The following is a 53,620-nucleotide window of genomic DNA, read 5'->3' as shown; positions in this document are numbered from 1 at the left end:
GCTTCTGCCCATCAACCATCTCGAAGGCCATGCGCTGACCGCCCGCCTGACGGACCAGCTGGAATTTCCCTACCTGCTCCTGCTCGTCTCGGGCGGGCACACGCAGATCGTCCACGTGGCCGGCGTCGGCCGATACGAACGGTGGGCGAGCACGATCGACGACGCGCTGGGCGAGGCTTTCGACAAGACCGCGAAGCTGCTCGGCCTGCCCTATCCCGGCGGCCCCAGCGTCGAGAAAGCGGCAGAAAAAGGCAATCCCACCCGCTTTGCCTTCCCCCGGCCGCTCAAGGGCGAGCGGCGGCCCGATTTCTCGTTTTCCGGCCTCAAGACCGCCGTCCGCCGCGCCGCGGGCGAGCTTGCGCCGCTTTCCGGCGAGGACGTGGCCGACATCTGCGCTTCCTTCCAGAAGGCTGTAACGGAAACGCTGGCCGACCGCATCGCGCGCAGCCTGGAGCGTTTCAGGAGGACATGTCCCGACCTGGCGCAGCCGGCGCTGGTGGTGGCGGGCGGTGTGGCGGCCAACGCGGCTATCCGCGATACGCTAGAGGATCTTTGCCGGGATGAAGGCTTCCGCCTGGTGGCGCCGCCCCTGAAACTCTGCGGGGACAATGCCGCCATGATCGCCTGGGCGGGGCTGGAGCGGCTGGAGGCGGGACTTGCCGCGGCGGGAGCGCTCTCCTTCGCCCCGCGTCCGCGCTGGCCCCTGGACGAAAATGCAGCACCACTTTTCGGCACCGGCAAGAGGGGGGCGAAGGCATGAGCCGGCACTGGTCGATCGCCGTGCTGGGCGCCGGCGCCTGGGGCACCGCGCTCGCACTCACCATGCAGCGCGCGGGCCACAATGTGACGCTCTGGGCGCGCGATGCCCGCCTCGCCCACGAAATCAGCCATGCTCATGTGAACAGCCGTTATCTTCCGGGCATCGAGCTTGATCCGCGGCTTGCAGCGGTAGATGAGATCGCCGCCGCCCTGGCCGGCGCGAACTGCGTGCTCGCCGCCACGCCGGCGCAAAGCCTGCGGGCCGTGCTCGGCACCGCCTGCGCGGCGCTGAAGCCCGACATCCCGGTGGTGCTCTGCGCCAAGGGCATCGAGCGCGAGACAGGGCGGCGGATGTCGGAGATAGCCCGCGAGATCCTCCCGGAGAACCCGCAGGCCGCGCTCTCCGGCCCCAGCTTCGCCGCAGACCTGGCGCGCGGCCTGCCCACGGCCGTCACCGTCGCCGCCAATGACGGAGCGCTGGCGGCGGAGCTTGCGAAAAAGCTCTCCGCGCCCAATCTGCGCTGCTATTCGAGCGACGATTTGATCGGCGTCGAGATCGGCGGCGCCTTGAAGAACGTGCTCGCGATCGCCGCCGGTGCCACCAGCGGCGCCGGCCTCGGCGCGAGCGCCGTGGCCGCGATCACGACGCGTGGCTTCGTGGAATTGCGGCGTATAGGTGTCGCCTTCGGCGCCAAGCCGGAAACGCTGATGGGCCTTTCCGGCCTCGGCGACCTCGTCCTCACCTGCAGTTCCGAGCAGTCGCGCAATTTCGCCTATGGCCTGGCCCTGGGGAAGGGGAACAACCTGGATGATCTGCCGCTCGCCGAAGGTGTCTTCACTGCCGGCATCGCTGCGCGGATCGCCCGCGAACGTGGGCTGGAGGCCCCGATCATCGACGCGGTGACCGGCATGCTCGACGGCGATCTGACCGTGGATGCCGCCATGCAGCAGTTGCTCGCGCGGCCATTGAGGAGCGAATAGGGAGTAGCTGATGGTGAACAAAAGAAACGGCGAGATGATCTTTGTCATCCTGTGCCGCGACAAGCCCGGCCACCTGCAGGTCCGCATGGACACGAGGCCGGAGCACGTCGCCTATCTGGACACCCTCAATGCCGAGGGAAAGCTGAAATTCGCCGGCCCGTTCCTGGACGAGGAGGGGACGCCCTGTGGTAGCATGGTGGCGGTCGAGGCGGCCACAAAAGCCGATGCCGAAGCGCTCGCCCGCTCCGATCCCTACGCGCTTGCCGGCCTCTTCGAATCCGTCGAAATTCGCCCGTGGAACTGGGTCTTCAACAAACCGGAGAACGCATGATGGCCTATTGGCTGTTCAAGTCCGAGCCCACCTCCTGGTCCTGGGAGATGCAGAAGAAGAAGGGCGACAAGGGCCAGGAATGGGACGGCGTGCGCAATTACCAGGCGCGCAACAATATGCGCGAGATGAAGGTCGGCGATCTCGGCTTCTTCTACCATTCGGTGAAGGAGACGAGCGTGGTCGGCATCGTCGAGGTGATCGCGCCGGCCCACCCCGATTCCACCACGGACGATCCGCGCTGGGAGTGCGTGGACATCCGCGCCTTCCAGGACATGCCGAAACCGGTCTCTCTCGATGAGATCAAGGCCAATCCGAAGCTCAAGGACATGGTTCTCGTCAACAACTCCCGCCTTTCCGTACAGCCCGTAAGCGAGATGGAATGGAAGGAAATCTGCCGTATGGGCGGGCTCGACAAGGCGCCTTGACCGCATAAGTGTAGCGGGGCGCCAGAAATCACGAATGGAGGCGGTCATGGCCAAGGAAGCGCTCATCGTCATCGATGTCCAGAACGATTTCTGCCCCGGCGGCGCGCTGGCGGTGGAACGCGGCGACGAGGTCGTGCCGGTGATCAACCGCCTGGCCGGGCGCTTCGACCATGTGATCCTGACCCAGGACTGGCACCCCGCGGGCCATTCGAGCTTTGCCTCCTCGCATCCGGGCAAGGCACCCTTCGAGACATTCGAAATGCCCTATGGCGAGCAGACGCTCTGGCCGGACCATTGCGTGCAGGGGACGCGAGGCGCCGAGTTCCATCCGGGGCTGGAATGGACCAGGGCGGAACTCGTCATCCGCAAGGGGTTCCGCAAGGCGATCGACAGTTACTCCGCCTTCTTCGAGAACGACCACAAAACGCCGACGGGGCTCACTGGCTATCTACGGGAGCGCGAGATCGGGAAGGTGACACTCGCCGGGCTAGCGACGGATTTCTGCGTCGCCTATTCGGCATTGGATGCTCGCAGCCAGGGTTTCGAGGCGACCGTGGTGCTGGAAGCCTGCCGCGCCATCGACCTCGGCGGCTCGCTCGCCGCCATGACGGAGAAGATGAAGGCGGCCGGCGTGGAACTGGTCTGAGGCGCTCGAGGTTGATCGCCGGCGCGTAGGAGCGTTCAGGCATGGATCCTCGGGTCGAGCCCGAGGATGACGAGGAGGAGAAGTCTCTGCGGATCTCCAACGTCGACGATAAGCGGAAGCTTCCATGCATTCGTCATCCTCGGGCTCGACCCGAGGATCCATGTCTGAACCACGGCGAAGCGCAGCGGCGATGACGACGATACCGCCTGACCGTTTGGTTCAGCCCGCGAAATAAGGCCGGTTGCCGAAGATCGCCGAGCCTACACGCACGCTGGTCGCCCCGAACGCGATGGCCGTCTCATAGTCGCCGGACATGCCCATGGAGAGCTTCTCCACGCCTGCCTCGCGCGCGAGCTTTTCGAGCAGCGCGAAATGGGGCCCCGGATTCTCGTCCACGGGCGGGATACACATCAACCCCTCGATGACGAGCCCGTGCACATCGCGGCAGCGCGTCACGAACGCCACGGCCTCGCGCGGGTCGATGCCGGCCTTCTGTTCCTCCAGTCCGGTGTTGACCTGCACGTAAAGCCGCGGGCGGCGGCCCTGCTTCGCCATCTCGGTTGCGAGTGCGGCCGCGATCTTCTCGCGGTCTACGGTTTCGACCACGTCGAACAGCGCGACGGCTTCCTTGGCCTTGTTGGACTGGAGCGGCCCGATGAGATGAAGCTCGATATCGGAATGGGCCTCCTTCAATGCCGGCCATTTGCCTTGCGCTTCCTGCACGCGGTTTTCGCCGAAAACGCGTTGGCCGGTCTCGATCACAGGAAGAATCGCATCCGCGGGGAACGTCTTCGAGACGGCCACGAGCCTGACGTCTTCGGGCGCACGGCCCGCCTCGCGGGTGGCTTGGGCAATCCTTTCCTTGACCATATATAGATTGCGAGCGGCATCGATCATGAGTTGGGCGAAATCCTCTGACACGCTTTAGGCTGGCGCGAATCACCGCGCGGAGTTGACGGTCGTCACAAACCGTGGTGAAGGTCCGCCGGAAATTTCTTTGTTCTTTTTATGTGAAAAACCGGGCATGGCAACCGAACGTTACAATCCGCGCACATCCGAACCCCGCTGGCAGAAGGCGTGGGAGGAAGCGCGCCTTTTCGAAACGAAAAGCGACGACGGGCGGCCAACCTATTACGTGCTCGAGATGTTCCCCTATCCTTCCGGGCGCATCCATATCGGCCACACGCGCAACTACACGATGGGCGACGTGGTGGCTCGCTACAAGCGTGCCAAGGGTTTCAACGTTCTCCATCCCATGGGGTGGGACGCCTTCGGCATGCCGGCCGAAAACGCGGCCATGCAGAACAAGGTTCATCCGAAGGAATGGACCTACCAGAACATCGCCACCATGCGCTCGCAGCTCAAGATGATGGGCCTGTCGCTCGACTGGAGCCGCGAGTTCGCCACCTGCGACGTGGACTACTACCACCGCCAGCAGATGCTCTTCCTCGATTTCCACGAGAGAGGGCTGGTCGCAAGGAAGACCTCCAAGGTCAATTGGGACCCGGTGGACCAGACGGTGCTCGCCAACGAGCAGGTGATCGACGGGCGCGGCTGGCGCTCCGGCGCGCTGGTGGAGAGCCGGGAACTTGCGCAGTGGTTCTTCAAGATCACCGATTACGCGGAAGACCTGCTCGAAGCGATAGACACGCTGGACCACTGGCCGGAAAAGGTGCGCCTGATGCAGCGCAACTGGATCGGCCGCTCGGAGGGCCTGTCGATCCGCTGGGCGCTGGTGGAAGGTACCGCACCAGAGGGCGAAAATTGTCTAGAGGTCTATACAACTCGACCTGACACGATCTTCGGCGCCTCCTTCATGGCGGTCGCGCCGGACCATCCGCTGGCGAAGAAAGCGGCGGAAGGGAACTCGGCCCTTGCCGCCTTCATCGAGGAGTGCCGGCATATGGGGACGTCCGCGGCCGTCCTGGAAACGGCCGAGAAGGTGGGTCTCGATACCGGGATCCGCGTGAGGCACCCATTCGACCCCGAGTGGACGCTGCCGGTCTACGTGGCGAATTTCGTCCTGATGGAATACGGCACGGGCGCCATTTTCGGCTGTCCGTCCGGCGACCAGCGCGACCTCGACTTCGCCAACAAATACGGCCTGCCGGTGATCCCGGTCGTAATGCCGGAGGGGGCGGATGCGGCCACCTTCCAGATCACGGAAGAGTCCTATTCGGACGATGGCCTGATGATCAATTCGCGCTTCCTCGACGGCATGTCGAACAAGCGTGCGTTCGAGGAGGTGGCAAACCGGCTGGAGAAGGAGACGCTCGACGGCCGGCCCGTGGCCGGGCGCAAGGTGAACTTCCGCCTGCGCGACTGGGGTGTCTCGCGCCAGCGCTACTGGGGCTGCCCGATCCCCATGATCCACTGCGATGCGTGCGGCGTGGTGCCCGTACCGAAAGAGGATCTGCCGGTGAAGCTGCCGGACGATATCGACTTCGACAAGCCGGGCAACCCGCTCGACCGTCATCCGACTTGGCGGCATGTGAAGTGCCCGAAATGCGGCGGCGACGCGCGGCGCGAGACGGACACGATGGACACCTTCGTCGATTCGTCCTGGTATTTCGCGCGCTTCACCTCCCCGCAAGCCGACGGCCCGGTGGAGAAGGACCTGGCGAACCGCTGGCTGCCGGTAGACCAGTATATCGGCGGGATCGAGCACGCGATCCTGCACCTGCTCTATTCGCGCTTCTTCGTCAGGGGCATGCGCGATACCGGCCATCTGGATTTGGCGGAGCCCTTCAAGGGACTGTTCACGCAGGGCATGGTGGTGCACGAAACCTACCGTGCAGAGGATGGCCGCTGGCTCTCGCCCGCCGAAGTGCGGATCGAAAGCGAAGGCGGTGAGCGAAGGGCGATCGAGATCGCGACCGGAACGCCCGCCGCGATCGGTTCCCTGGAAAAAATGTCGAAATCGAAGAAGAACACGGTGAGCCCCGAGGACATCACCGAATCCTTCGGCGCAGATACGGCGCGCTGGTTCATGCTCTCCGATTCGCCGCCCGAACGCGACGTGGAATGGACGGACGAGGGTGCGACCGGCGCGCATCGCTTCGTGCAGCGGGTATGGCGTCTCGTGACGGAGGCCGCACCCGCGATCGAAGGTGTCACCCCCATGGTCGTGCGCGAGGGCGGTGCTGTCGTCATCTCCAAACCCACGCACAAGGCGTTGAAGGCGGTGGGCGAGGATATCGAGCGGCTTGCCTTCAACCGCGCCATCGCACGCATCCACGAACTGGTGAACGAACTGCAGGCGCCGTTCTCCGATCTCGGCAGTGCGGACGGGGACACCCGCGCGGCGGCCCGAGAGGCGGTCGAGATCCTGATTCGCTTGATCGCGCCCTTCATGCCGCATCTCGCGGAGGAGTGCTGGGCCCGCGTCGGCGGCAACAGCCTCGTCGCGGCCAGCCGCTGGCCGGACTACGATCCAAAGCTCGTGGTGGACGATACGATCGTGCTGCCCGTGCAGATCAACGGCAGGAAACGCGGTGATTTGACAATCGCGCGCGAGGCGGATCAAGCTGCTGTGGAAAAGGCGGTTCTGGAACTCGATTTCGTGCAGAAGGCGTTGGACGGCGCTGCTCCGCGCAAGGTGATTGTCGTTCCGCAGCGAATCGTCAATGTGGTTGCCTGAGCGGAGGGCCAGCTTGGTGAAATTGATGATTCGCGCCGCTGCGGCGGCAGGGGCCGCGTTAATGCTGGCGATGGCCTCCGGCTGCACCGTACGCCCGCTGCTCGCGACGCAGGAAGGCGTTCCCGGCCGGCAGACCACGGCCTCCCTCGCCTCCGTCGCGGTCAATCCCGTCAGCACCCGTTATGCGCAGGAAGTGCGCAACGAGCTGATTTTCCTGCTTCACGGCGGCGCTGCGCAACCTGTCGCGCCTCGCTACAACCTGGACCTTTCTGTGGTTCTCAGCGTGGGATCGGCGGCCGAGGTGCAAAGGGCGCACGAGAACGAGCCGACCGCCGGCACGGTGACCCTGATCGCCACCTATCGCCTGACGGAGGCCGCTACTGGCGAGCCTGTCGCGCAGGGCAACCGGCAGGTCATGTCGGCCTTCGACCGGCCGTTGCAGGAATTTGCCGTGCTCCGCGCCCAGCGCGACGCGGAAGACCGCGCGGCCCGCGAATTGGCGGAGCTTTTGCGCCTTGCCGTGGCCCAGGACATGGCCCGCCTCAATCTTCAATGACGGGGTTGTGATATGATGCCGTACGACAACAAACGATTGTCCCGAGGAACAAGGTTCGGCTTCGCGTCTTGAGTAGGCTTGTCATTGCGCCGTCATAGATTTCGGTGAAACAGCCCCAACGGAGTGCTTCGCCCATGGCCTTTCATACGACGCTGATGTCGGTTGCCGGAGTGGTCGGAAGTCGCATTCTAAAGCGACCGGCTGTAGCGGCGGAGGCACCTTCCCATGTCGTCGATCAACTGATCGCCGAACGCACCGTTCATCTCTCCCAGCACCCGCTCTGGCCGCTGGCGCGCCCCCTTATCTACCGCCATTTCCATTATAGCCAGGCGGTGGCGATGGCCGACGAGATCGCCGCGCTCTCCGGCTGGGGCGCCATGCTCTATATCAGTGAGTTGCTATCGCTCAACATCACCGCGCAGGGCAAGGAGCGCATCCCGCAGACGGGCGGTTTCATCCTGGCCCCGACGCACCCGACGGGCATCGCCGACGGCATCGCGATCTTCGACCTGATGAAGGAGCTGCGTCCGGATATGGCGGTTTTCGCCAATCGGGATGCCTTGCGTGTCAACCCCCGATTCCGCGAACTCGTGATTCCCGTCGAGTGGCGCCCAGGCGAGAAGTCGCACGCCAAGAGCCGCGACACGCTGGAGATGACCGCCAAGTCCTTTGCCGAAGGGAAGGCGATCATTCTCTTCCCCTCCGGCCGCATCGCCTACTGGCACGAGGACAAGCTGACCGAACGCCCTTGGCAACCTTCGATCGTGGCACTCGCAAGGCGTTACGAGGTGCCCGTGGTCCCGGTCAACATGACGGCCCGGAACTCGGGCCTGTTTTATCTCTTGTCGAAATACTCGACCGAACTGCGCGACATGACGCTGTTCCACGAACTCCTGAACAAGAAGGGCCGCAGCTTTGAGATGACGATCGGAAAGCCGATCGCGCCGGCCCTGTTGAACGGCGGCGAGCCCGCAGAGATGGCCGCCCGGCTCCAGCATCACACGGTGACGGTGCTTGCCGAGAATCCGGACGCGGAATTTACCGGATAGGCGCAAAAGGAAGGCGGCAAAACCGCCCTTCCTGTCCCCCTCCTGCTCAGCCGATCTTCTGGCCGGTCTTGGCCCAGTCCGCGAGGAAAGCATCCAGACCCTTGTCCGTCAGCGGATGCTTCACGAGCGCTTTGAGCACTGCCGGCGGCACCGTCACCACGTCGGCGCCGATGAGCGCCGCCTGCTTCACATGGTTGATGGTGCGGATGGAAGCGGCCAGGATCTGCGTCTCGAAATCGTAATTGTCGTAGATGGTGCGGATTTCCGCGATCAGTTCCATCCCGTCGATGCCCATGTCATCCAGCCGGCCGATGAAGGGCGAGATGAAGGTGGCGCCGGCCTTGGCCGCCAGCAAAGCCTGGTTGGCGGAGAAGCAAAGCGTGACATTGACCATGCGGCCGCTGTCGGTGAGCGCCTTGCAGGCCTTGAGGCCATCCATGGTGAGCGGCACCTTGATGGCGATGTTGTCGGCGATCTTCGAGAGGATCTCGGCTTCGCGCATCATCTCCTTGAACTCGACCGCGGTCACCTCCGCCGAGACCGGCCCGTCGACGATCTCGCAGATCTCCTTGGTGATGTCGAGGATCGGCCGGCCGGCCTTCATGATCAGGGAGGGATTGGTCGTCACCCCGTCCAGAAGCCCGGTCTCGCTCAATTCACGGATTTCATTCACATCGGCGGTGTCGACGAAAAACTTCATGATGCTCTCTCCTTCTCGCGTGGCCGGGCTCCAGCCCACCCCACCCCCAATCTATGCTCGGCCTTGCTCTAATCCAAGAAACGGGCAAGGTCACGCTCAATGAAAGAAGATTCGACGATCAAGCGCGTGATTCCCGTCATGGTGCCCATGCCGGCCGAGCGGCCATATTCCTATGCCGTGCCCGAAGGTCTCAGTGTGCAGCCGGGGGCGATCCTGCGCGTGCCCTTGGGCCCGCGCGAGGTGGCCGGCGTCGCGTGGGACGGCGACGGGGAGCCCGTGGAGGCCAGGAAACTCAGGGAGATCTCCCAGGTCTTCGAATGCCCGCCCCTGCCGGCGGAGATGCGCCGCTTCATCGAGTGGGTGGCTGCCTACACGCTCTCGCCCCCCGGCATCGTCGCGCGCATGGCCTTGCGGGCCCCCGCCGCTTTCGACCCCGAGCCGCCGACGGAGGGGCTGCGGCTCACCGCAAACCGTCCCGGGCGCACGACGTCCGCGCGCGAGCGCGTGCTCCACTACGCCGCGGACGGCCACGCCTGGACGCGCTCGGGCCTTGCCCATGCGGCGGGGGTTTCCACAACGGTGATCGACGGGCTCCTGGCGCAGGGCGTGTTCGAGCGCGTGGAGATCCCACCCCAGCCGATCGTGCCACACCCCGACACGGACTTCGGCCGCCCCGAACTTTCGCCCGACCAGCAATTGGCCGCCGAGCGCCTGAGCGAGAAGATCGGTGCCGGCGGCTTCAGCGTCACGCTTCTCGACGGCGTGACGGGTTCGGGAAAGACGGAGGTCTATTTCGAGGCGGTGGCCGCTGCCCTCGACCGGGGCGAGCAGGTGCTCATCCTGCTGCCGGAGATCGCCCTCACCCAGGCCTTCCTGGAACGCTTCCACGACCGCTTCGGCGCAAAGCCGGCGGAGTGGCACTCGGATCTGGCGCCGAGGAAACGCGAGCGCGTGTGGCGGCAGGTGGCGGAAGGCCAGGTGCGGGTGGTGGCCGGCGCCCGTTCGGCCCTCTTCCTGCCCTTCCGTGAACTCGGACTGGTCGTCGTCGACGAGGAGCACGATCCCGCCTACAAGCAGGAGGACCGCGTTTTCTACAACGCGCGCGACATGAGCGTGGTGCGCGGACGGCTCGGCAATTTTCCCGTCGTGCTCGCTTCGGCGACGCCTTCGCTCGAAAGCCGCGTGAACGCCGAACAGGGCCGCTACGAGCGCATCGTCCTTTCCGCCCGCTTCGCGGATGCCGCGCTTCCCGAACTGCGGGCGATCGACATGCGCAAGGCCCCTCCGGAACGCGGAGGGTTCCTCTCGCCGGTGCTGGTCGAGGCGATCGGGCGCACGGTCGAGCGCGGGGAGCAAGCGCTTCTCTTCCTCAACCGCCGCGGCTATGCCCCCCTGACGCTCTGCCGCGTCTGCGGCCACCGCTTCCAATGCCCGAACTGTTCGAGCTGGCTGGTGGAACACCGCTTCCGCCGCCAGCTCGTCTGCCACCATTGCGGGCACAACGAGCCGCAGCCGGAGGCCTGTCCCGAATGCGGCACGCTGGACCACCTCGTGCCCTGCGGCCCTGGCGTCGAGCGTATCGCGGAAGAAGTCGACCGGCACTTTCCCGAAGCGCGCACGATCATCCTGTCCTCCGACCTCCTCGGTGGCGTGAAGCGGCTGCGGCTGGAGCTCGAAGCCATCGCCGACGGCGAGGCCGACATCGTGGTCGGCACCCAGCTCGTCGCCAAGGGCCACAACTTCCCTTCGATGACGCTGGTGGGCGTGGTGGACGCGGATCTGGGCCTTGCCAATGGCGACCCGCGCGCGGCCGAACGCACGTTCCAGCTCTTGAGCCAGGTAACCGGCCGCGCCGGCCGCTCGGGCAAGAAAAGCACGGGCCTCCTGCAGACCTACCAGCCGGAGCATCCGGTCATGCGCGCGCTCGTCTCCGGCGATGCGGAGACATTCTACGAGCGCGAGATCGCGGAGCGCGAGCGCGCCGGCCTGCCGCCCTTCGGCCGGCTGGCATCGATCATCGTCAGCGCCGCCACACGACCGGAGGCCGAGGGCTACGCCCGCGCATTGCGGCGCGCGGCACCCGCCGCAGACGAGATAGAGGTTCTGGGCCCTGCCGAGGCCCCGCTCGCCGTGTTGGCCGGCCGCCACCGTTTCCGTCTCCTCGTTCACGGCATGCGCCGGGCCGATCTTCAGGCCTATCTGCGCCGGCTGCTCGACACGGCGGAGAAACCGCGGGGCTCCGTGCGCGTCCAGGTGGACATCGACCCGCAGAGCTTCCTTTGACGGTCCCACGCAGCCGCAAGTCAGCCGCTGCCACTTCCCGTCCCGAATCGGGTATAGGGGCGGTCCAGTAAAGTGCCGGACAGGAGGTGCAACATGGATTTCGCGTTTCCCTGGCCCTACAGTCCCGGAGAGTGGCTGGCCTGGATAGGCGCTGCACTCACCGCGCTTTTCGGCCTGGCGAACCTGATCGCCCCCCGGCTCATCCTTCGCGCCGGCGCAGCCGCGGACGCGGGGTCTACCCGCGCGCTCCTGGGCGGCTTTTACGCCGGGACCGGCCTGTCGGCCATCCTGTTCGCGCAGCCGCTCATCTATCTGGCCCTCGGCATCGCCTGGGCGCTCGCCGCCCTCGGCCAGGCGCTCTCATTGCTCTTCGACAAAGGCAGCGCAGTCGGCAAGTCGGCGCGTCTTGCCGCAACGCTCTTGATGGCTGCCCTGCCGCTTGCTTTCGTGCTTGGTTTCATTCCCTGACACGGAAGGAAGGATATGCGCTTCCCGGCTGAGGACACCGTGCCGGCACGCATGCGACAAAAGAGGCGCAAATCCTTGGGGCTCCGCGTGTTGCGAGTCCGGTAAGCCTGTGCTAGACGGCAATCGGCTTTCAGCCGGGGGGACGGCTGCGCTCGTTCTCCCGCGCTGAAATTATCAACAAGGTCAGAGATTTAGACCGAGTCATCGGCTTTCGCAAATCTCGCGACCCTCAAGCTGTGAGAAGAGACCTGATCCCGTGGCACAATCTGGCTCGATGATCTCCGGTGTGGCAGGGCGTTATGCACGCTCATTGTTCGAACTGGCGCAGGAAGCGGGCGCCGTTTCGAATGTCGAGGAAGATCTCGCCCGCTTCGAGACGCTGCTCGAAAGCAGCGAGGATCTCCAGCGTCTCATCAAGAGCCCGGTTTTCTCCGCCGACGATCAGTTCAAGGCCATCAGCGCCGTGCTCGATCGCGCGGGGATCGGCGGGCTCGTCGGCAATTTCCTGCGCGTGGTCGCCAAGAACCGGCGTCTCTTCGCCGTCCCGCAGATGATCCGTGCTTTCCGCGAGTTCGCGGCGGACGCCCGTGGCGAGGCCGCCGCCGAGGTGACCTCGGCGCATGCGCTTACGGCTGAACAGGAGCGCGATCTCAAGGCCACGCTGAAGTCGGTCGCTGGCAAGGATGTCACCATGAAGGTCACGGTGGATTCCTCCCTGCTCGGCGGCATCGTCGTCAAACTCGGCTCGCGCCAGATCGACACGTCGCTCAAGACTAAACTCAATTCGCTCAAGCTTGTACTGAAAGAGGTCGGCTGATGGACATCCGCGCTGCGGAAATTTCCGCAATTCTCAAGGACCAGATCAAGAATTTCGGCAAGGAGGCCGAGGTCTCCGAGGTCGGCCAGGTGCTTTCCGTCGGTGACGGCATCGCCCGCGTCTACGGCTTGGACAATGTCCAGGCCGGCGAGATGGTCGAGTTCCCGGGCGGCATCCGCGGCATGGCGCTGAACCTCGAGGTCGACAATGTCGGCGTCGTGATCTTCGGCGCCGACCGCGACATCAAGGAAGGCGACACGGTCAAGCGCACCGGCGCCATCGTCGAGGTCCCGGTCGGCCCGGGCCTCCTGGGCCGCGTCGTGGACGCACTCGGCAACCCGATCGACGGCAAGGGCCCGATCAACGCGACGGAGCGCCGCCGCGTGGACGTGAAGGCGCCCGGCATCATCCCCCGCAAGTCGGTGCATGAGCCGATGTCGACGGGCCTGAAGGCCATCGACGCGCTGATCCCGATCGGCCGCGGCCAGCGCGAGCTCATCATCGGCGACCGCCAGACCGGCAAGACCGCCATCATCCTCGATACGTTCCTCAACCAGAAGCCGCTCAACGAGGGGGACGACGAGAGCCAGAAGCTCTACTGCATCTATGTCGCCGTCGGCCAGAAGCGCTCCACTGTCGCACAGTTCGTGAAGGTGCTGGAGGAGCGTGGCGCGCTCGAATATTCGATCGTCGTCGCCGCCACGGCTTCCGATCCCGCGCCGATGCAGTTCCTGGCGCCCTTCGCCGGTTGTGCCATGGGCGAATATTTCCGCGACAACGGCAAGCATGCCGTGATCGCCTATGACGATCTGTCCAAGCAGGCCGTCGCCTACCGCCAGATGTCGCTGCTCCTGCGCCGCCCGCCCGGCCGCGAGGCCTATCCGGGCGACGTATTCTATCTTCACTCGCGCCTTCTGGAGCGCGCGGCGAAGATGAACGACGAGAACGGCTCCGGCTCGCTCACCGCCCTGCCCGTGATCGAGACCCAGGCCAACGACGTGTCGGCCTACATCCCGACCAATGTGATCTCGATCACCGACGGTCAGATCTTCCTCGAGACGAACCTGTTCTTCCAGGGCATCCGCCCGGCCGTGAATGTCGGCCTGTCGGTTTCCCGTGTGGGTTCTGCCGCGCAGATCAAGGCGATGAAGCAGGTTGCGGGCTCCATCAAGGGCGAGCTTGCCCAGTATCGCGAGATGGCGGCATTCGCCCAGTTCGGCTCTGACCTCGATGCGGCCACACAGCGCCTCCTGAACCGTGGTGCCCGCCTGACGGAGCTCCTGAAGCAGCCGCAGTTCTCGCCGCTCAAGACCGAGGAGCAGGTGGTGGTGATCTTCGCCGGCGTGCAGGGCTATCTCGACAAGTTGGCGCTCAGGGATGTAAGCCGTTTCGAACAGGGCCTGCTCACGCATATGCGCAGCGACGGCAAGGAAGTCCTCGATGCGATCCGCAAGGAGAAGGCGCTGTCGGACGACCTGCGTGCAAAGCTCAAGGCCGAGATCGACGCCTACGCCAAGAACTTCAGCTGAGGTCGACCGCTCATGCCTTCGCTGAAAGACCTTCGCAACCGGATCGCTTCCGTCAAGGCGACGCAGAAGATCACCAAGGCGATGCAGATGGTCGCCGCGGCGAAACTGCGCCGCGCGCAGGAGGCGGCGGAAGCCGCGCGGCCCTATGCGACGCGCATGGGCGCCGTGCTCGCCAATGTGGCGGGCTCCATCTCGGGCAGCGACGCGCCGCCGCTGATGGCGGGCACCGGCAAGGACGACGTCCATCTCGTCGTGGTCTGCACCGCGGACCGGGGCTTGGCCGGCGGCTTCAACAGCCAGATCGCAAGGCTGGCGCGTGAGCATATCCGCAGGCTCCAGGCCGACGGGAAGCAGGTCAAGATCCTGACCGTCGGCAAGAAGGGCTATGACATGCTGCGCCGGGATTTCGGCCAGTTCGTCATCGACCGGATCGAGCTGCGCGATGTGAAGCAGATCGGCTTCTCGAATGCGGACGCCATCGCCAAGAAGGTGATCGGCCTGTTCGAGGACGGCCAGTTCGACGTCTGCACGCTGATTTATTCCGAATTCAAGTCGGTCATCAGCCAGGTGCCGACGGCGCAACAGGTCATCCCGGCGGCGGTACCGCAAGCGCAGGAAAGCGAAGGGGCCGGCGCGGCCTATGAATATGAGCCGGATGCGGGCTCGATCCTGGCCGACCTCATCCCACGCAACATCGCGGTGCAGATCTTCCGCGCGCTGCTCGAGAATGCGGCGGGCGAGATGGGCGCCAAGATGACGGCGATGGACAATGCGACGCGCAATGCGGGCGAGATGATTAACAAGCTGTCGATCACCTACAACCGCCAGCGCCAGGCGCAGATCACCAAGGAACTGATCGAGATCATTTCGGGCGCCGAGGCGCTCTAACGGACCGAAGAGGTATAACAATGGCTAAAGCAGCGACCCCCAAGAGGGCCCCGGCACGAGCAGCCGCCACCACGGCGGCGGCGGAGCCGGCCGTAAAGCCTGCGCGGCGGGCTTCCACCCGCTCGACCGCGGCGAAGACACCGGTCGCCAAGGCTCCGTCCGCGGGGACGGCCGGCACCGTACGCCAGGTCATCGGCGCCGTTGTCGACGTGCAGTTCGCCGAGCACCTGCCGGCGATTCTGAACGCGCTGGAGACCGATAACCACGGGAACCGCCTTGTCCTCGAAGTGGCGCAGCACCTGGGCGAGAACACCGTGCGCTGCATCGCCATGGACGCGACCGATGGCCTGGTGCGTGGCCAGGAGGTGCGTGACACCGGAGCGCCGATCTCCGTTCCGGTCGGTCCGCAGATGCTTGGCCGCATCATCAATGTCATCGGCGAGCCGGTCGACGAGGCGGGCCCGATCAAGGCCACCGAGCTTCGCGCCATCCACCAGCCGGCGCCCGAATATGTCGAGCAGTCGACCGAGGCCGAGATCCTGGTCACGGGCATCAAGGTGCTCGATCTCCTGGCGCCCTATGCCAAGGGCGGCAAGATCGGCCTCTTCGGCGGCGCCGGCGTGGGCAAGACCGTGCTCATCCAGGAGCTGATCAACAACATCGCCAAGGCCCACGGCGGCTACTCCGTGTTCGCCGGCGTCGGCGAGCGCACGCGCGAAGGCAACGACCTCTATCACGAGTTCATCGAGTCCGGCGTGAACAAGAAGGGCGGCGGCGAAGGCTCCAAGGCAGCCCTCATCTATGGGCAGATGAACGAGCCGCCCGGCGCCCGCGCCCGTGTGGGACTCACCGGCCTCACCGTCGCCGAGTATTTCCGCGACCAGGGCCAGGACGTGCTGTTCTTCGTCGACAACATCTTCCGCTTCACCCAGGCGGGCTCGGAAGTGTCGGCGCTTCTCGGCCGCATTCCCTCGGCCGTGGGCTACCAGCCGACGCTTGCCACCGACATGGGAGCGCTGCAGGAGCGGATCACGACGACGACCAAGGGCTCGATCACCTCGGTGCAGGCCATCTACGTGCCCGCCGACGACCTGACCGACCCGGCACCGGCCACTTCCTTCGCGCACCTTGACGCGACGACCACGCTTAACCGCTCGATCGCCGAGAAGGGCATCTACCCGGCGGTGGATCCGCTCGATTCCACCTCGCGCATGCTCGATCCGATGATCGTGGGCGAGGAGCACTACCAGGTGGCCCGTGACGTGCAGCAGACGTTGCAGCGCTACAAGTCGCTGCAGGACATCATCGCCATCCTGGGCATGGACGAGCTTTCCGAAGAGGACAAGCTGACGGTGGCGCGCGCCCGCAAGATCGAGCGCTTCCTGTCGCAGCCCTTCTTCGTGGCCGAGGTCTTCACCGGCTCGCCGGGCAAGCTGGTCGACCTTGCCGACACGATCAAGGGCTTCAAGGGCCTCGTCGCCGGCGAATACGATCATCTGCCGGAGGCGGCGTTCTACATGGTGGGCACCATCGAAGATGCGGTCGAGAAGGCCGAGAAGCTGGCCGCGGAAGCTGCCTGATCCGGTAAGAAGCGAATAGCGAATAGGGAGTAGCGAATAGGGGTACGCGGCCGTCGAAATGCGAAGTCCATTCGCTGTCCGCTACTCGCTGTTCGCTGATAATCCATGGCAAAGACTTTCACCTTCGAACTGGTTTCGCCCGAGCGTCTCCTTCTGTCCGAGGAGGTCGAGCAGGTGGTCGTTCCGGGCACGGAAGGCGAAATGACGGTGATGGCCGAGCATGCGCCGGTCATGACCAGCATCAAGCCGGGTGTCATCACCGTCGTCCGGGCTGGCGGCAACGCCGAGCAGTTCGTCGTCTTCGGCGGCTTTGCCGACATCACCCCGGACGGCTGCCGCCTGCTGGCCGAATCCGCCAGCCGTGTCGCCGAACTCGACCGCGCGGACCTCACCCGCCGCATCGAGGAGGTGCGGGCGGAGATGGAGGGCGCCAGGGATCACGAGACCCGCACCAAGGCCGAGGAGTTCCTGGGCCAGCTCACGACACTGGAAGGCGCGCTGCTGCCCGCCTGATCCCCGGAGTGGATTCGACATTCAAAGCCGGCCATGCGCCGGCTTTTTTTGTTGTGCTCTCTCCATGAAACATTTCTGCCTTCCCGTCTGTTGGTGCCAGACAGCCTGGCAACGGGCGTTTTCAAGAATGTCCGTCGTAGCGCGGCGACCCAAGCCCCAGAGCGCGCGGAGATGGAAGCGCCCCCAAGGCCGTAACTGACGGAACAACAGCACAGGAGATAGGCATGCGTGCGATAGCCACGGCCCTCATAGCAGCGGCTCTGCCGCTGGCGGCTGCCAATGCGCAGGAGAAACAGGCTTCCGCGAACATGATCAACGCGGAGGGAAACGAAGTGGGTACTGTGACGTTCAACACCTCACCATCCGGTTTTCTGCACATCCTGGTCGAGATGACGGACTTGCCGCCCGGTCCGCACGGCTTCCATATCCACGAGACGGGTGCCTGTGATCCGGCCACCGGCTTCGAATCCGCCGGCGGCCACTATGCGGGTGACAAGGAGCACGGCATCGAGAGCCAGAACGGACCGCATCCCGGTGATCTGCCGAATGTTCACGTCGGTCAGGATGGCGTGCTGAAAGTGGAGTTCTTCACGGACCGCGTCTCGCTCGCCGAAGGTGGGGAAAACCCGCTCGCCGATGATGACGGGTCAGCCGTCGTGCTGCATGCGAACGCCGACGATTACAGCAGCCAGCCAAGCGGCAACGCCGGCGACAGGCTCGCCTGTGGGGTCATCGAATCGGGTTAGGAGGCGCCCATATGAACCCGGACCGGCCGCCTTCCCGGATCGGCTTGAGGAGGCGGCCGGAAGCCTCGAGCCAGGAGGAGTGCCGTAGCGATCTTCTGCCGGTCACGGCCGGCGAATGAATTCGTGAAACTCTTCGCGCCGGCCGGGGACATCCTCCGCCACGACGAGCGCCAATTCCCGTTCGTCGAAGAGGCGGAACCAATCGTCCCATTCGATGATCTCGATCTCGCCGAACTCGTCCCAGCCCCGGTCCGTATCCTCATAGGCGTGCTGGCCGAAGGCAAAGCCGAGCACCGGGTCAGCTTGAGACATGCCGAGCGCGGGAGTCCTCAGGGCTGGCTGGCCGGCGCGCGCGGCGGCCCAGTCGCGGATTTCTTCGTGTTCGGTCAGCACCTTGGTTTCGGCCATGGAACGCCCTCCTTTCAGGTGCCATCCCAACGCACGAGCCACGGCGCGGTTCCGGCGCTTGGGTCTCCGCTACTGTTTCGCGATCTTCTCCGCCTCGGTCACCAGCCGGTAGCGCTTCATCTCCTCGGTCGTAAGGTAATAGAGCGCACGCGGGGGCGTATCGAGCGCGTGCAGCCAGATGGCGGGGTCCACGCCCATCTCCTGCAGGTGGCGGGAAATGCGGGCTGTGGTCATCTGTGCATCCGCCATGGCCTGAGCCGGAGCGACTGCCGCATCCGTCACGGTATAGAACTGATGCAGGCCCACCGCCGCCTGCCCGCCGACCTCACGCGTCTTGCCTCCGGCCAGCAGAAGCGGGCAGGAGGAGGCGCAGATCGCCCCATCCTCGACGACGGTCGACACACCGCGCTCCCGGAGCATGCCCGCCATGAGAATGGCGTCGTCCAGCGCGCCGCCCGGCGAATTGAGGCTGACCCGCTTCACATATTCCCCGCGCGCATCGAGTTCCGCCCGTAACCGGCTTGCAGAACCCGGGTCGATGCTGCCTGTGGCCTGGAGCAGGCCGTCCGCTCCCAGCGTGAAGGAAATCGGCTGCCGCAGGATGTCCTCCTCGGCGGTGACGAAGCGGCGCGGATCGTTCGATTGTTGGCGATCGGGATCAGCCTTCACGGCCGGGGGCAGGACCGGGAATCTGTGCTGAAGGGATTCCGGCTTCGCGGCGGGCAGGAGCCCGCCATTGGCATCGGCAAGCTCCCTCAGATCGAGACCCACCAGAGTGGCGGCCCCCAGGAGAACGCCGATAAAAGCACCCCGCATAAGCGCCCCGTCGTCGAGGCGGGCAAGATAACGGACAAGCGCCGGGCGCCCAGGCCGCTGCCGAGTGGTGTTTTCGGGCCCGCTCATGGTTCGTGCCGCTTGCGTTCCGAAATGGGTGTGACGTTCTCCGGCCGCTCCACCGGGAACTCCGGTTCCACCGCTGCCGCGGCCACCACCGGTGCCGGCGCTTCGCGCGGCGCGCGCCGCGCCAGTTCCTCCCGCAAGTCGAGGGCACGCAGCAGTTCGGAAGCCGTCATGCGGTCGGCATCCGTCATCGCCGCCTCACCGCGCCGGATGGAGGCGTAGACCACGGCGAGAATGCCGACGAGAACGGCAGGCAGAAGGTCGATGGAAATCGCGCCCGCCCAACTCGGCAGGAAATCGGTGGCATAAAGTAGAACCGCCTCAGCGGAGGACAGCGGAACGAAGCGCCGCTCGGGCACCTTCGGCTGCGCCAGGATTTCGGCGGCGGCATCCGAGAGCGCTTTGGACTGGGCCGAGACCGATTCGCGCACCGTCGCCATCACCTGGTCCTGCCGCCCGGCCAGATCCACCGAACTGCCGTCGGCCACGGGGGCGATGAAGCCGGCGGAAAGATCCGCTGCCGCCCGCGCGACGGAGGGCGCGATGGACGTCTGCTCGAGCGCGGAGATTACGCCGGCCATCGCCACCGCCTCCTCGGCGAAACGGTCCGCACGCGGCTGCACCGACCCGGGCGCGGATACGAGCGCGCGCATGGCCGCAAGCCGCTCCTGGCCTTGTTTGAACAGGCCGGCCACGGTTTCACGAGAAGCCTGGATCGTCTGCTCCAGCTCCCGCATCTGCGCCGACATCTGTGTGAGAAGCTGCACGACGCTGCCCGATCCGGAAGTCCCGGTGAGCGCGCCGGAGCTGCGCTCGTCCTCCGCCAGCCTCGCGAACCGTTCCGATGCGCGCTGGATGTCGGGCAGGAGGGAGAGCGCTCCCAACGCATTGGAATGCGCCTGGTCGAGATCGCCCGTATAGTCTTCGAGCGTGCTCGCCAGATGCTGCTCGACCGCTGCCGAACCTGCCAGCGCCGCCGCATTGAGCCATGAGGACATGGCGATGATCATCATCGAGCCGATAGCCATCACGCCGAAGAGCGCAGCGCGCGAGGCCGCCTCGCGCATCTCCGGCAGGAATCGCATCAGATATGTCCAGAAGCCGTAGATTCCGACGGACACGGCGGCCGAATAGATGATGGCCGCGAAGAACACGATGGTCGTGGACCCGTCTAGCAGGTCGCGCACGCCGAGATAGGTGTAGACGCCGCTCGCCAGCGCCAGCGTGGCAAGGACGAAGCGCGTCATCGTCTGCAGCGAGTCGATATGATCGCGCAATTGCCTGGCGGCCCGGGCCTCGCTCATCGGACACTCCCCTCGCGCTTGCGTTTCCACCCCGACCGTCCTGAGCGCGTCACCGGCAGGCCACGGTCGGCACCGGCACGACACCGTCCGGCAGCCCATACATGTAGCTGCGCCCTTGCAGCAATGCGCCGTAGCGGCAATTTGCCCGCTCGCGCAGGTAAAGCCGGCCGCGATCCTCCTCCAGATAGACCACTTTCGGTTCCCGGATTTTCCGGCGAGCATGCCCTTCGACGGGCTGTCCCCTGCCGACGAGGATGCGCTTGAACCCTGAAGGATCGTGGATCACGAGATTCCCGAAACTGTCCACATAGCTACGCTCGCCGGCAAGGTCGCCCGCAAAAGCGGGCAACGAGAACGTGATCAGGAGGGCGGCCACTGCCCAAAACCTTTCTCTTTGGTAAAGATGTCGGCAAGAAGGCATCGGCAGCGCTCCTGTTGCGGCATGGCCCTGCGCATCAGATTAGCGCTTTCTTAACCTTTGTCACGCCGCCTCGAGCCTTCCTGGCCGCAATTGACAGAGGCGGCTGATTTCGCCGATTGCTTCCGGCGCCAGAAGGAGGGCCGCCCATGAGTGAGAATCACGTGATCGATATCGCCCCACTGCGGCTGAAGGACGCTCACGCGCTCGCGCCGCTTCTGGCCAACTACACGCAGTCGCTGAAGCGCGGCGCCCCCCGCCGGCCCGACGAGTTCTATGCCGAAACGCTGCTGCAGGACCGGGTGGTGGAGATCGTCGGCGCACGAATCGATGGCGAGATCGTCGGCTTCGCCATATACTACGACCTGCCGGACCCGCTCTCCGGCCTGCGCTATGGCCTCGTGGAGCACGTCTATGTCCATCACGATCACCGCGGCAAGGGCATTGCGCGGGCGCTGATCGACGTGATTGGAGACCAGGCGGAAGAGCGTAGCTGGACGCGGCTCGTGCTCCAGGCACCGCGCCAGCCGGTCGAGGGCCGGAAGCTCTACGAGCAGATCGCCGTACCGGCCGACTGGACCACGCATGTGATTCGTTTCGACACGCGCTGAAGGCGTACGCCTGGACTTTTTCCCGGGATGTCGGAATCAACGCTTTTCGCGCGTCCTAGGCTGGTCGAAACCACGTCCGGAGGGGACTCGCATGGGAAAGACTGCTGCAATTCTTCTGGCAAGGCTCATTTTCGCAGGAATCTTCGCGATGGCGGCGGCCTTCAAGTTCTCGGGCATGGAGAGCACGGCCGCCTATATCGCAGCGGCCGGCTTTCCATTTCCGCTGCTGCTTGCCTGGGTGGCCGCTTTCTTCGAGATTGCGCTCGTGATCGCTTTCCTGACGGGCGCGTTCTTCTCGGAGGCGGCGCTCGTTGCCGCCGCCTACGTGATCTTCCTGGCCTTCGCCTTCCATGGACCTTCACGCTGGAGTGGCAGCGAAGCGGAGTTCGGCTTTTTTGTCGATCACTTCAGCTTCTTTGCCGGCCTTCTGTTCGCCTCGGTCTGCGGGCCGGGTAACAAGCTGGCGATCCACCGGGGTTTCATCTGGCGCGAATAAGGACCCGCGCCCGGAACCGGCACAAAGCTCGAAGCTTCAACCGATTCAGTGGCCTGAGACTCGTCATGCGGCTTTGACGCACCGCAAAAACCGCATTAGAAAGCCACTGCCGGTGGCTTGGGGCAAGGGCGGGTGAGTCACCCCCGCCTTTCCGTGCCTCGTCTGCCGGCGATGAAATGGGGAAGCCATGAGCAAATCCACAGCCACCCAGGCGAGGCCCGTCTCGCCCCACCTGCAGATTTATCGCTTCACGCCCACCATGGCGATGTCGATCCTGCACCGCATCACCGGCGCAGCACTCTATTTCGGCATCCTGCTCTTCGCGCTGTGGCTGCTTGCGGCGGCAAGCTCGAGGGAGTGGTTCGATTTCATCAACGGGCTTTTCGGCTCGATTATCGGCCGGATCGTGATCTTCGGCTATTCGTGGGTGCTCATCCACCACATGCTGGGCGGCATCCGCCACCTCATCTGGGATACGATCCACGGGCTGGAGAAGCAGACTTCGCGCAACATCGCCATCGCCAATCTCGTGGGTTCCATCCTCCTGACGCTCGTTCTCTGGATCTGCGCCTGGGCGATCCGCGGAGGGCTCTGAGATGGCCGACATGCGCACTCCCCTGAACAAGGTCCGCGGCCTGGGTTCCGCGCGGGGCGGCACCGAGCACTTCTGGCGCCAGCGTCTGACGGCGGTTTCCAATATTCCGCTCATCATCTTCTTCATCGGCTTCGTCGCCGTTTATGGCGGCGCCTCCTATGAGGAGGTACGCGCCGTCCTCGCGCAACCAGTGGTCGCGCTCCTGGTTGGCTTTGCCTTCCTTTCCGTTGTCTATCACATGCGCCTCGGCATGCAGGTGATCATCGAGGATTACGTGCACGGCGAGGGAAGCAAGATCGTGCTCATCATCCTCAACACGTTCTTTCCCATTGTCGTGGGAGCCATCGCGCTCTACGCCCTCCTCAGAATCGCCTTCGGAGGCTGAATTTTAAATGGCTGATGCAGTTCAGAACCAGGCCGGCGGGGCCTACACCTATGTCGACCACGCTTTTGACGTGGTGGTGGTCGGAGCTGGCGGCGCGGGCTTGCGCGCCACGCTCGGCATGGCCGAACAGGGGTTGAAGACAGCCTGCATCACCAAGGTCTTCCCGACACGTTCGCACACGGTGGCAGCCCAGGGCGGCATCGCCGCCTCGCTGCAGAATATGGGGCCGGATCACTGGCAGTGGCACCTCTACGATACTGTGAAGGGGTCCGACTGGCTGGGCGACGTAGACGCCATGGAATATCTCGCCCGCGAGGCGCCGGCTGCCGTCTACGAGCTCGAGCACTACGGTGTGCCCTTCTCCCGCACGGAGGACGGCAGGATCTACCAGCGGCCCTTCGGTGGCCATATGCAGAATTTCGGCGATGGCCCGCCGGTGCAGCGCACTTGTGCCGCAGCCGACCGGACCGGCCACGCGATCCTCCACACGCTCTACGGCCAGTCGGTGAAGAACCACGCGCAGTTCTTCGTGGAATATTTCGCGCTCGACCTGATCATGTCCGATGACGGCGTGTGCACGGGCGTTGTGGCCTGGAACCTGGAGGACGGCACGATCCATCGCTTCGCTGCCAAGATGGTCGTGCTCGCCACCGGCGGCTACGGGCGTTCCTATTTCTCCTGCACCTCGGCACATACCTGCACGGGCGACGGCAACGGCATGATCGTACGCGCCGGCCTGCCGCTGCAGGATATGGAGTTCGTCCAGTTCCATCCCACCGGCATCTACGGCGCGGGCTGTCTCATCACCGAGGGTGTGCGCGGCGAGGGCGGGTATCTCGTCAACTCCGAAGGGGAGCGCTTCATGGAGCGCTACGCCCCGTCGGCCAAGGACCTGGCTTCGCGCGACGTGGTCTCCCGCTGCATGATGCTGGAGATCCGCGAAGGGCGCGGCGTGGGCAGGGACAAGGACCACATCTTCCTGCATCTCGACCATCTCGATCCGGCAGTGATCCACGAGCGGCTGCCCGGCATCGCCGAATCGGCCCGCATCTTCGCCGGCGTGGACGTGACCCGCGAGCCGATCCCGGTGCTGCCGACCGTGCACTACAATATGGGCGGCATCCCGACGAACTACTGGGGTGAGGTGCTGAACCCGACCCCGGACAACCCGGACGCCGTCGCCCCCGGGCTCATGGCCGTGGGAGAGGCGGCCTGCGCCTCGGTGCACGGGGCAAATCGCCTGGGCTCCAACTCGCTGATCGATCTCGTGGTGTTCGGCCGCGCGGCTGCGATCCGCGCGGGCCAGGTTGTCGACCGCACATCCAAGGTACCCCCGGTGGACACGGCCGCCTGCGAGAAGATCATGGACCGCTTCGATCGGCTCCGCCACGCCGATGGCGACACGCCGACGGCGGCGCTGCGCGAGAAGATGCAGCGCGCCATGCAGGAGGATGCGGCGGTGTTCCGCACGCAGGAATCCCTGGAACAGGGCTGCGAGCGCATCTCCGCCATCTGGAACGAGCTTCCGGAGGTCAAGGTGTTCGATCGCTCGATGATCTGGAACTCCGATCTGGTCGAGACGCTCGAACTCGAAAACCTGATGGCGAATGCCATCGCCACGGTCTACTCGGCCGAGGCGCGCAAGGAGAGCCGCGGCGCGCATGCGCGCGAGGATTTCACCGAGCGCGACGACGTGAACTGGCGCAAGCACACGCTCTCCTGGGTGGAGCCGGACGGCACCGTCCGCCTTGCCTATCGCGCGGTGCATACCGAGCCGATGCTGAAGCCCGAGGAGGGCGGTATCGACCCGGCAAAGATTGCACCGAAAAAGCGGGTCTACTGACCGGAGGACATCATGGTCGAAATCACTCTTCCCAAGAACTCCAAGGTCAAGCAGGGCAAGGTCTGGCCGAAGCCAGAGGGTGCGAAGAACCTGCGCGAGTACCGCATCTACCGCTGGTCGCCGGATGATACGGAAAACCCCCGTCTCGACACCTATTATGTCGACATGGACGACTGCGGGCCGATGGTGCTCGACGGGCTGATCTGGATCAAGAACAAGATCGACGCGACACTCACCTTCCGCCGCTCCTGCCGCGAGGGCATCTGCGGCTCCTGCGCAATGAACATCGACGGCGCGAATACGCTCGCCTGCACCAAGGGCATGGACGACATCGGAGGCGCGGTGCGGATATATCCGCTGCCGCACATGCCGGTGGTGAAGGATCTCGTGCCGGATCTGTCGATCCCCTACGCCCAGCTCTCCTCGATCGAGCCCTGGCTGCAGACGGTGACACCGGAGCCCGCGACCGAGTGGAAGCAGAGCCACGAGGACCGGACGAAGCTCGACGGCCTCTACGAGTGCATCCTCTGCTTCTGCTGCCAGACCTCGTGTCCCAGCTACTGGTGGAACGGCGAGCGCTATCTGGGGCCGGCCGTGCTTCTGCAGGCCTATCGCTGGCTGATCGATTCACGCGACGAGGCCACGGGCGAGCGGCTCGACAATCTGGAGGATCCCTTCCGGCTCTATCGCTGCCACACGATCATGAACTGCACCCAAACCTGCCCGAAGGGGCTGAACCCGGCGAAGGCGATAGCCGAGATCAAGAAGATGATGGTCGAACGGCAGGTCTGACCGCAGATCCCCAGCAGCGCCGATCACGCAGGCGTGTAGGCGCGTGAGCGCTGAACCGTGCTACCCATGCCGGAAATGTCTCGAGCACGGGAGGATCGGCATATGCTCCATCGCTTTGCAGGAATGGCGGGATGTCTTCTTGCTCTCGCGTTCGCAGGCACACAGCCCTCGGCGGCCGAAACAGAAACGGCGATTTTCGCAGGCGGCTGCTTCTGGTGCGTGGAAGCCGATTTCGACCATGTGCCGGGCGTACTTTCCACGACGTCCGGCTACACCGGCGGGGAGACGCAGAACCCGACCTATGACGACTATTCCTCCGGTGGCCACCGCGAGGCGGTCAGGATCGAATATGACGACACCCGTGTCGGCTACGATCAACTCCTCGACGTCTTCTTCCATTCGGTCGACCCGACCGACGAAGGCGGCCAGTTCTGCGACCGGGGCCATGCCTACACCACCGCGATCTATGTCCTGAACGATGCGCAGCGGCAGGCGGCGGAGAAAGCCAAGGCCGCCGCGGAGGAGGAGCTCGGCATCCCCGTCGCCACGCCCATCGAGCCGGCCTCGACCTTCTGGCCGGCCGAAGACTACCATCAGGACTACTATCAGAGCGACGAACGCATCCTCTCCCGCTTCGGCTATGTCACCAAGGCCAATGCCTACAAAGGCTATCGCGAGGGCTGCGGCCGGGATGCCAGGCTGAGGCAGGTCTGGGGTGAGACCGCGCTGCGCGGGATCGTGAAGTAGCCGTTATCGGCGAATGCGTTCCATCGCGATTTCAGCCGCGATGTCGTTGGTCGGCCGCTTCTGCGCCTCGGCGCGGGCGAAGATCTCACCCAGCACCGTGGGGATCTTTCCGAGCCGCGCCATGACGGCTTCCGGGTCATAGCCCAAGGGCGAAAGCTCCGCCGCAACATTGATGAGCCCGCCCGCATTGATGACGTAGTCCGGCGCATAGAGAACACCGCGCTCCATCAGAAGACGCGCGTCCTCATGCCTTGCGAGCTGGTTGTTGGCAGAGCCCGCCACGATTCCGGACTTCAACGAGCGGAGGGTCTCCTGCGAGATCACGCCGCCCAGGGCGCAGGGCGCGAAGACCTCGGCTTCAGCGGCGACGACCTCGTCGGCGGCGATCGCGGTGGCTCCAAAGGCTCTCCGCGCCTTTTCCACGCGCATTGCATCGAGGTCCGTCACAATCAGGTCCGCGTCTTCGCGGGAGAGCTTCTCGCAGAGCGACCAGCCTACCGAGCCCAGGCCCTGAACGGCCACGCGGATGCCGGAAAGGCGCGCCGACCCGTTGCGATGTTTCAGCGCCTTCTTGATGCCGAGGAAGACACCTTCAGCCGTGAAGGGCGAAGGATTGCCGCTGCCGCCCTTGCTCGTGCCCACCACGTTTGGTGCGCGTTCCCGCAGGAAGTCGGCGTCCGCAAGCGTCATGCCCACGTCCTCTGCCGTGATGAACTGGCCTTCCAGTGCTGTCAGCATCTCGGCATAGGCGGTCAGCAGTGCCGGGGTCTTTTGTGTCTTCGCATCAGCGACGATGACCGCCTTTCCGCCGCCAAGAGGCAGGCCCGCCACGGCGGATTTGTAGGTCATTCCCCGTGAGAGCCTGAGCGCATCCGTAACGGCGGCCTCGAAGCTTTCATGCGGCCAGATCCGCGTGCCGCCCAGTGCCGGGCCGAGCGTCGTGTCATGGATCGCGACGATGGCGGTGAGCCCGCGCCTTTCGTCACGGCCGCACCAGACGCGCTCGTGGCCGTCGAAGGACGGCAGTTCGGCAGCATCGGCGGTGATGTCGGAAATGGAGAGGGAGTGGCCGCCGGCAGGCGTCTTCAGGGTTCTCGGCTCCCGGATGTGCAGCATGGCATTCCTCCCCGAATGTTTATCCGCCTATGAATCTAGGGCCATCGGCGGACTTTTGGTTGCCAAAACAACGGGTGCCGCGAACGCACCTTGCGTTCCCGGCATCTTTTTCGCTCGAAACTGTCGCCTGTGGAGATCAGGCGAACTTGGCGTCCAGCGTGATGTCGATCGCGCCGAGTGCCCGCGACACCGGGCAGTTCTCTTTCGCGCCGGCCGCGATCTCCTTGAACTTCGCCTCGTCGAGGCCGGGCACCTTGCCCAGAACCGTCAGCGCGCTGCCGCGGATCTCAAAGCCGCCGCCCTGCTTGGGCTGAAGATCGACTTCCGCTTTTGCCTGAAGCGACTCGGCCGGTGTGCCGTTCTGGGCGAGCGCGTGCGCCAGCGCCATGGAGAAGCAGGAAGCGTGCGCGGCGGCGATCAATTCTTCCGGATTGGTGCCGGCACGGCCGGTCTCGTCCTCGAAGCGCGCCTTGAAGGACAGCGGCAGGTCCCCGAGCGCGCCGCTCTGGGTGCTGTCGATACGACCCGAACCATTGGTGAGGGAACCGTTCCAGTTCACATTTGCGTAGCGCTTCATCCCTGTCTCCTGTTTTGCGGATTGGATTCTCTCAGATGGCCTCGCCCTGCAGCAGGCGCGGCGTGCCGCCGGTCAGGCCGGAAGCCTGCCGGACAAAGAAGCTCTTCATGCCGGGCATGCGGTCGACAAGGCCCAGTCCAAAATCACGGACCGCCCGGAGCGGGCCGAGATCGTTGGAGAAGAGTCGGTTGAGGACGTCCGTCGTCACCCCCATCTGCACTGTTTCGAAACGCCGCCAGCGTTCATAGCGCTGCAGCACGTCGAGGGCGCCGATATCCTCGCCCAGCCGGTCGGCCTCCACCACCACCTGCGCAAGCGCGGCGGCATCCCTGAAGCCGAGATTGAGGCCCTGGCCCGCGATCGGGTGAATGCCGTGGGCCGCGTCCCCCGCAAGCGCAAAGCGCGGCTTCACGAATTCGCGCGCCAGCGTCAGGCCCAGCGGCCAGGCGCGGCGCGGCCCTTCGACATGGATTTCGCCGAGCTTGAGGCCGAAACGCCGCTCAAGCTCCTGTTCGAACACGAATTCGTCCTCTGCTACCAGCCGCTCGGCATCCTCCGTGCGCTCGGTCCACACGATGGAGGACCGGTTCCCCTTGAGCGGCAGTGTCGCGAACGGGCCGGCGGGCAGGAAGTGCTCCTCCGCGCGGCCGTTATGCGGGCGCTCGTGCGCGACAGTGCAGACGATGCCGGATTGTCCGTATTCCCAATGGACGATGCGTATGCCGGCCATGTCGCGCAGGCGCGACCTGATGCCGTCCGCCGCCACGAGCAGGCGTGTGCGGGACGATACGCCATTCGCAAGGCGAACGCTCACCCCCGCATGGTCCGTCTCGAAGCCCTCGACCGCAACGCCCTGCACGATGTCGATGCCGAGCTCGCTTGCTCGCCACCGCAAGGCGCCGTTCATGTCCCGGTTCATCACCATGTGGGCGAAGGGCTCGCCGGGTGCTGCTTCACCGCCGAAGGTAAGAAAGACGGGACGCACCGGATCAGACGTGCGCGAATCGGTGACGACCATCTCCGTGATGGGCTGGGCCTCCGGCGCGATCTCGTCCCAGCACCCGACATGACGCAGCATGCGGGTCGCAGCGGCGGCAATAGCCGAAGCGCGGCCGTCACGCTCCCAGGCACCTTCGGGGGCGGCATCGACCACGAGAACCTTCATTCCAGGGCGGGCGTGGCGAAGGGAAACGGCGATGGCGAGCCCGACATATCCCGCTCCGGCGATCATGACGTCGAACGGTCCGCTCAGCCGCTTGTCTTCGCTCGCCACGCTCATGATCCGCTTCTCCGCTTGTCCACGTCTTGACTTCGCACCTGCCCTCCGGTTTCTCAACCGTACCGCAACGCCGTCGGAGGGACCCGGATGTCGTCTGCAATGCAGGAGCTTCTCGACATACTTAATCTCGAAAAGCTCGAACACAACCTGTTTCGCGGCCGCAGCCCGCAGGTGGGGTGGCAGCGCGTCTTCGGCGGGCAGGTGATCGGCCAGGCGCTGGTCGCGGCGCAGCGCACCGTGGCCCCGGAAAGGCACGTCCATTCGCTGCACTGCTACTTCATGCGGCCCGGCGACCCCGCCGTGCCCATCATCTACGAGGTGGACCGCATTCGCGACGGGAGCAGCTTCACCACCCGCCGCGTGGTCGCCATCCAGCACGGACAGGCCATCTTCGCCCTCTCCGCGTCCTTCCAGGTGGACGAGCAAGGGCTGGAGCACCAGTTGTCCATGCCGGAAGGAGTCCCCGCGCCGGATTCCCTGCGCAGCCAGGCGCAGTTCATGGCGATGCTCAGCGCCGAAGTGCCCGAGGCCATCCGCCGCTACTGGCAGCGCGAGCGGCCCGTCGAGATCCGGCCGGTCAATGTCGAGCACTACACGACAAACGACAAGCTGCCGCCCTTCCAGCACGTCTGGATGCGGGCGACAGGCCCGGTGCCGGGCGACCGCGCCCTGCAGGCGGCCGTGCTGGCCTACTTCTCCGACATGACGCTGATCGACACGGCGACCTTTCCCCATGGGCGCTCGGTGTTCGATCCGGAACTCCAGATGGCCAGCCTTGACCACGCCATGTGGTTTCACAGGCCGGACTCTCTGAACGACTGGCTGCTCTACACCCAGGACAGCCCCTCCTCGCGAGGAGCGAGGGGGCTCTCTCGCGGCAGCATCTATTCCCGGAATGGCGTGCTCATAGCCTCGGTCGCGCAGGAGGGTCTGCTGCGAATGCGAACAAAGTAGGCAAAATGCAGTTTTTGCACATCTATTGTGCATATCTCGCCTGCCTCGTTTAGCCGGCTTTATGAGCCGACCGACTTTTCCTCAATGATTAAAGAAACTTGAAGCCGCTGCCCAGCAATTGGCACGGCTCTTGATTCCCCTTTGCCATCGCTGGTGCCCTCGGGCGGGGGTTGCCCGGCGGCACATGCAACGCGGCTTGTCCGCTAGAGCAAAGGTGAAACCTGATGAAATTCGTGATGGCAATCATAAAGCCGTTCAAGCTCGAGGCAGTGCGCGAAGCACTGACCGAGCTCGGCATTCAGGGGCTGACCGTCACCGAAGTGAAGGGTTACGGAAGGCAGAAGGGGCACACGGAAATCTATCGCGGCGCCGAATATGCGGTGAACTTCCTGCCCAAGGTCAAGATCGAGGTCGCGGTCGATGCGGACATCGCCGACAAGGCCGTGGAAGCGATCGCGAACGCTGCCAAGACCGGCCAGATCGGTGACGGCAAGATCTTCGTCTACAGCATCGAAAAGGCAGTGCGCATCCGCACCGGCGAAACCGACGCCGATGCGTTGTGATCGCCATCCGGATTTGTCCAGGGAGAATAGAATGAGATTTCCGAGTATCGACTTCGCCAAGCGTGCGGCCGGGGCGGGCACGCTTGCACTGGCGGCCTTCGCCGCCCTTCCCGCAGTCGCACAGGAGGCCGCGGAAGAGGCCGCCGAGGCGGCGGCACCCGTCATGGACAAGGGCGACGTCGCCTGGATGATGGTGGCGACGCTTCTCGTCCTGTTCATGACCCTGCCGGGCCTTGCGCTCTTTTACGGCGGCCTCGTGCGCGCCAAAAACGCGCTCTCGGTGCTGATGCAGTGCACCATGATTGCCGCCGTCGTCATGGTGGTCTGGGTGCTCTGGGGTTACTCCTTCGCCTTCGGCGGCGGCACGAACCCGTTCTGGGGCGGCTTCGGCAAGCTGTTCCTGTCCGGCGTCACCGTCGATTCGACCGCCGCGACCTTCACCGACGGCGTGGTCATCCCGGAATATGTCTTCATCTGCTTCCAGATGACCTTCGCGGTGATCACTCCGGCGCTGATCGTCGGCGCCTTTGCCGAGCGCATCAAGTTTTCGGCGGTGGTGCTCTTCACCGTCCTGTGGGTGACCTTCGTCTACTTCCCGGTCGCGCACATGGTCTGGGATTCGAGCGGCTATCTCTTCAATCTCGGCGCGCTCGACTTCGCCGGCGGCACGGTGGTCCACATCAATGCGGGCATCGCCGCCCTCGTGGGCTGCATTCTCGTCGGCAGGCGCACCGGCCTGGGCAAGGAGATCCTGGCGCCGCATTCGATGACGCTCACCATGGTCGGCGCTTCGATCCTGTGGGTGGGCTGGTTCGGCTTCAATGCCGGATCCAACCTGGAAGCCACCGGCGGCGCGGCTCTCGCCATGATCAACACCTTCACGGCGACCGCCGGCGGGATCATCGGCTGGAGCGTGGTCGAGGCCCTGCATCGCGGCAAGGCTTCAATGCTGGGTGCGGTCTCCGGCATGATCGCGGGCCTCGTGGCCGTCACCCCGGCCTGCGGCACGGTGGGCCCGGTGGGTGCCATCGTCCTCGGCGTGATCGCCAGCGCGGTCTGCTACTTCTTCGTGGCGGTGGTGAAGAACAGGTTCGGCTATGACGACACGCTTGACGTGTTCGGCATCCATGGCGTGGGCGGCATCGTCGGCGCGCTCGGCACCGGCATCTTCACCGCGCCGTGGCTCGGCGGAACGGGCGGCGAGGACTTCTCCATCGCTTCGCAGCTTTGGGTCCAGTTCGTCGCGGTGCTGGTCACCATCATCTGGTGCGGCATCGGATCGGCGATCCTCTACAAGATCGTCGACGCGATCGTCGGCCTGCGGCCCGCGCCGGAAGCGGAGACACAGGGTCTCGACCTCACATCCCACGGCGAGGCGGCGTACCACTACTCCTGATTCGCGGCATCTCACTCCTTCCCGAGAGATGCTTCACTGGGCCCGGCGCAAGCCGGGCCGCTTTTTTTGAAGAGCGAATAGGGGAATGGGGGCCGATATCCTCCGCTGCTCATTTCCTACGCTATTCGCTACTCCCTGTTCGCTACTCTCAACTCCCTTCCATGGTTAATGCCGCCTTTACCATCACCGCCTAGGCTGTCCCATATCCGGGGCGCGTAAGTGTCAGTACCAGTGGACGGGGAAATGCGTATGAGTTCGGGTTCTTCCGCAACATTCGCGATCTATGGCGGCGGCTTCGGCCTGCAAGGCTTCCTCCGGCGACAAGCCGCGCGTGGCCTGGGCTTGCTGGTGCTCGCCCTGGTCGCGTTCTGCCTCGCGAGCCTTGCGACCTGGAACGTGGCCGATCCGAGCTTCAGCTACGCCACCGACAACCCGGTCACGAACGCCATCGGTTATCCGGGCGCCGTCTTCTCCGATATCGCCATGCAGTTTCTCGGCCTCGCCTCGGTCGCCGGCCTGGTACCCGCGGTCGTCTGGGGCATCCTTCTCATCGCGGGCCGCGGCGTCGGCCGGCCGGGGCGCCGGCTTCTGGCCTGGTTCGGCGGCGCCGTCCTTTCGGCGGGCGTCGCGGGTTGCCTCACCCCACCCACCACCTGGCCGCTGCCCACCGGCCTTGGCGGCGTCTTCGGAGACATGGTGCTTTCCGTGCCAGCCTATTTCGTCGGCGGCTATCCGACAGGCTTTCTCGGCGTGGTGATGGCTGCCATCCTGATCGGTCCCGCCGCTTGGCTAACCCTCTTTGCCGCAGGCCTTTTCGGCCGCAGTGCGGTGCCTGCCGGTGCGCCGGAAGAGGAGGTTGCCGAAGAGGACATTCCCGATGAGGAGGACGAGGAAGGCGGCTTCGTGGTCCTTGGCGTCATCGCCCATTGGTGGCTCTGCCTGACTTCGTTCCTGCGCCGGCACTTCGCGGTGCGCGGCCCGGATGTGCCGGAGGAATACGACGTCCCGGCACCCCCGCCGGTCCTGATCGCGGCGCGTGCGGCGGATGAGCGCATGCGGATCGAGCCGGATTTCGATGAGGGCAGTCTCGATATCTCGCCCTTCGACGACGCGGCTACAGGCCGCCCGCAAGCGGCCGCACGCGTCGGCAACCCCGCGCCGCGCCCTGCACCCGGCGCCCGCATCCGGCGCGAGGCCCAGACCTCACTGCTCGATTCGGGCGAGTTCAAGCTGCCCGCGCTGCACCTGCTCGCCGAGCCGAAGGCGACCAGCAAGGATCCCAGCCTCTCCAGGGACGCGCTCGAGCAGAATGCCCGGCTTCTGGAGGGCGTGCTGGAGGACTTCGGCGTGAAGGGCGAGATCATCCATGTGCGGCCGGGGCCGGTGGTCACGCTCTATGAGCTCGAACCCGCTCCCGGCATCAAGTCCTCGCGCGTGATCGGGCTTGCCGACGACATCGCCCGGTCCATGAGCGCGATCGCCGCGCGCGTCGCCGTGGTGCCGGGCCGCAACGCCATCGGCATCGAGTTGCCCAACGCCACGCGCGAGACGGTTTATCTGCGCGAGCTTCTGGCGAGCCGCGAGTTCGAAGGCACCAAGGCTCGGCTGGCCCTCGGGCTGGGCAAGACCATCAACGGCGAGGCCGTGATCGCGGATCTCGCCAAGATGCCCCACCTGCTGGTGGCGGGCACCACCGGCTCGGGCAAGTCGGTGGCCATCAACACCATGATCCTGTCGCTGCTCTACCGCATGACGCCGGAGGAGTGCCGCCTGATCATGATCGACCCGAAAATGCTGGAGCTTTCCGTCTATGACGGCATCCCGCACCTGCTGACGCCGGTCGTCACGGACCCCAAGAAAGCCGTGGTCGCGCTCAAATGGACCGTACGCGAGATGGAGGACCGCTACCGCAAGATGTCCAAGGTGGGCGTGCGCAACATCGAGGGCTTCAACCAGCGCGTGACCGCCGCCAAAAAGAAAGGCGAGACGATCACGCGCACGGTGCAGACCGGCTTCGACCGCGAGACGGGCGAGGCGATCTACGAGACCGAGGACCTCGATCTGGAGCCGATGCCCTTCATCGTCGTCATCATCGACGAGATGGCCGATCTGATGATGGTCGCGGGCAAGGATATAGAGGGCGCGGTTCAGCGGCTTGCGCAGATGGCGCGCGCGGCGGGCATCCACGTCATCATGGCCACGCAGCGGCCTTCCGTCGACGTGATCACCGGCACGATCAAGGCCAATTTCCCGACGCGCATCTCCTTCCAGGTGACGTCGAAGATCGACAGCCGCACGATTCTCGGCGAACAGGGCGCCGAGCAGTTGCTAGGCATGGGCGACATGCTCTACATGGCCGGCGGAGGCCGCATCCAGCGCGTGCACGGTCCCTTCGTGTCCGACCAGGAGGTCGAGCAGATCGTCGTCCACCTGAAAGCCCAGGGCGCGCCGGACTATCTGGAGGCCGTGACCGAAGACGACGGCGATGAAGGCGACGGAGCCTCCGGCGGCGGTTCGTCCGGCAACTTCGCGGATTCGGACGATCCGTACGACCAGGCCGTGGCCGTCGTCCTGCGGGACGGCAAGGCTTCCACCAGCTACATCCAGCGCCGCCTCGGCATCGGCTACAACCGCGCTGCTTCCATCATTGAGCGCATGGAGCAGGAGGGGATCGTCGGTCCCGCCAATCATGCCGGCAAGCGCGAGATTCTGGTTCCCACGGAACAAGAGGACGTGTGAGACGCGGTTTGCGTATCGAATCGGCGGCGGCCTAACTTCGGCCGGTTTGCGGCCCTATCTATAGGCGACAGGAAAAGTTCGGAGAGTAAGGACCCATGACCAATTTCGCCGAGCGCAACCGTGTGGTTCTCCGCCTCGCACGCCGCTCGATGATCGCATTTGCCGTGCTCGCGCTGGGCTTGGCCGCCGGCGGCGCCCACGCCGCCCCCGACCTCGCGCAGCGCATCGCCCAGCATTTCTCCAGTGTCCGCACGATGACGGGCGAGTTCGTGCAGTTCGGCCCGCGGGGCGAGCAGACCGGCGGCAAGTTCTATATCGAACGCCCGGGAAAGATCCGCTTCGACTACGAGCCTCCAGCCCAATTCCGCGTCACGTCGGATGGAACGTCGGTGGTGCTCGAAAACAAGAAGATGAACACGGTGGACATCTACCGGCTTGCCGACACCCCGTTGAAGCTGCTCCTGGGCGAGCGCATCGACCTTTCTTCCGAGAATGTGCGCGAAGTGAAGCAGGAGCCCGACCTCACGACCGTGCGCCTCGTCGATCGGCAGTTGGGAAACAACTCCACCATCACGATGATGTTCGATTCGAACACCTATGATCTGCGCCAATGGACCATCACCGACGCCCAAGGGCGGGACACCACGGTGATGATCTTCAACGTGCAGCAGGGGGTCACCTTCGATCCCAGCGTGTTCCACATCGACTACCGCCGCGTGAACGCGCTTGCCCGCGGCGGCAGGTAAGGAATAATCGCAAATCTTCTCGCGAGCGCTTGTCACGGGCGCTGGCGAGGGGTTATGCCGGCTTGGACAAGCCGGAACGCTTCATGCTCTTCAAGATCGCCACCTGGAACATCAACTCCGTCCGCCTTCGCCTGCCGCTCGTTGCGCGCTTCCTGGAAGAATACCAGCCGGATGTGCTGTGCCTGCAGGAAACGAAATGCCCGGACGACCTGTTTCCGACCGCTGCCTTCCGCAAGCTCGGTTACGGTCATGTCGCGATTCACGGCCAGAAGGGATATCACGGCGTGGCTACCATCTCGCGCCGGCCGCTGGACGTGGTGGAGCGCCGCAGCTTCTGCGGGCTCGTGGACTGCCGCCATCTATCAACATTGATCAATGTCGACGGCCGACAGATCCTGCTGCACAATTTCTATGTGCCTGCGGGCGGTGACGAGCCCGATCCCGAAGTCAACCCGAAATTCCGGCACAAGCTCGATTTCCTGCAGGAGATGCGGGAGGTGCGCCCCGTCGGCGACGTGAACACCGGCACCATTCTCGTGGGCGACCTGAATGTGGCGCCGCTCGAGACAGATGTATGGTCGCACAAGCAGATGCTGAACGTGGTAAGCCACACGCCGGTCGAGACCGAGGGACTCGAGGTCGTGCGCAAGGACGGCGGTTGGGTGGACCTGATGCGCCGACACATTCCACCGGAGGAAAAACTCTTCACCTGGTGGAGCTATCGCGCCAAGGATTGGAGCGTTTCGAACCGTGGCCGCAGGCTGGACCATATCTGGTCTTCGGATGATCTGGCGCCTGTGCTCGGCCGGGTCGAGGTTTTGCGCGACGCCCGCGGTTGGGACCGCCCGTCAGACCACGTGCCGGTGATCGCCGAATTCGGCTGAGCGGTCCTCGATGCCGCCCACCCCCTGCTTCCGCGAAAGCAAGAACGGCGTCGAACTCTTCGTCCGGCTCACGCCGAAATCTTCCGCCGACGCGGTCGAGGGAATCGCGGAGGGCCCTGACGGGCGCTCCTATCTGAAAGCCCGCGTGCGCGCCGTCCCGGAAGACGGCAAAGCCAATGAAGCGCTGGAAAGGCTGCTTGCGAAATGGCTCGGCGTGGCGCCGCGAGACGTTTCCGTCACCGCCGGCGCCACATCCAGATTGAAGACCGTTTCGGTCTCCGGCGATGCGCCGCTTCTCGCCGCGCGCCTCAGCTCTCAGATGTCTGCTTCGCCCGGTCGATCGCTTCCACGATGAGCCGGCGGGCGGAGTCGGCATTCATCCAGTCGCCGATCTTCACCCATTTGCCGGGTTCCAGATCCTTGTAGTGCTCGAAGAAGTGCTGGATCTGCTGCAGGGTGATCTCGGGAAGATCTTCGTAGTTTCGCACCTTTTCGTAGCGGCGCGTGAGATGCGGCGAAGGCACCGCGATGATCTTCTCGTCCTGACCGCTGTTGTCCTCCATGATGAGGACGCCGATCGGCCGCACATTGATGACGCAGCCGGGAATGAGCTGGCGCGTGTTGCAGACGAGAACGTCGATCGGGTCGCCATCGTCCGACAGGGTATGCGGCACGAAGCCGTAATTGCCGGGGTAGGTCATGGGCGTGTAGAGGAAGCGATCGACGAACAGCGTGCCGGCCTTCTTGTCCATCTCGTATTTTATCGGCTGCCCGCCCACGGGGACTTCGATGATGACGTTGACGTCCTCGGGCGGATTGTCGCCGATGGGGATGGCCTCAATGCGCATGGTTGCTCCGATTGGGATTGATCCTGGCCGGCTGCCTAGCGACTTTTCGGCGCAGGAGCAATGCGGCGGATAGGCCCACGATCCGCTTTCCCAGCCCCAGGTGTGGCTGGTTCAGTCCCAGACGAAAGCGATCTTGCGCAGCGCCTTGCTGTCGAACACTTCGACACCTTCCGCCGTGTCGCGGCCGCCAGCACCCTGGTAGAAGTTGATCGCGGCGATATTCTCTTCCAACGCCCACACGACGAGCCCCCTGAGCCCGTGTGCGGCAAGCATCTCGCGCGCGGCCTGGAAAAGACGCCGGCCAAGCCCGATCCCCTGATATTCCGGAGCCAGATAGAGCTCGTAGATTTCGCCGGCATGCTTGAGCTCGCGGGCGCGGTTGCGGCCGAGCGTGGCGTAGCCAGCGATTTCGCCGCCGATTTCCAGGACCAGGACGGTTGCCGAGCGGCGGATGGCGTTCGCCCACCAGCGCGGTCCGCGCCGGCCGATCATCGCGTTGAGTGCACGGTGCGGGATGATGCCGGCATAGGCACCGCGCCAGGCACGATCATGCACGGCAGCGATCGCTTCCGCATCCTGCGGATCAGCCCGTCTGATATCGACCGATAGCGTCTTCATGGTTTGTTAACCATAGCCGCGTCGCCCCGCCCCTGGCAAGCGGGCACGCAGGCCCGGTCCAGCCCTTGATCCAGCCTCAGATTTCCGCCAGATGGTTGTCGATCTCATCCGGATTTGATGCATCCGGCGGAAAATGGGCCGCAAGCTCGGCCCCGACCAGCGCGATCGCTTCGATGAAACCCTGGGCGAGATCTCCCGCCGCCGCGTTGCGCGTGAGCTTTTCTACCGCCTGGTTCCAGCGTTCCTGCGGCACGCACGCATTGATCCCGGCATCCGCCACGACCTCGGCATAACGCTCCGACAGCGAGACGAAGATCAGTGCGCCCGTGCGATCCTGCGTTAAATGGATGTTGTGCGCGAGGAACTGCCGCAGCGCGTGATCGTGCGCGCGGCGATAGCGCAGCCCGCGCGGCACCAGATGGATGCGCAGCCCCGGAAGGAGCTTCAGCACCAGAAGCGCGGCGCCGAACGCACCGAGCTGCGCGGCCACGAACCAGGCCGGCGTGACCGCGATCCACCAGTAATGCAGCAGGAAGGCCGCCGGCAGGCTGACCACAAGAATGGACAATGCCACGAAGAACGCAGCCGGGAAGAAATAGTCGTCGCTGGCGCGGGCGAGCACACAATAGACTTCGCCCGCCGTCGTCTTTTCGGCTTGCCGGATCGCTTCGGCGATGCGGGCGCGTGCTTTGTCGTCAAGTATGTTGCCTCTCGCCATCACCACCCTCCCGATGCGCCGCCGCCGCCCGACGAGCCGCCTCCGCCGGAGAAGCCGCCCCCGCCAGAGGACCAGCCTCCCGACGACCATCCACCCGAGGACCTGCCGCGACGCCCGCTTCCCTTCTTGCTGTAGTCTATGTCCATTCCGAGCCAGCGATAGCGGTTCGGGCCGATCTTGCGGCCGAAGATCGGCGGCAGGATCGCGAAGGCGAAGCCGCCGAAGAAGAGGCTGGCCCAGACCGTCATGAACAGGACGAACGGCCAATTGATGGCGCTGTCTTGCTGTTCGAACCGCCGGGCGCGCGCCTCGAGCTCTGCACCATTGCCCTCCAGCACGGCAATGATGTCGTCCACGGCCCGGCTGATGCCACCGGAGAAGTCACCGGCGCGGAAGGCCGGCACCATCGTGTTCTCGATGATCAGCTTGGAATGGAGGTCGGTCAACGTGCCTTCCAGCCCGTAGCCCACCTCGATGCGCATCTTCCGGTCCTCGAGCGCGACGAGCAGGAGCACGCCGTTGTCCTCGCCGGCCTGCCCCAGCTTCCAGGCGCGGAAGAGCCGGTTCGCGTAAGGCTCGATCGCCTCGCCATCGAGGCTCCTGATGGTGGCGACCACGATCTGGTCCGAGGACTTCTCTTCGAAGGCTGCGAGCTTCTCCGTCAATTGCGCTGCGGTGGAAGCGTCGATCAGACCCGCATCGTCGACCACGCGCCCCGTGAGCGCCGGAAGTTCCGCCGCCAATGCCGCCGTGGCGAGGAAGAACAGGACGCACAGCCATGCGAGGAGGCCGTGCCGCATGGAAGGCACCATGCGGGCCGCTCAGCCGCCGTTGCCGAAATTCACCTGCGGAGCCTGCATATTCTCGTCCGCGATGGTGAAGGTCTGCATGGGTCTGGCGTCGGTGTACCAGAAATTGGCCCAGAGGATCGTCGGGAAGGTTCGAAGCGACGTGTTGTACTGGCGCACGGCCTCGATATAGTCGCGCCTGGCGACCGCGATGCGGTTTTCCGTGCCTTCGAGCTGCGCCTGCAGGGCAAGGAAATTCTGGTTCGCCTTCAGGTCCGGATAGTTTTCGACCACGGCAAGCAAGCGCGAAAGAGCGCCGGTGAGCTGTGCCTGGTTCTCCTGGAAGACGCGAAACGCTTCCGGGTCCGTCAGCATATCCGGCGAAACCTGCACCTGGGTCGCCTTGGCGCGCGCCTCGACCACCCCTTCCAGGACCTCGCGTTCATGGGAGGCATAGCCCTTCACCGTCTGCACGAGATTGGGGATGAGATCGGCGCGACGCTGGTACTGGTTCAGGACCTCGCTCCAGGCGGCCTTCGCCTGCTCTTCCTGTGTGGGGATGGTGTTGAAGCCACAGGCGGACAGGAGCGGCAAAGCAAGGAAAATGGCGAGAAGCGCCCGCAGGGAGCTGCGGGAGAAGGGCAAGGCAAGGCGCATGTAGATTTCCCGAGATGTTCGACCCGCCGGGAGAATAGTGCTATTCGCCTGACAAGGAAATGACTGGTCTGGCGGCATGGCGGAGATGGGCGAAAGGCAAAGCGACGAAGAGCGGCAGGCGGAATCGCGCCGCATCCTGGAGCGCGTGGAGCGCGACAGCGAATCGCTGCTCTTCCGCTCGGCTGCCCGCGCGAAGGACCATTTCACCGCGACGGAAGCCGAAGGCGAGGATTGGACGGAGCTCTGGGGCAGGCGCATCGCGCGCGTGCTCGCCCTCGTGGCCGCCATCCTCCTCATCGGCTGGCTCATTCTCTATCTCTCAAGCAGCGGATCGTGATGGACGAGACTGAAGGAACCGCAGGCGGCCCTCGCGCCGTGATCGTCGTATCGAGTCACGTGGCGCGGGGATCGGTCGGCAACCGCGCGTCCGTCTTCGCGCTAGAGACATTGGGGCGCCCGGTCTGGGCGGTGCCGACCGTCATCCTCCCGTGGCACCCGGGCCACGGGCGCGCCACGCGCATCGTGCCGCCCGCGGCGGAGTTCGCCGCCCTGATGCGCGATCTCGAAGGCGCAGCCTGGCTCGGCGAGATCGCCACCGTGCTCTCGGGCTATCTGGGGGAGGCTTCGCAGGCCGACGCGGTTGCGTCCCTGGTCCGCGCGGTAAGGCGGAGGAACCCCGAGGCGCTCTATGTCTGCGATCCCATCATGGGGGACATCGGCGGGCTCTACGTGCCGGAATCCACCGCCTTGGCCATGCGCGACGTGCTTTTGCCCCTTGCGGATATCGCAACGCCCAACCTTTACGAACTCGCATGGCTTGCCGGCCGCGAATTGTGCACGTTGGAGGACACCATGGCGGCCGCGGCAGAAATGGCGCCTCCGACCATGCTCGTCACCTCCGCGCCCGCCACCGTGCCGGGGGCGATCGCCAACCTGCTGCAGACCTCGCATGCGGCCTTTCTCGCAGAGCATCGTGCCGTCGAAAACCCGACCAAGGGACCGGGGGACCTGACGGCGGCGCTGCTCACCGCATGGCTGCTCGAGGGGATGAGCCCCGCGGACGCGCTGAGGCGCACCACGGCTTCCGTATTCGGGGCGCTGGCGCATGCGGCCAAGCGTGGTGCGGACGAGCTGATGCTGGCGTCGGAAGCGGCGAATCTCACCGATCCGGACATGGCCGTCGTGGAACTGCGCGAGTTGCCCCGCCATGGCCGAGGCTCTTTGCCTTGAAGGGAGCGCCAAGCACGCTTGCGGCTCCGGTCAATCCCGGCTATTCGCAGAGCATGGCATACTTACCCGAGCGGCTTCTGGCCGGATACCGCAACTTCATGGCGGGGCGCTATTCCGCCGAGAGCAGCCGTTATCGCGAGCTTGCCCAGCGGGGGCAATCGCCGGAGACGATGGTGATTGCCTGCTGCGATTCGCGTGCGGCGCCCGAGACCATCTTCGACACCGGCCCAGGCGAACTCTTCGTGGTCCGCAACGTCGCCAATCTCGTTCCTCCCTATGCTCCGGACGAGCACCATCACGGCACCTCGGCCGCGCTCGAATTTGCGGTTCAGAGCCTGAAGGTGAAGAGCATCGTCGTCATGGGTCATGGGCGCTGCGGCGGCATCGGCGCAGCACTCAATCCTTCTGCCGAGCCGCTTTCGCCCGGCGATTTCATCGGACGGTGGATGAGCCTCGTGGGTCCCGCCGCCGAAGCCATCTCCGGCAACGAACTGCTCACCCCCTCCGAGCGTCAGACTGCGCTGGAGCGCATCTCCATCCGCTTCCAGATCGAGAACCTGCGCACATTCCCGTGCGTGCGCATCCTGGAGCAGAAGGGCAAGCTCACCTTGCACGGCGCGTGGTTCGATATCTCCAGCGGAGAGCTTTGGGTGATGGATCCGAAGACGGGCGATTTCATACGGCCGGAACTAGGTTGAGATTTCCCCGGACACGCTGACGAGCGGAAGCGCCGGCTCCGGCAGCCGGCGCCAGAAGAGCCATGCGATAACTGCGATAGCGCCCAGCGCCGGGATCACCAGGCTCATCGCATGGACGGGGTCGCTGATGAGGGCGGCAACCGAGCCGCCCAGAAGCCCCGCGCCCATCTGCATGAAACCCGCAAGGGAGGATGCCGCCCCCGCGATGCGCGGAAAAGGTGCGAGCGACGCGGTCATTATGGCCGGCATCACGAAGGCGATGCCGTAGGCATAGAATGCGACCGGCCCCATAACGGTCAGGAACGTGGGCGGCGCCGTGTTGAGCAGGAAGGCAAGCAGCACGCTGCCTGTGACGATGAAGCACAGACCCGCCGGCACCAGTTGGAATGCGCTGAAGCGGCGCAAGAGGAAGCGCACCGACAGCGATCCCATGAAGAACATGCCCGACTGCATCAGCATGCCCACCCCGAACTCGCTGGGCGTGAGTCCGACCCGGTCCATGAGGATGAAGGGCAGCAGCGTCGCCTGTGTGTAGAGCGCGCCGGTGCTGCCGGCGATGATCAGGCTCGACGAAAGAAAATAGCGGCTTTTCAGCAGCGTCCCATAGGCTTGGGCAAGCCCGCGCGGGCTGATGCGCGAGAGATCGCGGCTCACCGTCTCGCGCATGAAGACCTGCACCACGAGAACGATGCAAAGGCCGAAGGCGAGCATGGCCAGGAAGATCGCATGCCAGCCGAAGAACTCCATGATAAGCCCGCCGATCGTGGGCGCCATGGCAGGTGCTGCGGCCAGGATGATGCCCATCAGGTTCATGATCCGGGCGGACTGCTCATGCGTGAAGAGGTCGCGCACCAGCGCCCTTGAGATCGCCACGCCCACGGCCGCACCCACGCCCTGCAGGAAGCGCGCGCCGATCAGAACCTCCACGGTGGGCGCCGCCAGCGCGATGAGGCTCGCCACCGCATAGACGGCCATGAAGCTGAATGTGACCGGCTTGCGCCCCAGCCCGTCCGAAAGCGGGCCGCAGAAGAGCTGCGCGAGGGCAAATCCGGCGAAATAGACCGACAGCGTCATCTTCACGGCGGCTTCCGTGGTGCCGAAGGCATCCACGATTTCAGGCATGGCCGGGGTGTAGAGCGCCATGGAGGTGGGCCCGATGGCGACAAGCGCAGCGCCGATCAAGCTTACGCGCCGTTCACTCATAAGGGGAGCGGAAGCAGTCTCGCTGCGATCCATGATGGCTGCTTTCAACGCTGATGAGGCGGCACGCTAGAATCCGCCGCCCTGGAAGTTGCTGCGCACCTTTTTGAGCAGCCGGTTCAGCATCGACCACTCTTCGTCGCTAAGGCCCTCACGTGCGCGAAGGCGCGCCTGGCTGGTGATCCGTGTGATCGCAGCCAGTGCTTCCTCCGCGGCCGGCGTTAGGCGGACCAGCTTGGCACGCCGGTCCGAGGCATCCGGCACCCGCTGCACGAACCCTCTCTCCTCCAGCCGGTCGACATAGGTGCTGAGCGTCATTGGCTCGAGCCCCATGCGCTCGGCCAGCACGTTCTGGCGCACTTCGCCCGCGCGTGCGGCATGAAGCAGCGTGCGCGCCTCGCCGGGAGTCACGGCTGTTCCTTCGCCAAGAAGGCGCCGGTCGAAATCCGTCCGGATGAGCCGGGCGAGATCCGTCAACAGGAAGCCAAACGTGTCCGGGTCGATCCTCACTTCACCGCCGCGATGAGATGGTAAGGTGCACTTACTACTTCAGAACTCTATGGTGCGCTGCGGCAAAGTCAAGGACGAGCTTACGGACGTCTCCGGATCAGTGACCGGAAGCCACCTTCACCGCCGGCCCGGTCTGATGCTTCTCGCGCCACTCGTCATAGGGCATACCATAGACGATCTCCCTCGACCTCTCCTTGGAGAGGGGAATTCCGGCTTCCTCCGCTGCCTCCCGGTACCAGTTGGAAAGGCAGTTGCGGCAGAAGCCCGCGAGATTCATGAGATCGATGTTCTGCACGTCGGTGCGCTCGCGCAGATGCTCCAGAAGCCGCCGGAAAGCCGCCGCTTCCAGGTCGCGCTTCTGCTCCTCGGAAAGTTCGGTCATGTCAGCTCCCGCTTTGAATCGGCCCCGTCCTGGAGCCGAAGAACCTGATCTCATGCATATCGGGCCGTCTGTTCAGCGCGTCAAGGATCGGCGCCAGCCGCTCCGCCCATTCCGCCGCGCCGGACTCCGCAACGATGAGATCCTGGCGGATTTCAATCAGGGCGTGGGCGAAGCCGTTCATGGTGCAGTGACGGAACATGGTGTCGCCGCGTAGCGCTCCGTCATAGGGCTCGTTGTCCCCGACCACGAGCCCGGGGAGCGCGGAAAGCGCCTCCAACAGCGGGTCCACGGCCCGCCGGTCGCGATCCCACAGGATGCCCGCATGCCACGCCCTCTCGCGCCCCTGCATGAAAGGCGTGAAGGAATGGATCGAGACCACCAGCGGTGCCTGGCCGGACTCAGCGGCAACGGATGCGATCATGGCGGCGACCGCGTCGTGATAGGCTCGTAGAATCTCTCGAGCCTTTTCTGCCGCTCTTCGGGCTGGATCGGATAATTTCCGGGCACGACCGTGCCGTCATAGAGCTGCCTGATCAGCGTGGGGTCGTCCGGGCCGCGATTGGGATCGATGAGAAGGCGCGAGAAGCGCGCCATGACGCCGGGCGCGCCGGTAAGCCGCGCCAGCTTCCGCATCACGGCCTCGACACCGATGTCGTAGGCGATGTGACGCTGGAACTCGGCTCCCGGCAACCCGAGATCGCCATATTCTTCCGGCAGGTCGTTGAACGCATGGTCGGCGACGAGCACCAAACCCCTGGTACGGTCGCCGTCGATGATCTCGAATGGAGCAAAAAGGGAGCTGCGTGTCATTTCGGGCCGGGAACGAATGCGGGCGAAGCACCTCTTCCCATGAAGCGGCGATGCGTGCAATGCCACGATTCGACCGCCTTTCTCTCCGGGGGGCGCGTTGACAGGGCCATGCAGTTTGCGGAAAAGGGTTGCAACAATTCTTCGCCGAGCGTGATCATGCGATTCGTGGGGCATTTGACGTTGCAAAAAAGCCTTCTTGCGCTTGCCGCCACGGCGGGTTTTTTCCTGGTGGGCAGTGTGCCGGCTTCGGCCGATTTCCGTGTCTGCAACGCCACGCAGAACCTTGTCGGCGTGGCAATCGGGTACCGTGTGCGGGCGGGCTGGGTGAGCGAAGGCTGGTGGCACATAAAGCCGTCGAGCTGCGAGACGCTCATCGATGCGCCGCTTGAATCCCGCTATTACTACCTCTATGCGGAAGACGCGGCGCGCGGCGGGCGCTGGGAGGGGCCGGTGGAGATGTGCGTCTCCGACACCGAGTTCAAGATCGCCGGCGTCAGCGACTGTTTCGCGCGCGGCTTCCAGCGCGCCGGCTTCCAGGAATACGACACAGGCGATCAGGAGAATTGGATGGTGCAGCTCACCGATGGTCCCGCGCCCGGAAATCCGGCGATGACGGGGGCTGCCAATCCATGAGGCGCACCCGCAAGGTCAAGATTCTCGCCACGCTCGGGCCGGCCTCGTCCGACGAGGATGCCATTGCCCGGCTCCATGAAGCGGGAGCTGACGCCTTCCGCATCAATATGAGCCACACGGACCACCCCACCATGCGTGAGCTGGCGGCCCGCATCCGCAATGTCGAGAAACAGGTGGGCCGTCCGATCGGCATCCTAGCCGACCTTCAGGGGCCGAAGCTGCGTGTCGGCACCTTCGCCGACAAGAGCGCCACGCTTACCGTCGGACAGGAATTCACGCTCGACGACGATCCCAAGCCGGGCGATGCCACGCGGGTTCATCTGCCCCACCCGGAAATCCTGAAGGCGGTGGAACCCGGCCATCGCCTCCTGATCGATGACGGCCGCCTGCAGCTCGCCGCGCTGAAGACCGACGGCCGGTCGATCATCTGCCGCGTCATCGCGGGCAACAAGATTTCCGACCGCAAGGGCGTAAGCCTTCCCGACACCGAGCTGCCGCTCGGTGCATTGACGGAGAAGGACCGGCGGGACCTCGACGCCGTGCTCGCCACCGGCGTGGACTGGATCGCGCTCTCCTTCATCCAGCGGCCGCAGGACTTGGCGGAAGTGCGCAAGGTGGCGCGTGGCCGGGCCGCCCTGATGGCCAAGATCGAGAAGCCCCAGGCCGTGAAGCGCCTGGCGGAGATCCTGGAGCTTTCGGACGCGCTGATGGTGGCGCGTGGTGATCTCGGCGTGGAAGTGCCTCTGGAAGCCGTCCCCGGCATCCAGAAGCAGATCACGCGCGCCTGCCGCCGCGCCGGAAAACCGGTGGTGGTGGCCACCCAGATGCTGGAATCGATGATCTCGGCCCCCGTGCCCACGCGCGCGGAAGTGTCCGATGTCGCAACGGCGGTGTTCGAAGGCGCCGATGCGGTGATGCTTTCGGCCGAGTCGGCCGCCGGCCAGTATCCGGCGGAAGCGGTCGCGATGATGAACGCCATCGCCACGCAGGTGGAGCAGGACCCGACCTATAACGACATCATCAACGCGCAGCGGACCGCCCCCGAAGCGACGGGCGCCGATGCCATCTCGCTGGCTTCGCGCCAGATCGCCGAGACGCTCAACCTGGCCGCGATCATCACCTACACGGCCTCCGGCACGACCGGGCTGCGCGCCGCGCGCGAGCGGCCGCGCGTGCCGATCATAGCGCTTTCCCCGGTGGTCGAGACGACCCGGCGGCTGAGCCTCGTCTGGGGAACCCATTGCGTGGTGTCGGAGGACGCCTCCGATCTCGACGACATGGTCGACCGCGCCTGCCGCATCGCTTTCGAGGAGAAGTTCGCCAAGCCGGGCGACCGCGTGATCATCACCGCGGGCGTGCCGCTGCGGACGCCCGGCGCCACCAACATGCTGCGCATCGCCTATATCGGCTCGGACGGGATGGGCGGACTGTAGGATCGGACGGATCGACGTCCGGGCCGAAACAAGGGCTTAAAGCCGCTCGTCCGCCTTCTCGTCGGCAAGATCGAGCACGGCCCGCTGCGCGTTGCGCTGCATGGGATAGACGTCCAGCATGCGGCGATAGACCTCGAGCGCCTCGTCCGTGCGCCCCGTCACGCGCAGGATACCTGCCAGGCCGCTCATTGCCCCGAAATGGCGTGGCTCGATGGACAGCACCTGCGCCAGATCGGACATGGCGCGATCGACGTCGTTCATCATCAAAAAGACGAGCGCCCGGCTGTTCCAGCTTTCCACATACTGCGGATAGAGGGTGACGGCCTGGTCGAGCAGATCGAGCGCGACGTTGAACTTCTTCTCCGCCGCGGCCTTGTGGGCCCACGCGATCAGCAAATCCGCCGTGGCCCCGCCGGCCCGCTCCCATTCGTCGCGGATGCGGCTGGCGATACGGCGTGCGGCAGCCTCGTTGCTCTCCTGCTTCAGCTGGGCGAAAAGCTCATCCAGGCGATGCTGCTCGGTCGGAGATGAGGATGCGGCCGCAGTCTCCGCCGCCGACACGGAAGGCATCAGCAGCGCGAGAACCAGACATCCGGAAACGAGAAAACGGCGCATGAGGCTAAGGTAGTTGCCTTTGCGCCGGGATCAAAGTCAAAATCGCGTGTCGTCGGCCGAATGGCCGTTACCGGAGCTCAGCCCTGGCGCGCCTTGTAACGCGGATTCGTCTTGTTGATGATGTAGATGCGGCCCTTGCGGCGAACCATGCGGTTCTCGCGGTGACGGCTCTTCAGCGCCTTGAGCGAATTTCTGATCTTCATTGTCTTGCCCGTTGCGGCCCCATGGCCGAAAAGAGTGATGGCTCAGTGGCCGAAACGAAAGACGCGCCCTTCGGCGCGCCAAAATCCGATGGGGCGCACATAGACGAGGAAATCCTTTGATGTCAAGCTTTGGCCTTCGATTTCGGCGCGGAATGCCGATCCTTCCCGCCCTCCTTCTTCTTCTCCTCCTGACGGTCGCGCCCGCACAGGCGCAGGCGCTCGACTGCTCCGGCGCGCAGACCCAGGTGGAGATCAACGAATGCTCGGAAAAGGAATATGCGCGGGCGGATGCCGATCTGAACAAGGCCTATCGCGATCTGATGGCGCGCGTTGATGACGGCGAGGAGAGAGCGCTCCTGCGCAAGGCGCAGCGTGCCTGGATAACGTTTCGCGACGCCCATTGCGACTTCATGACCTCGGACAGCAGAGACGGCTCCATCTATCCCGCTCTCTTCGCCGGCTGCCTGGCCGATCTGACCATCAAGCGCACGGCGGAGCTTCGCGCCGACTGCCAGGAGGGCGACATCGCCTGCCCGTGACCGGTTCAGCCCGCGAGCTCGCCGAGCGGAAAGAGACGTGTGAAATGCCCCATCTTGCGGCCGGGGCGGGCTTCCGCCTTCCCGTAGAGATGAAGCATGAGATCGCGCTCGGCGAGCAGGGCCGGCGCTCTGTCCTGGTCCGTGCCGATCAGGTTTTCCATCACGCAATCGAAGTGGCGCGAGGTATCCCCCAGCGGTAGGCCGGCAACGGCGCGGATGTGCTGCTCGAATTGCGAGACCACGCAGGCCGCTTCCGTCCAGTGCCCTGAATTGTGCACGCGCGGCGCAATCTCGTTGACCAGCAGCGAGCCGTCCCCCAGCACGAAGAACTCGACCCCGATGACGCCCACATAATCGAGCGCGGATAGGATGGCAAAGGCCTCCTCGCGGGCGGCCTCCGCAGTGGCGTCCGATATCCGTGCCGGCACTCTGGACTGGAAAAGGATTCCCGCGCGGTGGACGTTCTCGGCGGGATCATAGGCCGCAAGCGCTCCGTCCGCTCCGCGCGCAGCAATAATCGAGATCTCCCGCGCGAAGGGAACAAGTCCTTCCAGGATGAGGGGCACGCCGCCCATGGCGGCCACCACGCCCCGCGTGTCCTCCGGCCCTGCCCCGCGGAACACGCGCTGCCCCTTGCCGTCATAGCCGAGCCGCCTGGTCTTGAGCACGCCATTGCCGCCGAATTCGACAAGACCCCGCGCCAGTTCCTCGTCCCCGTCCACGGAAAGGAAGGGGGCGGTGGGAATTCCCGCAGCGTTCAGGAAGATCTTCTCCGAGAGCCGATCCTGCGCGGCATCGAGCGCGTCGGCCGGCGGATAGAGCGGAACGAGGTCCGACAGGGAGCGCGCCACCGTCACGGGCACGTTCTCGAATTCATAGGTGACCACGTCGCTGATCCGGGCAAGCTTCTCCACGGCCTTGGCGCTGTCATAGGCCGCATCGATGTGGACCTTTGCGACCTGCGCCGCAGGACAGTCGGGATCCGGCTCCAGGATCGCGGCATGGTAGCCGAGGCGCGCCGCCGCCATGGCCAGCATGCGGCCAAGCTGGCCGCCGCCGACGATGCCGATCGTCGCGCCGGGCGCGAGCGGCTGGCTCATCCTTCCGTCACCGGACGCTCGGCGACCGCAGCCGTCTGCCCGGCCCGCCATGCATCGAGCCGTGCGGCAAGGGCTTCGTCGGAAAGCGCGAGCACAGCGGCGGCAAGCAACGCTGCGTTCACCGCTCCCGACCGGCCGATGGCGAGCGTTCCGACTGGGATGCCGGCCGGCATCTGCACGATCGACAGAAGAGAATCCTGTCCCGAAAGCGCCTTCGACTGCACCGGTACGCCGAAAACCGGAAGAGGCGTCAGTGCCGCCGCCATGCCCGGCAGATGCGCGGCTCCCCCGGCGCCGGCGATGATGACGCGGAAACCGTCGGCCTTGGCGCCTCTGGCGAAGGCGTAGAGCCGCTCGGGCGTGCGGTGGGCCGAAACGATCCGGACGTCATGGGAGACTTCGAGGGCTTTCAGGGTTTCGGCCGCGTGCCGCATGGTCTCCCAGTCGGACTGGCTGCCCATGATGATGGCGACATCGGCACGTTTCTGGTCCATGCGAGATTCCCTGCGACTTCTGGAATTCGCCCTAACCCAGCGCGTGCGAATCGGCAAGCCTCGCAAGCTCTCAGGCGATGATGTCGGGGATGATCCTGTCTTCCAGTTCCTGGATACGGTCCTTGAGGGCCAGCTTCTTCTTCTTCATGCGCTGGATTTGCAGGGGGTCGCATCCGGAAGCGATCATCGCGTTTATGGCGGCGTCGAAATCCGCGTGATCCTGTTTCAAACGGGCGAACTCGAGGCGGATTTCGGCCTGTTCCTGTTCCGACATTTCCACGGTCTGTTTCGACTCCGGCAGGGATTCGACGCATGGCGCCGCTCGCCGTCCCAGATTGGGAACAAAGCATCGTTTCCTATCACATTTCAGGGCGTTGATAAATGCTACCCTTTAATATTCGACATCGGCTCGCGATGGTGGCAGACTGTCACTGTACCGTCATGGAACAAGGGCGGGAGCATTCCGGACGGGTCACGAGGAACCTACTAAGGAGGCACCCATGTCGCTTGACTCCCATCTTGCAGAACTTCAGCGCAAGCATGTCGACCTCCAGCGTGAGATCGACGATGCGATGACGCATCCCTCGGTCGATGAACTCGAGATCGTCAAGCTGAAGCGACGCAAGCTGGCCATTAAAGACGAGATGGAACGGCTAAAGGACGTACAGACCCGGCACTGACCTGAAGAAGGCGGACGTACGGGAATTTGACCTCATTCATCACCCCTGCGCGCTTGAGGCGAGCGCGCACGGGCCCCTGTCTCACACCCACCCCAAATCTCCCGCCGCAAAATCCCGCAGGCGGAGCAGCTCGGCCGACGTCGAGCGATTGCCCGCTATTCGGCGGCCTGCGCCTTCTCCTCTTCCGTTTTCTGCTCGTCATCTCCGAGTTCGGCGCGCGGATCCAGCATGATGCTCTGCGGCGTCGCGGCCGGCTGATGGGTGGGCAGCGTGGTGAAGGCGTCCTTCTCCTCGACGGGAACGGGCGCGCGTTGCGAAATCCGCAAGAGGGCATAGGCCGTGATGCCGAGATGGGCCGCGGCGGTGGCCAGGAAAAGGCTCTCGGGCCGAAGCCATTGCATGAATATGCCGGCCAGGATCGGCCCTGTCATGGTCCCCACGCCGTAAAGAAGGAGGAGCCCGCTGGACACCTTCACGAAATCGGTGTTCGAGGCGTGATCATTGGCGTGGGCGACCGCTATGGGATAGAGCGCATAGGCCAGAAGACCGTAGAGGCCGGTCATCGTTATGATCACCCCGCCCGTGCGCGGCGCGGCAACCAGTATGGCCAGCCCCGTTAGGGCCGCGCCCAGGGAGCAGCCGGCGAGCACGAAACGGCGGTCGGTATGGTCCGAAAGACGGCCGATCGGCACCTGCGCCACCGCGCCGGCGATGACGGCGATGCTCATCATCAAGGCGATGTGGAAGGTCGGGATGCCGACTTCCGCGCCATAGACCGCTCCCAGTGTGCCCCATGCACCGTTGGCGATGCCGATCAGCATGCAGCCGACCACCGCAACGGGGGAATGAGCGTACAGATTGCGGAAGTCGAGCCGCACATCGGCGAGCGGCGCCGGCGTGACGGCGGTGGAGACCGCCGTGGGCAGCAGCGCCAGGCAGAACAGAATGCCCGTGACCATGAACAGGATGGGCGCGGTGACGTCGCCCAGCGTGACCACCATCTGCCCGGCCATGATGGAGGCATAGGTCACCATCATGTAGAGGCCGAAAACGGTGCCCCGCGTTTCGTTGGTGGAGCGCTCGTTGAGCCAGCTTTCGATGACCATGAATGCGCCGGCCATGGTGAAGCCGGTGAAGGCACGCAGAACGAACCAGACCACCTCGTGGGTCCAGATGCCGTTGGCCAGCGCCACGATCGCCCCCGTCGCGGCAAACGCGCTGAAGGCGCGGACGTGCCCGACACGGCGCACCAGCCGAGGCCCGAAATAGCAGCCGGCGATGAAGCCCCCCGCCCAGCAGGTCCCCAGGAAACCGAGCGAGGCTGTGGAAAACCCTTCATACTGGCCGCGCAGCGGGATGAGCAGGCCGAAAAGCCCGGAACCGCCCAGAAGGAAGGCGGTGCCGAGAAGCAGGGCGACAATCGATCCGACGGAGGAAAGCATGAAGCGGATGCGCCTTTCGTGCCGGCCGCGCCGCAACGGCGGCCAATGGGGTGATCAGTCCGGCTGCCGTTCAGCCGCGCCGGAAAAGCGCTTCGGCCGCAGCTTTGGTGGAATCCTTGGAGGAGAGCTCCTGTTCCACCCGCGCGATCTCCTCACGCAGAAGGGCGATTGTCCGCTTCAGTTCCTCCACTGAAAAGGTCGAAAGATCCTGGCCGATAATGTATTGGGGTGGGCCTGCTGCCGCATCTTCGTCCATAATCCCCATCCGCAGTTCTTTGCCGCGAAGCGCCGGGAGAATACATACCCGGTACGGAGGAAGGCAATGCATTCCTGCCGACAGGGTTCAGGAAGAATTGCAGAAAGAAGGCTTTGCTATGACATCGAACGAAATTCCACAGGCGATGACGGTGATCGCCATCAGCGAGCCCGGTGGTCCGATGGTGCTGAAGCCGGAGGAACGGCCCGTGCCCCGTCCCGGCGATGGCGAAATCCTCATCAGGGTCAGGGCCGCGGGCGTGAACCGACCCGACGTGGCGCAGCGCAAGGGCGTCTATCCACCGCCTCCCGGAGCCTCCGACCTGCCGGGCCTGGAAGTCTCGGGCGAAGTGGCGGGCGTCGGCGAAGGCGTGAAGCGCTGGAGCGTGGGCGACGAGGTGACTGCGCTGACGCCCGGCGGAGGATATGCGCAATACTGCCTGGTTCACGAGAGCAACGCCCTCCCCGTCCCGCACGGCTTCACGTTCACGGAGGCCGCGGCGCTGCCCGAGACGTTCTTTACGGTCTGGCACAATGTCTTTCAGCGTGGCGGACTGAAGGCGGGGGAGACGCTTCTGGTCCATGGCGGCTCCTCCGGCATCGGCACCACGGCGATTCAGCTTGCCAGCGCGTTGGGGGCCACCGTGATCACGACCGCCGGCTCCGCCGAGAAATGCGACGCCTGCATCAAGCTCGGCGCCGCCCGCGCGATCAACTACCGCGGCGAGGATTTCGTGCTGGCGGTGAAGGAGGCGACGGACGGGCGCGGTGCGGACGTCATTCTCGATATGGTGGGGGGCGACTATATCGACCGCAACTATGCAGCCGCAGCCGTCGAGGGGCGCATCGTGCAGATCGCCTTCATGGGCGGATCGACCGCGCAGGCCGACTTCTCCAAGCTGATGATGAAGCGCCTTACGCATACGGGCTCCACCCTTCGCCCGCGCACGGTCGACTTCAAGGCGCAGATCGCCGCGGAGCTCGAAACCCATGCCTGGCCGCTTCTCGCCGCGCGCAGGATCGCACCGGTGATGGACACGATCTTCCCGCTGCGCGAAGCGTGGCGGGCACACGAGCGCATGGAGGAAGGCAACCATGTCGGC

The 53,620-nt window shown here is 64.9% G+C and carries 62 protein-coding genes and 1 pseudogene (2 of these 63 only partly in view); 38 read left to right on the top strand and 25 right to left on the bottom strand.

What is annotated here, in order from left to right; all coding sequences use genetic code 11:
- The 5 genes in view from tsaD to pncA are tightly spaced (at most 46 nt apart) and all read left to right on the top strand, a layout consistent with a single transcriptional unit that may run on beyond the window.
- On the top strand, positions 1-760 hold the 3' portion of the coding sequence (gene tsaD / locus PVE73_RS03080) for a tRNA (adenosine(37)-N6)-threonylcarbamoyltransferase complex transferase subunit TsaD (protein WP_277365537.1). The gene continues 329 nt to the left of window position 1, outside the view; the window shows 760 of its 1,089 coding nt (coding positions 330-1,089); its start codon lies beyond the left edge, outside the window; the stop codon is at positions 758-760.
- Complete coding sequence (locus tag PVE73_RS03075) at positions 757-1,740, top strand: NAD(P)H-dependent glycerol-3-phosphate dehydrogenase (protein ID WP_277365536.1); 984 nt, start codon at positions 757-759, stop codon at positions 1,738-1,740. Before tsaD ends, PVE73_RS03075 begins: the two co-directional genes overlap by 4 nt.
- 34 nt (positions 1,741-1,774) lie before the next feature.
- Entirely contained in the window at positions 1,775-2,071 is a 297-nt protein-coding gene (locus PVE73_RS03070) for a YciI-like protein (RefSeq protein ID WP_277367326.1), read from the top strand.
- Entirely contained in the window at positions 2,071-2,496 is a 426-nt protein-coding gene (locus PVE73_RS03065; protein ID WP_277367325.1) for an EVE domain-containing protein, read from the top strand. The genes PVE73_RS03070 and PVE73_RS03065 overlap by 1 nt, the downstream gene beginning before the upstream one ends.
- A gap of 46 nt (positions 2,497-2,542) precedes the next feature.
- Entirely contained in the window at positions 2,543-3,142 is a 600-nt protein-coding gene (pncA, locus tag PVE73_RS03060) for a bifunctional nicotinamidase/pyrazinamidase (protein ID WP_277365535.1), read from the top strand.
- Between the two features lie 219 nt (positions 3,143-3,361).
- Here the strand turns inward: pncA and PVE73_RS03055 are convergent, their stop codons facing one another.
- The gene (locus PVE73_RS03055) at positions 3,362-4,039 is read right to left on the bottom strand and encodes a YggS family pyridoxal phosphate-dependent enzyme (RefSeq protein WP_277365534.1); all 678 of its coding nucleotides are present in this window, start codon (positions 4,037-4,039) and stop codon (positions 3,362-3,364) included.
- Between the two features lie 127 nt (positions 4,040-4,166).
- Between PVE73_RS03055 and leuS the strand changes: the two genes are divergently transcribed.
- The 3 genes from leuS to PVE73_RS03040 all read left to right on the top strand — a co-directional run bounded on the left by leuS (position 4,167) and on the right by PVE73_RS03040 (position 8,387).
- Complete coding sequence (gene leuS, locus PVE73_RS03050) at positions 4,167-6,782, top strand: leucine--tRNA ligase (protein ID WP_277365533.1); 2,616 nt, start codon at positions 4,167-4,169, stop codon at positions 6,780-6,782.
- A gap of 25 nt (positions 6,783-6,807) precedes the next feature.
- The gene (gene lptE / locus PVE73_RS03045; RefSeq protein WP_277367324.1) at positions 6,808-7,338 is read left to right on the top strand and encodes an LPS assembly lipoprotein LptE; all 531 of its coding nucleotides are present in this window, start codon (positions 6,808-6,810) and stop codon (positions 7,336-7,338) included.
- Between the two features lie 134 nt (positions 7,339-7,472).
- Positions 7,473-8,387 (top strand): 1-acyl-sn-glycerol-3-phosphate acyltransferase, encoded by a 915-nt coding sequence (locus PVE73_RS03040; protein WP_277365532.1) that lies wholly within the window; start codon positions 7,473-7,475, stop codon positions 8,385-8,387.
- A gap of 46 nt (positions 8,388-8,433) precedes the next feature.
- Here the strand turns inward: PVE73_RS03040 and fsa are convergent, their stop codons facing one another.
- Positions 8,434-9,087, bottom strand: a complete 654-nt coding sequence (gene fsa, locus PVE73_RS03035) for a fructose-6-phosphate aldolase (RefSeq protein ID WP_277365531.1) — start codon at positions 9,085-9,087, stop codon at positions 8,434-8,436.
- 99 nt (positions 9,088-9,186) lie between these two features.
- On the opposite strand from fsa, the gene PVE73_RS03030 reads away from it, so the two are divergent.
- From PVE73_RS03030 to PVE73_RS02995, 8 genes are all read left to right on the top strand, one after another.
- The gene (locus tag PVE73_RS03030; protein ID WP_277365530.1) at positions 9,187-11,370 is read left to right on the top strand and encodes a primosomal protein N'; all 2,184 of its coding nucleotides are present in this window, start codon (positions 9,187-9,189) and stop codon (positions 11,368-11,370) included.
- A gap of 93 nt (positions 11,371-11,463) precedes the next feature.
- Entirely contained in the window at positions 11,464-11,838 is a 375-nt protein-coding gene (locus tag PVE73_RS03025; protein ID WP_277365529.1) for a DUF4345 domain-containing protein, read from the top strand.
- A gap of 256 nt (positions 11,839-12,094) precedes the next feature.
- Positions 12,095-12,655, top strand: a complete 561-nt coding sequence (locus tag PVE73_RS03020; RefSeq protein ID WP_277365528.1) for a F0F1 ATP synthase subunit delta — start codon at positions 12,095-12,097, stop codon at positions 12,653-12,655.
- On the top strand, positions 12,655-14,184 hold the full coding sequence (gene atpA, locus PVE73_RS03015; RefSeq protein ID WP_277365527.1) for a F0F1 ATP synthase subunit alpha: 1,530 nt from the start codon (positions 12,655-12,657) through the stop codon (positions 14,182-14,184). Before PVE73_RS03020 ends, atpA begins: the two co-directional genes overlap by 1 nt.
- Positions 14,185-14,196: 12 nt before the next feature.
- Positions 14,197-15,072, top strand: coding sequence for a F0F1 ATP synthase subunit gamma (locus PVE73_RS03010; protein WP_277365526.1), 876 nt, complete (start codon positions 14,197-14,199; stop codon positions 15,070-15,072).
- A gap of 20 nt (positions 15,073-15,092) precedes the next feature.
- Positions 15,093-16,652, top strand: coding sequence for a F0F1 ATP synthase subunit beta (gene atpD, locus PVE73_RS03005; protein WP_277365525.1), 1,560 nt, complete (start codon positions 15,093-15,095; stop codon positions 16,650-16,652).
- A gap of 105 nt (positions 16,653-16,757) precedes the next feature.
- Positions 16,758-17,165: a F0F1 ATP synthase subunit epsilon gene (locus tag PVE73_RS03000; protein ID WP_277365524.1), complete on the top strand. Its 408-nt coding sequence runs from the start codon at positions 16,758-16,760 to the stop codon at positions 17,163-17,165.
- 224 nt (positions 17,166-17,389) lie between these two features.
- A complete protein-coding gene (locus PVE73_RS02995) occupies positions 17,390-17,911 on the top strand; it encodes a superoxide dismutase family protein (protein WP_277365523.1) in 522 nt (173 codons plus the stop codon).
- Between the two features lie 102 nt (positions 17,912-18,013).
- On the opposite strand, the gene PVE73_RS02990 is transcribed toward PVE73_RS02995, so the two are convergent.
- From PVE73_RS02990 to PVE73_RS02975, 4 genes are all read right to left on the bottom strand, one after another.
- The gene (locus PVE73_RS02990) at positions 18,014-18,319 is read right to left on the bottom strand and encodes a hypothetical protein (RefSeq protein ID WP_277365522.1); all 306 of its coding nucleotides are present in this window, start codon (positions 18,317-18,319) and stop codon (positions 18,014-18,016) included.
- 69 nt (positions 18,320-18,388) lie between these two features.
- Positions 18,389-19,222 carry a hypothetical protein gene (locus PVE73_RS02985; RefSeq protein ID WP_277365521.1) on the bottom strand — a complete coding sequence of 278 codons (834 nt, stop codon included), beginning with the start codon at positions 19,220-19,222 and terminating at the stop codon, positions 18,389-18,391.
- Positions 19,219-20,523, bottom strand: coding sequence for a hypothetical protein (locus PVE73_RS02980; protein WP_277365520.1), 1,305 nt, complete (start codon positions 20,521-20,523; stop codon positions 19,219-19,221). Before PVE73_RS02980 ends, PVE73_RS02985 begins: the two co-directional genes overlap by 4 nt.
- Positions 20,524-20,572: 49 nt before the next feature.
- On the bottom strand, positions 20,573-20,899 hold the full coding sequence (locus PVE73_RS02975) for a hypothetical protein (protein WP_277365519.1): 327 nt from the start codon (positions 20,897-20,899) through the stop codon (positions 20,573-20,575).
- A 191-nt stretch (positions 20,900-21,090) separates the two neighbouring features.
- On the opposite strand from PVE73_RS02975, the gene PVE73_RS02970 reads away from it, so the two are divergent.
- The 7 genes from PVE73_RS02970 (at position 21,091) to msrA (ending at position 26,410) form a co-directional block, all read left to right on the top strand.
- A complete protein-coding gene (locus tag PVE73_RS02970) occupies positions 21,091-21,552 on the top strand; it encodes a GNAT family N-acetyltransferase (RefSeq protein ID WP_277365518.1) in 462 nt (153 codons plus the stop codon).
- Positions 21,553-21,643: 91 nt separating this feature from the next.
- The gene (locus tag PVE73_RS02965; RefSeq protein WP_277365517.1) at positions 21,644-22,048 is read left to right on the top strand and encodes a DoxX family protein; all 405 of its coding nucleotides are present in this window, start codon (positions 21,644-21,646) and stop codon (positions 22,046-22,048) included.
- 187 nt (positions 22,049-22,235) lie between these two features.
- Entirely contained in the window at positions 22,236-22,643 is a 408-nt protein-coding gene (sdhC, locus tag PVE73_RS02960) for a succinate dehydrogenase, cytochrome b556 subunit (protein ID WP_277365516.1), read from the top strand.
- A gap of 1 nt (position 22,644) precedes the next feature.
- On the top strand, positions 22,645-23,028 hold the full coding sequence (gene sdhD, locus PVE73_RS02955) for a succinate dehydrogenase, hydrophobic membrane anchor protein (protein ID WP_277365515.1): 384 nt from the start codon (positions 22,645-22,647) through the stop codon (positions 23,026-23,028).
- A 7-nt stretch (positions 23,029-23,035) separates the two neighbouring features.
- Positions 23,036-24,871, top strand: coding sequence for a succinate dehydrogenase flavoprotein subunit (gene sdhA, locus PVE73_RS02950; protein ID WP_277365514.1), 1,836 nt, complete (start codon positions 23,036-23,038; stop codon positions 24,869-24,871).
- A 12-nt stretch (positions 24,872-24,883) separates the two neighbouring features.
- Positions 24,884-25,663 carry a succinate dehydrogenase iron-sulfur subunit gene (locus tag PVE73_RS02945; protein WP_277365513.1) on the top strand — a complete coding sequence of 260 codons (780 nt, stop codon included), beginning with the start codon at positions 24,884-24,886 and terminating at the stop codon, positions 25,661-25,663.
- A gap of 102 nt (positions 25,664-25,765) precedes the next feature.
- Positions 25,766-26,410, top strand: coding sequence for a peptide-methionine (S)-S-oxide reductase MsrA (gene msrA, locus PVE73_RS02940; RefSeq protein ID WP_277365512.1), 645 nt, complete (start codon positions 25,766-25,768; stop codon positions 26,408-26,410).
- 3 nt (positions 26,411-26,413) lie between these two features.
- Here msrA and PVE73_RS02935 read toward each other — a convergent pair whose 3' ends face one another.
- The 3 genes from PVE73_RS02935 to PVE73_RS02925 form a co-directional block, all read right to left on the bottom strand.
- Positions 26,414-27,526, bottom strand: coding sequence for a Glu/Leu/Phe/Val dehydrogenase dimerization domain-containing protein (locus PVE73_RS02935; protein WP_277365511.1), 1,113 nt, complete (start codon positions 27,524-27,526; stop codon positions 26,414-26,416).
- Positions 27,527-27,662: 136 nt separating this feature from the next.
- On the bottom strand, positions 27,663-28,103 hold the full coding sequence (locus PVE73_RS02930; protein WP_277365510.1) for an OsmC family protein: 441 nt from the start codon (positions 28,101-28,103) through the stop codon (positions 27,663-27,665).
- A gap of 31 nt (positions 28,104-28,134) precedes the next feature.
- The gene (locus PVE73_RS02925; RefSeq protein ID WP_277365509.1) at positions 28,135-29,382 is read right to left on the bottom strand and encodes a ubiquinone biosynthesis hydroxylase; all 1,248 of its coding nucleotides are present in this window, start codon (positions 29,380-29,382) and stop codon (positions 28,135-28,137) included.
- An 87-nt stretch (positions 29,383-29,469) separates the two neighbouring features.
- Here PVE73_RS02925 and tesB point away from each other — a divergent pair, with 87 nt between their 5' ends.
- The 7 genes from tesB (at position 29,470) to PVE73_RS02890 (ending at position 37,019) form a co-directional block, all read left to right on the top strand.
- A complete protein-coding gene (gene tesB, locus PVE73_RS02920; protein WP_277365508.1) occupies positions 29,470-30,336 on the top strand; it encodes an acyl-CoA thioesterase II in 867 nt (288 codons plus the stop codon).
- A gap of 224 nt (positions 30,337-30,560) precedes the next feature.
- Positions 30,561-30,899 (top strand): P-II family nitrogen regulator, encoded by a 339-nt coding sequence (locus tag PVE73_RS02915; RefSeq protein ID WP_277365507.1) that lies wholly within the window; start codon positions 30,561-30,563, stop codon positions 30,897-30,899.
- A 31-nt stretch (positions 30,900-30,930) separates the two neighbouring features.
- Positions 30,931-32,295 carry an ammonium transporter gene (locus PVE73_RS02910; RefSeq protein ID WP_277365506.1) on the top strand — a complete coding sequence of 455 codons (1,365 nt, stop codon included), beginning with the start codon at positions 30,931-30,933 and terminating at the stop codon, positions 32,293-32,295.
- 249 nt (positions 32,296-32,544) lie between these two features.
- On the top strand, positions 32,545-35,034 hold the full coding sequence (locus PVE73_RS02905) for a DNA translocase FtsK (protein ID WP_277365505.1): 2,490 nt from the start codon (positions 32,545-32,547) through the stop codon (positions 35,032-35,034).
- Between the two features lie 95 nt (positions 35,035-35,129).
- Complete coding sequence (locus PVE73_RS02900) at positions 35,130-35,780, top strand: outer membrane lipoprotein carrier protein LolA (protein ID WP_277365504.1); 651 nt, start codon at positions 35,130-35,132, stop codon at positions 35,778-35,780.
- 83 nt (positions 35,781-35,863) lie between these two features.
- On the top strand, positions 35,864-36,664 hold the full coding sequence (locus tag PVE73_RS02895; RefSeq protein WP_277365503.1) for an exodeoxyribonuclease III: 801 nt from the start codon (positions 35,864-35,866) through the stop codon (positions 36,662-36,664).
- A gap of 10 nt (positions 36,665-36,674) precedes the next feature.
- Positions 36,675-37,019 carry a DUF167 family protein gene (locus PVE73_RS02890; RefSeq protein ID WP_277365502.1) on the top strand — a complete coding sequence of 115 codons (345 nt, stop codon included), beginning with the start codon at positions 36,675-36,677 and terminating at the stop codon, positions 37,017-37,019.
- On the opposite strand, the gene ppa is transcribed toward PVE73_RS02890, so the two are convergent.
- The 5 genes from ppa to PVE73_RS02865 form a co-directional block, all read right to left on the bottom strand.
- A complete protein-coding gene (gene ppa / locus PVE73_RS02885; RefSeq protein ID WP_277365501.1) occupies positions 36,973-37,512 on the bottom strand; it encodes an inorganic diphosphatase in 540 nt (179 codons plus the stop codon). The two genes, PVE73_RS02890 and ppa, sit on opposite strands and share 47 nt — an antisense overlap.
- 111 nt (positions 37,513-37,623) lie before the next feature.
- Entirely contained in the window at positions 37,624-38,130 is a 507-nt protein-coding gene (locus PVE73_RS02880; RefSeq protein ID WP_277365500.1) for a GNAT family N-acetyltransferase, read from the bottom strand.
- A gap of 76 nt (positions 38,131-38,206) precedes the next feature.
- Positions 38,207-38,848, bottom strand: a complete 642-nt coding sequence (locus tag PVE73_RS02875) for a TPM domain-containing protein (RefSeq protein WP_277365499.1) — start codon at positions 38,846-38,848, stop codon at positions 38,207-38,209.
- A complete protein-coding gene (locus PVE73_RS02870) occupies positions 38,848-39,648 on the bottom strand; it encodes a YgcG family protein (RefSeq protein ID WP_277365498.1) in 801 nt (266 codons plus the stop codon). Before PVE73_RS02870 ends, PVE73_RS02875 begins: the two co-directional genes overlap by 1 nt.
- A gap of 21 nt (positions 39,649-39,669) precedes the next feature.
- Entirely contained in the window at positions 39,670-40,293 is a 624-nt protein-coding gene (locus PVE73_RS02865; protein WP_277365497.1) for a LemA family protein, read from the bottom strand.
- An 85-nt stretch (positions 40,294-40,378) separates the two neighbouring features.
- On the opposite strand from PVE73_RS02865, the gene PVE73_RS02860 reads away from it, so the two are divergent.
- The 3 genes from PVE73_RS02860 to PVE73_RS02850 are packed head-to-tail and all read left to right on the top strand — an operon-like array spanning position 40,379 to position 42,221.
- Complete coding sequence (locus PVE73_RS02860; protein WP_277365496.1) at positions 40,379-40,630, top strand: hypothetical protein; 252 nt, start codon at positions 40,379-40,381, stop codon at positions 40,628-40,630.
- Positions 40,630-41,523: a pyridoxal kinase PdxY gene (pdxY, locus tag PVE73_RS02855; protein ID WP_277365495.1), complete on the top strand. Its 894-nt coding sequence runs from the start codon at positions 40,630-40,632 to the stop codon at positions 41,521-41,523. The genes PVE73_RS02860 and pdxY overlap by 1 nt, the downstream gene beginning before the upstream one ends.
- A 53-nt stretch (positions 41,524-41,576) precedes the next feature.
- On the top strand, positions 41,577-42,221 hold the full coding sequence (locus PVE73_RS02850; protein ID WP_277365494.1) for a carbonic anhydrase: 645 nt from the start codon (positions 41,577-41,579) through the stop codon (positions 42,219-42,221).
- On the opposite strand, the gene PVE73_RS02845 is transcribed toward PVE73_RS02850, so the two are convergent.
- The 4 genes and pseudogenes from PVE73_RS02845 to PVE73_RS02830 form a co-directional block, all read right to left on the bottom strand.
- On the bottom strand, positions 42,213-43,457 hold the full coding sequence (locus PVE73_RS02845; protein WP_277365493.1) for a multidrug effflux MFS transporter: 1,245 nt from the start codon (positions 43,455-43,457) through the stop codon (positions 42,213-42,215). The two genes, PVE73_RS02850 and PVE73_RS02845, sit on opposite strands and share 9 nt — an antisense overlap.
- A gap of 33 nt (positions 43,458-43,490) precedes the next feature.
- Positions 43,491-43,931, bottom strand: a complete 441-nt coding sequence (locus PVE73_RS02840) for a MarR family winged helix-turn-helix transcriptional regulator (RefSeq protein WP_277365492.1) — start codon at positions 43,929-43,931, stop codon at positions 43,491-43,493.
- 97 nt (positions 43,932-44,028) lie between these two features.
- Entirely contained in the window at positions 44,029-44,313 is a 285-nt protein-coding gene (locus tag PVE73_RS02835; protein WP_277365491.1) for a DUF1244 domain-containing protein, read from the bottom strand.
- A gap of 1 nt (position 44,314) precedes the next feature.
- A pseudogene (locus PVE73_RS02830) lies at positions 44,315-45,123 on the bottom strand (N-formylglutamate amidohydrolase).
- Positions 45,124-45,279: 156 nt separating this feature from the next.
- On the opposite strand from PVE73_RS02830, the gene PVE73_RS02825 reads away from it, so the two are divergent.
- The gene (locus tag PVE73_RS02825; protein ID WP_277365490.1) at positions 45,280-45,756 is read left to right on the top strand and encodes a DUF1036 domain-containing protein; all 477 of its coding nucleotides are present in this window, start codon (positions 45,280-45,282) and stop codon (positions 45,754-45,756) included.
- Positions 45,753-47,189, top strand: coding sequence for a pyruvate kinase (gene pyk / locus PVE73_RS02820; RefSeq protein ID WP_277365489.1), 1,437 nt, complete (start codon positions 45,753-45,755; stop codon positions 47,187-47,189). The genes PVE73_RS02825 and pyk overlap by 4 nt, the downstream gene beginning before the upstream one ends.
- A 36-nt stretch (positions 47,190-47,225) precedes the next feature.
- Here pyk and PVE73_RS02815 read toward each other — a convergent pair whose 3' ends face one another.
- Entirely contained in the window at positions 47,226-47,804 is a 579-nt protein-coding gene (locus tag PVE73_RS02815; RefSeq protein WP_277365488.1) for a tetratricopeptide repeat protein, read from the bottom strand.
- Between the two features lie 77 nt (positions 47,805-47,881).
- Positions 47,882-48,007 (bottom strand): type B 50S ribosomal protein L36, encoded by a 126-nt coding sequence (ykgO, locus tag PVE73_RS02810; RefSeq protein ID WP_277365487.1) that lies wholly within the window; start codon positions 48,005-48,007, stop codon positions 47,882-47,884.
- 119 nt (positions 48,008-48,126) lie between these two features.
- On the opposite strand from ykgO, the gene PVE73_RS02805 reads away from it, so the two are divergent.
- Positions 48,127-48,546 carry a lysozyme inhibitor LprI family protein gene (locus tag PVE73_RS02805; protein WP_277365486.1) on the top strand — a complete coding sequence of 140 codons (420 nt, stop codon included), beginning with the start codon at positions 48,127-48,129 and terminating at the stop codon, positions 48,544-48,546.
- 5 nt (positions 48,547-48,551) lie between these two features.
- On the opposite strand, the gene PVE73_RS02800 is transcribed toward PVE73_RS02805, so the two are convergent.
- The 3 genes from PVE73_RS02800 to PVE73_RS02790 all read right to left on the bottom strand — a co-directional run bounded on the left by PVE73_RS02800 (position 48,552) and on the right by PVE73_RS02790 (position 50,414).
- Positions 48,552-49,646, bottom strand: a complete 1,095-nt coding sequence (locus PVE73_RS02800; protein WP_277365485.1) for a 5-(carboxyamino)imidazole ribonucleotide synthase — start codon at positions 49,644-49,646, stop codon at positions 48,552-48,554.
- On the bottom strand, positions 49,643-50,140 hold the full coding sequence (gene purE, locus PVE73_RS02795; protein WP_277365484.1) for a 5-(carboxyamino)imidazole ribonucleotide mutase: 498 nt from the start codon (positions 50,138-50,140) through the stop codon (positions 49,643-49,645). Before purE ends, PVE73_RS02800 begins: the two co-directional genes overlap by 4 nt.
- 70 nt (positions 50,141-50,210) lie before the next feature.
- Complete coding sequence (locus tag PVE73_RS02790) at positions 50,211-50,414, bottom strand: YdcH family protein (RefSeq protein ID WP_041545658.1); 204 nt, start codon at positions 50,412-50,414, stop codon at positions 50,211-50,213.
- 226 nt (positions 50,415-50,640) lie between these two features.
- On the opposite strand from PVE73_RS02790, the gene PVE73_RS02785 reads away from it, so the two are divergent.
- Positions 50,641-50,820 (top strand): DUF465 domain-containing protein, encoded by a 180-nt coding sequence (locus PVE73_RS02785; RefSeq protein WP_277365483.1) that lies wholly within the window; start codon positions 50,641-50,643, stop codon positions 50,818-50,820.
- A gap of 155 nt (positions 50,821-50,975) precedes the next feature.
- Here PVE73_RS02785 and PVE73_RS02780 read toward each other — a convergent pair whose 3' ends face one another.
- Both PVE73_RS02780 and PVE73_RS02775 read right to left on the bottom strand, forming a co-directional pair.
- Complete coding sequence (locus tag PVE73_RS02780) at positions 50,976-52,262, bottom strand: MFS transporter (RefSeq protein ID WP_277365482.1); 1,287 nt, start codon at positions 52,260-52,262, stop codon at positions 50,976-50,978.
- Positions 52,263-52,332: 70 nt separating this feature from the next.
- The gene (locus tag PVE73_RS02775; RefSeq protein WP_277365481.1) at positions 52,333-52,527 is read right to left on the bottom strand and encodes a DUF1192 domain-containing protein; all 195 of its coding nucleotides are present in this window, start codon (positions 52,525-52,527) and stop codon (positions 52,333-52,335) included.
- 109 nt (positions 52,528-52,636) lie between these two features.
- Here PVE73_RS02775 and PVE73_RS02770 point away from each other — a divergent pair, with 109 nt between their 5' ends.
- Positions 52,637-53,620: the 5' portion of an NAD(P)H-quinone oxidoreductase gene (locus PVE73_RS02770; protein WP_277365480.1), read on the top strand. Its footprint extends 24 nt past the window's final position; the window shows 984 of its 1,008 coding nt (coding positions 1-984); it begins with the start codon at positions 52,637-52,639; the stop codon falls past the right edge of the window.

This window comes from Chelativorans sp. AA-79, assembly GCF_029457495.1.
GTDB lineage: Bacteria > Pseudomonadota > Alphaproteobacteria > Rhizobiales > Rhizobiaceae > Chelativorans.
Note: the sequence above shows the minus strand (reverse complement) of the source record. Positions and strands in the feature narration are given on the sequence as shown.

Excerpts from the sequence above, each read along its gene's own strand:
- PVE73_RS03075 (WP_277365536.1), top strand. The coding sequence starts at position 757 with ATGAGCCGGCACTGGTCGATCGCCGTGCTGGGCGCCGGCGCCTGGGGC.
- PVE73_RS03070 (WP_277367326.1), top strand. The coding sequence starts at position 1,775 with ATGATCTTTGTCATCCTGTGCCGCGACAAGCCCGGCCACCTGCAGGTC.
- PVE73_RS03065 (WP_277367325.1), top strand. The coding sequence starts at position 2,071 with ATGGCCTATTGGCTGTTCAAGTCCGAGCCCACCTCCTGGTCCTGGGAG.
- pncA (WP_277365535.1), top strand. The coding sequence starts at position 2,543 with ATGGCCAAGGAAGCGCTCATCGTCATCGATGTCCAGAACGATTTCTGC.
- PVE73_RS03055 (WP_277365534.1), bottom strand. The coding sequence starts at position 4,039 with ATGATCGATGCCGCTCGCAATCTATATATGGTCAAGGAAAGGATTGCC.
- leuS (WP_277365533.1), top strand. The coding sequence starts at position 4,167 with ATGGCAACCGAACGTTACAATCCGCGCACATCCGAACCCCGCTGGCAG.
- lptE (WP_277367324.1), top strand. The coding sequence starts at position 6,808 with ATGATTCGCGCCGCTGCGGCGGCAGGGGCCGCGTTAATGCTGGCGATG.
- PVE73_RS03040 (WP_277365532.1), top strand. The coding sequence starts at position 7,473 with ATGGCCTTTCATACGACGCTGATGTCGGTTGCCGGAGTGGTCGGAAGT.
- fsa (WP_277365531.1), bottom strand. The coding sequence starts at position 9,087 with ATGAAGTTTTTCGTCGACACCGCCGATGTGAATGAAATCCGTGAATTG.
- PVE73_RS03030 (WP_277365530.1), top strand. The coding sequence starts at position 9,187 with ATGAAAGAAGATTCGACGATCAAGCGCGTGATTCCCGTCATGGTGCCC.
- PVE73_RS03025 (WP_277365529.1), top strand. The coding sequence starts at position 11,464 with ATGGATTTCGCGTTTCCCTGGCCCTACAGTCCCGGAGAGTGGCTGGCC.
- atpA (WP_277365527.1), top strand. The coding sequence starts at position 12,655 with ATGGACATCCGCGCTGCGGAAATTTCCGCAATTCTCAAGGACCAGATC.
- PVE73_RS03010 (WP_277365526.1), top strand. The coding sequence starts at position 14,197 with ATGCCTTCGCTGAAAGACCTTCGCAACCGGATCGCTTCCGTCAAGGCG.
- atpD (WP_277365525.1), top strand. The coding sequence starts at position 15,093 with ATGGCTAAAGCAGCGACCCCCAAGAGGGCCCCGGCACGAGCAGCCGCC.
- PVE73_RS03000 (WP_277365524.1), top strand. The coding sequence starts at position 16,758 with ATGGCAAAGACTTTCACCTTCGAACTGGTTTCGCCCGAGCGTCTCCTT.
- PVE73_RS02995 (WP_277365523.1), top strand. The coding sequence starts at position 17,390 with ATGCGTGCGATAGCCACGGCCCTCATAGCAGCGGCTCTGCCGCTGGCG.
- PVE73_RS02990 (WP_277365522.1), bottom strand. The coding sequence starts at position 18,319 with ATGGCCGAAACCAAGGTGCTGACCGAACACGAAGAAATCCGCGACTGG.
- PVE73_RS02985 (WP_277365521.1), bottom strand. The coding sequence starts at position 19,222 with ATGAGCGGGCCCGAAAACACCACTCGGCAGCGGCCTGGGCGCCCGGCG.
- PVE73_RS02980 (WP_277365520.1), bottom strand. The coding sequence starts at position 20,523 with ATGAGCGAGGCCCGGGCCGCCAGGCAATTGCGCGATCATATCGACTCG.
- PVE73_RS02970 (WP_277365518.1), top strand. The coding sequence starts at position 21,091 with ATGAGTGAGAATCACGTGATCGATATCGCCCCACTGCGGCTGAAGGAC.
- PVE73_RS02965 (WP_277365517.1), top strand. The coding sequence starts at position 21,644 with ATGGGAAAGACTGCTGCAATTCTTCTGGCAAGGCTCATTTTCGCAGGA.
- sdhC (WP_277365516.1), top strand. The coding sequence starts at position 22,236 with ATGAGCAAATCCACAGCCACCCAGGCGAGGCCCGTCTCGCCCCACCTG.
- sdhD (WP_277365515.1), top strand. The coding sequence starts at position 22,645 with ATGGCCGACATGCGCACTCCCCTGAACAAGGTCCGCGGCCTGGGTTCC.
- sdhA (WP_277365514.1), top strand. The coding sequence starts at position 23,036 with ATGGCTGATGCAGTTCAGAACCAGGCCGGCGGGGCCTACACCTATGTC.
- PVE73_RS02945 (WP_277365513.1), top strand. The coding sequence starts at position 24,884 with ATGGTCGAAATCACTCTTCCCAAGAACTCCAAGGTCAAGCAGGGCAAG.
- msrA (WP_277365512.1), top strand. The coding sequence starts at position 25,766 with ATGCTCCATCGCTTTGCAGGAATGGCGGGATGTCTTCTTGCTCTCGCG.
- PVE73_RS02935 (WP_277365511.1), bottom strand. The coding sequence starts at position 27,526 with ATGCTGCACATCCGGGAGCCGAGAACCCTGAAGACGCCTGCCGGCGGC.
- PVE73_RS02930 (WP_277365510.1), bottom strand. The coding sequence starts at position 28,103 with ATGAAGCGCTACGCAAATGTGAACTGGAACGGTTCCCTCACCAATGGT.
- PVE73_RS02925 (WP_277365509.1), bottom strand. The coding sequence starts at position 29,382 with ATGAGCGTGGCGAGCGAAGACAAGCGGCTGAGCGGACCGTTCGACGTC.
- tesB (WP_277365508.1), top strand. The coding sequence starts at position 29,470 with ATGTCGTCTGCAATGCAGGAGCTTCTCGACATACTTAATCTCGAAAAG.
- PVE73_RS02915 (WP_277365507.1), top strand. The coding sequence starts at position 30,561 with ATGAAATTCGTGATGGCAATCATAAAGCCGTTCAAGCTCGAGGCAGTG.
- PVE73_RS02910 (WP_277365506.1), top strand. The coding sequence starts at position 30,931 with ATGAGATTTCCGAGTATCGACTTCGCCAAGCGTGCGGCCGGGGCGGGC.
- PVE73_RS02905 (WP_277365505.1), top strand. The coding sequence starts at position 32,545 with ATGAGTTCGGGTTCTTCCGCAACATTCGCGATCTATGGCGGCGGCTTC.
- PVE73_RS02900 (WP_277365504.1), top strand. The coding sequence starts at position 35,130 with ATGACCAATTTCGCCGAGCGCAACCGTGTGGTTCTCCGCCTCGCACGC.
- PVE73_RS02895 (WP_277365503.1), top strand. The coding sequence starts at position 35,864 with ATGCTCTTCAAGATCGCCACCTGGAACATCAACTCCGTCCGCCTTCGC.
- PVE73_RS02890 (WP_277365502.1), top strand. The coding sequence starts at position 36,675 with ATGCCGCCCACCCCCTGCTTCCGCGAAAGCAAGAACGGCGTCGAACTC.
- ppa (WP_277365501.1), bottom strand. The coding sequence starts at position 37,512 with ATGCGCATTGAGGCCATCCCCATCGGCGACAATCCGCCCGAGGACGTC.
- PVE73_RS02880 (WP_277365500.1), bottom strand. The coding sequence starts at position 38,130 with ATGAAGACGCTATCGGTCGATATCAGACGGGCTGATCCGCAGGATGCG.
- PVE73_RS02875 (WP_277365499.1), bottom strand. The coding sequence starts at position 38,848 with ATGGCGAGAGGCAACATACTTGACGACAAAGCACGCGCCCGCATCGCC.
- PVE73_RS02870 (WP_277365498.1), bottom strand. The coding sequence starts at position 39,648 with ATGCGGCACGGCCTCCTCGCATGGCTGTGCGTCCTGTTCTTCCTCGCC.
- PVE73_RS02865 (WP_277365497.1), bottom strand. The coding sequence starts at position 40,293 with ATGCGCCTTGCCTTGCCCTTCTCCCGCAGCTCCCTGCGGGCGCTTCTC.
- PVE73_RS02860 (WP_277365496.1), top strand. The coding sequence starts at position 40,379 with ATGGGCGAAAGGCAAAGCGACGAAGAGCGGCAGGCGGAATCGCGCCGC.
- pdxY (WP_277365495.1), top strand. The coding sequence starts at position 40,630 with ATGGACGAGACTGAAGGAACCGCAGGCGGCCCTCGCGCCGTGATCGTC.
- PVE73_RS02850 (WP_277365494.1), top strand. The coding sequence starts at position 41,577 with ATGGCATACTTACCCGAGCGGCTTCTGGCCGGATACCGCAACTTCATG.
- PVE73_RS02845 (WP_277365493.1), bottom strand. The coding sequence starts at position 43,457 with ATGGATCGCAGCGAGACTGCTTCCGCTCCCCTTATGAGTGAACGGCGC.
- PVE73_RS02835 (WP_277365491.1), bottom strand. The coding sequence starts at position 44,313 with ATGACCGAACTTTCCGAGGAGCAGAAGCGCGACCTGGAAGCGGCGGCT.
- PVE73_RS02825 (WP_277365490.1), top strand. The coding sequence starts at position 45,280 with ATGCGATTCGTGGGGCATTTGACGTTGCAAAAAAGCCTTCTTGCGCTT.
- pyk (WP_277365489.1), top strand. The coding sequence starts at position 45,753 with ATGAGGCGCACCCGCAAGGTCAAGATTCTCGCCACGCTCGGGCCGGCC.
- PVE73_RS02815 (WP_277365488.1), bottom strand. The coding sequence starts at position 47,804 with ATGCGCCGTTTTCTCGTTTCCGGATGTCTGGTTCTCGCGCTGCTGATG.
- ykgO (WP_277365487.1), bottom strand. The coding sequence starts at position 48,007 with ATGAAGATCAGAAATTCGCTCAAGGCGCTGAAGAGCCGTCACCGCGAG.
- PVE73_RS02805 (WP_277365486.1), top strand. The coding sequence starts at position 48,127 with ATGTCAAGCTTTGGCCTTCGATTTCGGCGCGGAATGCCGATCCTTCCC.
- PVE73_RS02800 (WP_277365485.1), bottom strand. The coding sequence starts at position 49,646 with ATGAGCCAGCCGCTCGCGCCCGGCGCGACGATCGGCATCGTCGGCGGC.
- purE (WP_277365484.1), bottom strand. The coding sequence starts at position 50,140 with ATGGACCAGAAACGTGCCGATGTCGCCATCATCATGGGCAGCCAGTCC.
- PVE73_RS02790 (WP_041545658.1), bottom strand. The coding sequence starts at position 50,414 with ATGTCGGAACAGGAACAGGCCGAAATCCGCCTCGAGTTCGCCCGTTTG.
- PVE73_RS02785 (WP_277365483.1), top strand. The coding sequence starts at position 50,641 with ATGTCGCTTGACTCCCATCTTGCAGAACTTCAGCGCAAGCATGTCGAC.
- PVE73_RS02780 (WP_277365482.1), bottom strand. The coding sequence starts at position 52,262 with ATGCTTTCCTCCGTCGGATCGATTGTCGCCCTGCTTCTCGGCACCGCC.
- PVE73_RS02775 (WP_277365481.1), bottom strand. The coding sequence starts at position 52,527 with ATGGGGATTATGGACGAAGATGCGGCAGCAGGCCCACCCCAATACATT.